Below are 54816 nucleotides of genomic sequence, written 5' to 3'. Positions count from 1 at the left end.
CGCTGACGCAGCTCGACGTCGACGTGAACCTCGGCGTGGTCGCCCTGACCATCGCCGTCGTCATCGCCCTCGTCGACCCCGGGGTCGGTCGTCGCGCGATCACCCGCGTCGACTGGAGCACGATTCTCCTTCTCGGCGGGATCATCACCTACGTCGGTGTGCTCACGCGCCTCGGCGCCATCGACCAGCTCGGCGAGGCCGCGCGTTCGGTCAACGAACCGCTTCTCGCGGCCTTCGTGATCTGCGTGATCGCCGGCCTCGTTTCGGCCTTCGCGTCGACCATCGGCATTCTGGGTGCGCTCATCCCGCTCGCCGTCCCCCTTCTCGTGGTCGGCGGCGGTCTCGAGATGACCGGCTTCATCTACGCCCTGGCGATCTCGGCCTCGCTCGTGGACTGCGCCCCGTTCGGAACCACGGGCGCCACGATCGTGGCGAGCACGGTGGAGGAAGACCGCTCACGCGTCTACCGCAACCTGACGATCTGGGGTCTCGCGATGGTGATCATCGGCCCGGTCGTCACGATCGCCACGATGGTCGTGCCGTTCATGTGGCTCGCCTGACACCCGAGACGGTGTGACGAGAGGGCGGGGGCTTCGGCTCCCGCCCTCTTTCGCGTCTTTCGCGTCGCGCGTCAGTGGGCGGCGACGGATGCCGCGGACGCCGGCACCTTGAGGTTCAGGATCACGACGACCATCGCCGCCGCGGTGAGCGAGGCCAGCACCATGTGCGTGCCGACGGCCCACTCGGGCAGGCCGTTTCGGGCCTGGTAGAGACCCACGGCGATCTGGACGACCTCGATGGCGAGAAGCGCGGTGATCCAACGCCGCACCGGCAGGCGGCGTGCCCACGCGAAGGCGGCGAGCACGAGAGTGAGAACGAAGAGCGCGTAGCCCGGCCAGGCATGCACGTGCTCGAGCACCTCGACGTTGAAGCCGCTGCGGACGGCCGCGGCATCGCCCGAGTGCGGGCCCGCGCCGGTGGTCAGCACGCCGAAGACGATCGTGACCGCGAGGACGAAGGTCGTGACGTGGGCGGTGATCGCGTACCAGGTCGGCACCGCGCGCGTCCGGGGCCCGGGGGCGGTGTTCATGCGCACGAGGAACGCGGCCGACACGCACACGAGGACGACGGATGCGACGTAGTGGAACCCCACGATGAAGGGGTTGAGGCCGGTGAGCACCGTGACGCCGCCCACGAGGGCCTGCGCGACGACGCCGCCGAGCACGATCGCCGCGAGGACGAAGAGATCGCGGCGCTCCCGACGCATCCGCCAGACGAGGACGACCACGATGAGAGCGAGGATGCCCACGAGGCCGGTCAGAGTGCGGTTGCCGAACTCGATGACGCCGTGGATGCCCATCTCCTGGGTGGCGACGAGGGAGTCGGGGGTGCAGGTCGGCCACGTCGGGCAGCCCAGCCCCGATCCGGTCAGGCGCACGGCGCCGCCGGTGGCGATGATGAGCACCTCGGCGATGAACGAGAGCCACGCGAAGATCCGCACCCGGCGGTCGACGCGGTCGGGCAACCAGGCCACGAATCGTGAACGCGGGGCGGGGGTCGTGCTCCGGCGGGTGTCGGCGGTCGGCTGCGCAGACATGGATGTCGCCTCCAGGCGGGCTCCTCGGTCGCCGACGGAGGGGTGCTGCCCACCCCGCTCGGGGCCGGAACCTGTAGAATCAAGGGGTTCGGGATGCGCCGCTCACGCGGACCTCATCCCCGACAGTCTAGGCGCGACAACTGCGCCTGTAGCGGGCCCACTGAGCCACCTACCTCTGCGCACTCCACGTAGAAGGGAATGCTCGGGCGGATGACACCGTTCGGCCCGAAGAGGAGAGGATCGTCATGACTGATGTACTGATCGACCGGCCCGAGCTCGCGGGGCTCGGCGTATACGAGTTCGGCTGGCACGACGCCGACGCCGCCGGTGCCGTCGCGGAGCGCGGCATCAACGAGGGCGTCGTCCGCGGAATCTCGGCGCTGAAGAACGAACCCGAGTGGATGCTGAAGACGCGCCTCAAGGGCTATGAGCTCTTCGGCCGCAAGCCGATGCCCACCTGGGGCGCCGATCTCAGCGAGATCGACTTCGACAACATCAAGTACTTCGTCCGTTCCACGGAGAAGCAGGCCGGCTCCTGGGAGGAGCTGCCCGAAGACATCCGCAACACGTACGAGCGACTCGGCATCCCCGAGGCGGAGCGTCAGCGCCTCGTCTCCGGCGTCGCCGCGCAGTACGAGTCCGAGGTGGTCTACCACCAGATCAACGAGCAGCTCGAGGCTCAGGGTGTCATCTTCATGGACACCGACACCGCCCTTCGCGAGCACCCCGAAATCTTCGAAGAATACTTCGGCACCGTGATCCCGGCCGGCGACAACAAGTTCGCCGCCCTGAACACGTCTGTCTGGTCGGGTGGATCGTTCGTCTACGTACCCCCGGGCGTCCACGTCGAGATTCCGCTCCAGGCCTACTTCCGGATCAACACCGAGAACATGGGCCAGTTCGAGCGCACGCTGATCATCGCCGACGAGGGCTCCTACGTGCACTACATCGAGGGCTGCACGGCTCCGATCTACAAGAGCGACTCGCTGCACTCGGCCGTGGTCGAGATCATCGTGAAGAAGAACGCCCGCGTTCGCTACACGACGATCCAGAACTGGTCGAACAACGTCTACAACCTCGTCACCAAGCGGGCCGTGGCCCACGAGGGCGCGACGATGGAGTGGATCGACGGCAACATCGGTTCCAAGGTCACCATGAAGTACCCCTCGATCTTCCTCGTCGGGGAGCACGCCAAGGGCGAAACGCTCTCTGTCGCGTTCGCCGGCCCCGGCCAGCACCAAGACGCCGGCGCGAAGATGGTCCACATGGCGCCGTACACGCAGTCGTCGATCGTGTCGAAGTCCATCGCCCGAGGGGGCGGCCGTGCCGGCTACCGCGGCGAGGTGCGCGTCGATGCCAACGCCCACCACTCCGCCAACACGGTGCGGTGCGATGCGTTGCTGGTCGATTCGATCTCGCGCTCCGACACCTACCCGGCCATCGACATCCGCGTCGACGACGTGCAGCTCGGTCACGAGGCCACCGTCTCGAAGGTCAGCGAAGAGCAGCTGTTCTACCTGCAGTCGCGCGGCATGCCCGAAGACGAGGCCATGGCCATGATCGTGCGCGGGTTCATCGAACCGATCGCCCGTGAACTGCCGATGGAGTACGCCCTCGAGCTCAACAAGCTCATCGAGATGGGCATGGAAGGCAGCGTCGGATGATCGCCGCCTCGCCCACGAAAGGATCGGTCGCCTAGATGACGACGATCACCCCCGTCCCCCTCCCCGGGAGCACCGCTCACACCGACGGAGGATGGGACGACAAGACCGTGCGTGTCGTTCCGGTGCAGACCCGGTCGGATCGGCCCACTTCGTTCGAGGTGGCCGACTTCGGCGTGCCGACCGGCCGCGAGGTGAACTGGAAGCACACGCCGGTCGATCGACTGCGTGCGTTGTTCACCGATGCGCCGGAATCGACGGATGCTGCGCTCCGCCGAGACCTCGGAACGGCTGCCGCGCACGTGGTGGCCTCTTCGGGACTCGACGCGGCCGTCCGCGGTGAGCACTTCCGTCCCGAAGACGTCGTGGCGGCCACCGCGTGGCAGCGGTCGACCGACGCCCTCCACGTGCGGATCGCCGACGAGCGCGCCGAGCCCGTTCGCATCGACTTCACGGGTCTGGGTGCGGGGTTGGTCGCGACAGACCACATCGTGGTCGAGGCGATGCCGAACTCGCGGGGAACGGTCGTGCTCTACCATTCGGGCTCTGCCGCCTACGCGCAGAACGTCGAGATCCTGGTGCGTGACGGAGCCGAGCTGACGGTCATCACCGTGCAGCGCTGGGACGACGACGCGGTGCACGCGGCATCCCACCAGGCGCGCGTCGACCGCGACGCGAAGCTCACCCACATCGTGGCGAGCCTGGGCGGGGGAGTCGTCCGCGTGAACCCCTCGGTCGAGCTCTCGGGCTCGGGCTCCGAGGCGCATCTGTTCGGCCTGTCGTTCTCCGACGCCGGCCAGCACCTCGAGTCGCAGGTCTACCTGCACCACAAGGGCGACCACACGAAGGGCGACGTGCTCTACAAGGGCGCTCTGCAGGGCGCGAACGCGCGCAGCGTGTGGATCGGCGACGTGCTGATCGGGCCCCAGGCCGTGGCGACGAACTCGTACGAGGCGAACCGCAACCTGCTGCTCACCGACGGTGCTCGCGCCGACTCGATCCCGAACCTCGAGATCCAGACGGGCGACATCCTCGGTGCCGGCCACGCGAGTGCGACCGGACGTTTCGACGACGAGCAGCTGTTCTACCTGCAGGCTCGCGGCATCGACGAAGAAGAGGCACGGCGACTCGTCGTCGTGGGCTTCCTCAGCGAGATCGTTCAGCGGATCGCGATCCCCGATCTGCAGGTCGAACTGACCGAGGCCATCGAACGTGAACTCGAAGAAGGAATCATCGCGTGACCGCCACCCGCATCTGCGCCCTCAGTGAGCTCGAACAAGACGCGGCCATCCGCGTCGAGGTGGAGGGCGTGCCCATGGCCGTCGTCCTCGACGGCAACGGCGAGGTGCACGCGATCGGCGACACCTGCACGCACGGCGAGGTCTCGCTCGCCGAGGGTTTCGTCGACGGCGACACCCTGGAGTGCTGGGCGCACGGGTCGGCGTTCTCGTTGACCACCGGGCACCCCCTCAATCTGCCGGCGTACGAGCCGGTCCCTGTCTACGCCGTGACGGTCGAGGGTGACGACGTGCTCGTCGACCCCGCCGTCACGCGCCCCGCGAACTGAAGAAGGAAACCGATATGACTGTTCTCGAAATCCGAGACCTCCACGTCACCGTGGAGACGGATGCGGGCACCACGCCGATCCTGAACGGCGTCACGCTCACGATCCGCACCGGTGAGACGCACGCCATCATGGGCCCCAACGGTTCGGGCAAATCGACGCTCGCCTATACGATCGCCGGTCACCCGAAATACACCGTCACCGGCGGATCGATCACGTTGGACGGCGAAGACGTCCTCGCGATGACCGTCGACGAGCGTGCGCGCGCCGGACTGTTCCTCGCGATGCAGTACCCGGTGGAGATCCCCGGCGTCACGGTGACGAACTTCCTCCGCACCGCCAAGACGGCCATCGACGGTGAGGCGCCCAGCATCCGTTCGTGGACCAAGGACGTCAAGGCGTCGATGAAAGACCTCCGGATGGACGAGAAGTTCGCCCAGCGCAACGTCAACGAGGGCTTCTCGGGCGGCGAGAAGAAGCGTCACGAGATCCTCCAGCTCGAACTGCTGCGCCCGAAGATCGCCGTCCTCGACGAGACCGACTCAGGCCTCGACGTCGACGCGCTGAAGATCGTGTCGGAGGGTGTCAACCGCGCCAAGGGGAAGAACGACCTCGGTGTGCTGCTGATCACCCACTACACGCGCATCCTCCGCTACATCCGTCCCGACTTCGTGCACGTGATCGTCGCGGGCCGGATCGTCGAAGAGGGCGGGCCCGAACTCGCCGACCGTCTCGAGAACGAGGGTTACGACCGGTTCATCCCGGCCGACAGCCCCGTGGAAGCGTAGAGTCCGGCTATGACCGCAACGATCACGGCCGACAAGTACGACGAGGTCACCGAAGCGCTCAAGGACGTCATGGATCCCGAACTCGGGATCAATGTCGTCGACCTCGGCCTCATCTACGACCTGGCCTGGGACGACGAGAACGACGCCCTGGTCATCCACATGACCCTCACCTCTGCCGGGTGCCCGCTGACCGACGTGCTCGAAGAGCAGACGGCTCAGGCGCTCGACAGCGTGGTCGACCGGTTCCGGATCAACTGGGTCTGGATGCCGCCGTGGGGCCCCGAGCGCATCACCGACGACGGACGCGACATGATGCGCGCCCTCGGTTTCGCCATCTGACGTCTGACCGAAGCCCCGCGGAGGGCGCGGGTAGGCTTGTCTGATGAGCGTTCCGCCCCTCCGAGCCCTTCCTCTCGACGAGCTGCGGCAGCGTTCCAGCTCCAAGTGGCGCACCTACCCGTCAGACGTCCTGCCCCTCTTCGTCGCAGAGACCGATTTTCCGCTGGCGCCGGCGATCACCGCGGCGCTGGAGCGGGCCGTGCGTCTCGGTGACACCGGGTACACCCCTCCCGACCCCGGCATCGCGCGCGAGTTCGTCGGTTTCGCGCAGCGACGATTCGGATGGACGGTCGACCCGCTGCGCGTGCGGACGACCGGTGACGTGATGGTCGGCGTGGTCGAGATCCTTCGGGCGGTCATCTCGCCCGGCGACCGAGTGGTCATCACGCCGCCCGTGTATCCGCCGTTCTTCGACACCGTGGCCGAGGCGGGTGCAGAGATCGAGCGTGTGCCGCTCGTGCCGCCCTCCGCCGATCCCGCCGACCGCTGGCGGCTCGACCTGGCGGGCATCGAGTCGGCCCTCGCCGGGGGAGCGCGTGCCGTCTTGCTGTGCAACCCGCACAACCCGACGGGAACCGTGCACACCCGGGCCGATCTCGCGGAGCTTGCCCGCATCGCCGCGCGGTACGACGCCGCGGTGATCAGCGACGAGATACATTCGCCTCTCATCCACCCCGGTGCGGATTTCACCCCCTTCCTGGATGCGTCGACGGATGCGGCAAAGGTCGGGTTCGCCGTCACCAGTGCCAGCAAGGCGTTCAACCTCGCGGGTCTGAAGTGCGCGTTGATGGTGACGGCCGACGAGCGCACCGCGGCGATCGTGAAGGCGCTCCCCTGGGAGGTCGAGTGGCGGACCGGACTGTTCGGCGCCCTCGCGGGGATCGCTGCGTTCTCTCCCGAGAGCGACGCGTGGCTCGACGGACTCCTCGCGGCGCTCGACGACAATCGACGCCTTCTCGCCGAACTCTTGGCCGATCACCTGCCCGGTGCGCGCTACCGCATCCCCGACGCCGGCTTCTTGGCCTGGGTCGACCTGACCGCGCTCGGGTGGGGTGACAACCCCGCCGCGAAGATCCGACGCGAGGCGAAAGTGGCCTTCCACGTCGGTCCGTACTTCGGCGCCGAGGGTGCGGGCCACGTCCGAATCAACTTCGGGTGTGCGCCCGAGGTTCTGCGCGACGCCGTGGAGCGCGTCGGCGCTCTCGTCACCCGGTGAGCGGCCACACCTCCGCGCCCGGGATCTGGCGCGCGCCGTACGGATGGATGAGCCTCGGCTCGGTCGCCCTCGTCTTCCTCGCCGCACTCGAGAGTCTGGCCGTCACCACCGTGATGCCCGTGATCGCCGCCGATCTCGACGGGCAGGCGCTGTACGCCCTCGCCTTCGCCGGGACGCTCGCGACCTCGGTGATCGGCATGGTCTGCGTTGGATCGTGGGCCGATCGATCGGGGCCCTCGGCACCGCTCACGGCGGCCGTGGTGTTCTTCGTCGCGGGTCTTCTGGTCGCGGGTCTCGCCCCCGATATGGTGACGCTCATCGCGGGGCGTCTGCTGCAGGGGCTCGGCGCCGGCGGAATGACCGTGGCGCTCTACGTGGTGGTCGCGCGCGTGTACCCGCCGGCGCTGCACGGCCGCATCCTCGGCGCCTTCGCCGCCGCGTGGGTGCTGCCGGCCCTCGTCGGCCCCTTCCTCGCGGGGGCGGTCACCGAGCTCCTGCACTGGCGATGGGTCTTCCTCGGGGTCGTCGTCCTGGCGGTCGGCGCGTTCGCCCTGCTGCTGCCGCGGCTCTCCCGCCCCGAGCTCCGATCACCGGGCGGGGTCGATCGCGCTCCTGTCGTCGCCCGGCTCCTGTGGGCGGTCGCGGTCGCCGCCGGAGTGCTGACGCTGAGCGTCGCGAGCGAGTTCGCAGCGGGTGCCCCGGTGCTGGTGGCCGTCGGCGTGGTCGTCATCGTCGTGGCGATCCGCCCCCTGCTCCCGCCCGGAACCCTGCGAAGCGCACCCGGTCTTCCGAGCGTCATCGGGCTCCGCGGCGCCGCGGCCGCGGCGTTCTTCAGCGCCGAGATCTATGTGCCCTACGTGTTCATCGACGTCTACGGCTTCTCGCCGGTGTGGGCGGGCCTCGCGCTCACGGGGGCCGCGGTGCTCTGGGCGACGGGCTCGAACGTGCAGGGACGCATCGGTGACCGGTGGAGCCCGCGAAAGATTCTGGGGTGGGGGCTCGGGCTCACGATCGTGTCGGTCGCACTGGTGGCGGCGGGCGTCGCGGCCCATCTGCACCCCGCGGTGATCATCGGGGCGTGGACCCTCGCGGGAGGCGGGATGGGGCTGCTCTATCCGCGGATCACGATGTTGATGCTCGCGCACTCGACGACGGCCGACCAGGGCAAGAACTCCGCTGCTCTGTCGATCGCCGACGCGACGGGGGCAGCCACCGCGATCGCCGGCGCGGGACTCGTCGTCGCGGCTCTGGGCGGGGGAGTGACGGGCTTCGTCGGCGCGTTCGTTCTGGCCACCGCAGTGGCGCTGGTCGGCGTCATCCCGGCGTCCCGGGTCGAGCCATCGCACGCGGATCGATTGGACGTCCGGGCGAGGTAAGGCTACCCTTACGAGGTGTCTTCCGTTGCCGTCTCGAGCCGTCCGTCCTATCGGCCGTACTGCGCCGAGGTGCGCGCCGTCCGCCGCCTGTCGCCCTCGTTCGTGCGGGTGACCTTCGGCTGCGACGACTTCGCCCACTTCGGCAGGTCGGGGCTCGATCAGCGGATCAAGATCCTCCTGCCGCTCCCCGACGGAACCATCAGCGACGTCGGTCAGCGCGATGAGGACGCGATCGCCACGGGTGCCTGGTACGAGCGGTGGCGAGAGGTTCCCACTTCCGAGCGCAGCCCGTTGCGCACCTACACGGTGCGTCGCGCAGACCCGGACTCGTGCGAGATCGACGTCGACTTCGTCGTGCACCACGATGCCGGTCCGGCCGGGGAATGGGCCTCGCGCGTGCGAGCGGGTCAACAGCTGGTCATCGTCGGTCCCGACGAGCGCAGCGAACAGTCCCATCTCGGGCTCGACTTCCATCCCGGCACCGCGCGGCGGCTGTTGCTCGCGGGCGACGAGACCGCCGTTCCCGCGATCAGCGGCATCCTCGAGGCCCTCGGCGACGACTACGAGGTGGATGCGTTCCTCGAGGTGCCGACCGCGCTCGACGCGCTGCCCCTCGAGGTGCCCGCCTCGCATCGCGTGCACTGGATCAGCCGCGACGACGCCGCGCACGGGCAGCGTCTCATCGAGGCCCTGGCGGGGTGGTGCACAGCATCCGCCGACGTTCTGACGCGCGCGGCGGCGCCGAGGCCGCAGCCCCTCGCAGACGTCGACGTCGACCGCGAACTGATCTGGGACAGCCCCGCCGACGCCGAGGGGGAGTTCTACGCGTGGTTCGCCGGTGAAGCGGCCACGATCAAGACGCTGCGGCGGATGCTGGTGACCACCGGCGGTGTCGACCGCAAGCGCGTGGCGTTCATGGGCTACTGGCGCCTGGGGCAGGCGGAACGGCAGGCATGACGACGACGGTTCGGGCGAGGCGTACGCGTCTCGTCACGATCGGCGCGATCGCCCTGCTCGCGGTGAGCGTGGGGTGCAGTCTGCTCGTCGGAGCTCGCTCGGTCGCACCCGCCGTCGTGTGGGACGCCCTGACCGCGTTCGATCCGACCATCGCCGACCACGTCGTCATCGTCACCCAGCGGATTCCGCGCACCGCGGTGGGCCTGATGGCGGGCGCAGCCCTGGCGGTCGCCGGCACCCTCATGCAGGGGCTCACGCGCAACCCTCTCGCCGACCCCGGGCTGCTCGGGATCAACGCCGGCGCCTCGGTCGCCGTGCTGGTCGCGATCTCGGTGTTCGGCATCGCGCAACCGTCGGGGTTCGTGTGGTTCGCTTTCGCCGGTGCGGGGGTCGCCGCCGTCGTCGTCGCTCTCATCGGCACCCGCGGACCTGACGGCGACAACCCGGCCAAGCTCGCCCTGACGGGCGCGGCGGTCACGGCGGGTCTGATCGCGGTGACGACGTTCATGCTCACCACCTCCGCCGCGACCCTCGACGTCTATCGCTACTGGCAGGTCGGCGGCCTGACCACCCGGGGGCTCGACACCGTGGCGGTGGTGGCCCTTCCCGTTCTCGTCGGTACGGTGATCGCCCTGTCGAGCGCGCGAGGGCTCGATCTGCTCTCGCTCGGAAGCGACACCGCGGCGGGGCTCGGTCAGAACGTCGCGCGCACCCGCACGCTCGGCATCGTCGCGACCGTCCTCCTGTGCGGGGGAGCCACCGCACTGGCCGGCCCGATCGTCTTCGTGGGACTGCTCGTTCCGCACGTGCTGCGCGCACTGGTCGGCGGCGGGCACGGCGTGCTCTTCGCGCTCAGCATTCCCGTCGGGGGGTCGCTGCTGCTCACCGCCGATGTACTCGGTCGCGTGATCGCCCTCCCCGGTGAGGTCCAGGCCGGCATCGTGGTGGCCTTCGTGGGCGCGCCGGCTCTCATCGCGCTCGTGCTGCGCGGTCGGCGGGTGGCACTGTGAGCGTCGACCAGGCCGCCCCCACCGTCGTCACCGTGCGCGCACGGGTACGCCGCCGTCGCCTGATCGCGGTCTCCGGGGTGACCGCCCTGCTCGTCGTGGTCACGGTCGTCGGCCTCTCGGTCGGCGACTACCCGCTGTCTCCTGCGCAGCTCTGGCAGACGCTGTGGGGCGGGGGAGGGCGCGTGGAATCGTACGTCCTCTTCCAGGTGCGCGCGCCGAGGGTCGTCATGGGCGTGCTCGTGGGGGCGTGCTTGGGCACCGCGGGGGCGCTGCTGCAGACGCTGCTGCGCAACCCGCTCGCGAGCCCCGACCTGCTGGGCATCAGCGGCGGCGCGAGCGTCGGTGCGCTGTTCGTGCTGCTCGGGCTCGGGCTGACCGGTCCCGTGCTCGCACTGGCCGCGTTCGTCGGCGGAATGCTCGTCTCCGTCCTTCTCCTGGCGGCGGGGCGCCGGGTCTCCGGCGGCGGGTTCCGCCTCATCCTCGCCGGAATCGGGGTGGCGTTCCTGTGCGTGGCGATCACGAACTTCTTGATGGTGCGCGCCCAGCTCGAGCTCGCGCAGGCGGCTCTGGTCTGGATCACCGGTTCGCTCTCCGCGTCGACGTGGGGGCAGGTGCTCGTCGTGCTCGCGGTGGCCGTCGCCGTCTCGCCGCTGGTCGCCTTGGCCGCGCGGTGGCTGCCCATCACGCAACTCGGCAGCGCGACTTCTTCCGGCCTGGGCGTGAATCCGGCCACGGTGCGGTGGGTGGCCGTCGGCTCCGCCGTGCTCCTCACCGCCGTCACGTGTGCATTCGCCGGTCCGATCGCGTTCGTCGCGCTGTGTGCGCCGCCGATCGCCCGCTCACTCCTCGGCAACGGCGCCCTCGGCATCGGGGCGAGCGCGGTCACGGGGGCCGCCCTCCTCGTCGCGGCCGATCTCGCGGCGCAGTTCGCACTGCCCGGAATCTCCCTCCCCGTCGGGGTCGTGACCGGCGCGATCGGCGCCGTCTTCCTCCTCTGGCTTCTCGCCTCGACGAAAGGACGCCAGCTGTGAGCGCGACCACCCCTCCGAACCCCTCGGCGCCGAAGCTGAGCGCGCGTGCCCTGCACGCCGGCTACCCGGGGCGTCGGGTCATCGAGAACCTCGACCTCGAGATCGCGCCGGGGCGGCTGACGATGATCATCGGCGCCAACGCCTGCGGCAAATCGACCCTCCTCGGGGTGCTGGCCCGCCTGAACAGCCCGCTGGCGGGCGAAGTGCATCTCGACGGCGTCGACGTCTCGCGCATCACCCGCCGCCGGTTCGCTCAGACGGTCGGGCTGCTTCCGCAGCATCCGATCGCCCCCGACGGTCTCACCGTCGCCGAGCTCGTCTCTCGCGGGCGGCATCCCCATCGCGGCGTCTTCTCTCGGTGGAGTTCGGCCGACACCGCGCAGGTCGACGAGGCGATGAGGCTCACGGGGGTGGCCGCGTTGGGCGACCGACCGGTGGGCGACCTCTCGGGCGGGCAGCGCCAGCGGGTCTGGATCGCCATGGCGCTGGCGCAGAATCCCGAGATCCTCCTCCTCGACGAACCGACGACGTTCCTCGACCTGAGCCATCAGCTCGAGGTGCTCGATCTTCTCGTGCACCTCAATCGGGAGCACGGAACGACGATCGTGGTCGTCCTGCACGAGCTGAACCTCGCCGCACGGTATGCCGACGACCTCGTCGTCATGCACGAGGGGCGGATCGTCGCGCAGGGCGCGCCGGGCGACGTGCTCACCGCCGAGGTCTTGTCGGAGGCCTTCGCCCTCGACGCCCTCGTCATGCCCGATCCGCTCACCGGCACCCCCCTCGTCGTTCCCCGACCCGGCGGCGCGCACCTGCCGCCCGACGCCCTCTGACCACCACGACGGAACCCCTTCCGCCCCCGAAAGGACAACACCGAATGACCCGCACTTTCCGCGCGACCGCCGTCGCCGCGACCCTGGTCGCCGCCGCCCTCACCCTCTCCGCCTGCGGTGCGCCCGCCGAGACCGCAGACCCCGGAGCCGGCTCCGAGCCCGCTGCCGCAGCGGGTTTCCCGGTCACCATGACGAACATGTACGGCGAGACCGTGCTCGAGGCCGCACCCGAGCGCGTGGCGACCTGGGGGTGGGGGGCGACCGACGCCGTTCTCGCGCTCGGCATCGTGCCCGTCGCGATCGCTTCGATGGACTACGGCGGGGGCGATGACCGCATCACGCCGTGGGTGAAGGACGCACTCGACGAGCTCGGCGGCGAGGCTCCCGAGATCCTCGATGCGACCGCCGGCGTGCCGATCGAAGACCTGCTCGCGACCGACCCCGATGTGCTCATCGCCCCCTACTCCGGCCTGACCCAAGAGGAGTACGACGCGATCACCGGCGCCGGCGTGCCCGTCATCGCCCCCACCGACGGCATCTGGACGACGCCCTGGCGCGATGTCATCACCGAGACCGGGCAAGCTCTGGGACTCGAAGAGGATGCGGCGCAGATCCTCGCCGACATGGACGCTCAGGTCGCGGACGCCGCCGCGGAGCACCCGGAGTTCGCCGGCACGACGATCGCCTACGCCGCGGACAGCGTCGACACGTTCTACCTCTACCTGCCCGCCGACCCGCGCGTGGAGATCCTCGAGGACCTCGGGTTCGTCACCGCAGATTCGGTCACGGCGCTCGATGACGGCGCCGGCGGGTTCTACACGACCGTCAGCGCAGAGAACCTCGACCAGATCGACGCCGAGGTGGTCTTCACCCAGGCCGACGACGAGGCGGCGCTCGAGACCTTCCTGACCTCCGACCGCACCCGGCTGATCCCGGCCGTCGCCGCCGGAGCGGTGGGAGCCATCGTCGGCGAAGAGAATGTCGCGGCCATCTCGCCGACGGCGCTCACCTTCCCGTTCATCCTGCCGACCATGGTCGAGCAGCTCGCCGAGGCCACGGCCGTCGCGAAGGGCTGAGCGCAACGACGAAGGCCCCCTCCCGCTTCTTCGCGGGTGGGGGCCTTCGACGTTCCGAGCTCAGCGCCGTCGGTCGGCGGCGCGCACGCCGAGCCAGGCGGCCGGAAGCAGCAGCGCCACGGCGCCGGCCTTGATGAGGCCCGGCACGATGAAGGGCACGACGCCCTGTGCGAGCACGGTCGCGAGGGTCACCTGCTGCCCCAGCACCGTGGCCAGGATGAGCGCCATGTAGGGCACGCCGATCAGGAACGGCACGATGCTGGCCCCGACGAAGCCGACGAAGGCGCGGGCGGGGCGCCGGTCCCAGGCGCGCTCAGCGAACCATCCCGCGACGAAGGCCGCCGGAATGAAGCCGAGGACGAACCCGAACGACGGCGAGAGGACGTACGCGGGGCCCGCGATGGGCCCGGCGAAGATCGGGGCGCCGGCGAGGCCGGCCACCGCGTACGTCGCCAGGGCTGCGGCGCCGCGACGCGAGCCGAGGGCGGCGCCCACGATGATGACACCCGCGGTCTGGCCGGTGATGGGCACGGGGCCGATGAAGAACGAGACCTTCGCGAGCAGCGCGACGAGCGCGACTCCGGTGAGCACGAGCGTCGCATCGAGCGCGAACGAGCGGATGCGGGTGGCCGGGCGGCCGACGATGTCGGCGAGCACGCGGCCGACGACGGGGGAGGCGACAGACATGGGAGGACTCCTTCGACAACGGCCCGCGGAAGGATCGGCGGGCATCGCGACTTATACTAGAGGGCTGGCCATCGCCGCCCTTCGACCCCTTCCACCGAAAAGATCGGACGTTCGCTGTGCTCGCCGTGCATGACCTCGAGATCCGCGTAGGAGCCCGCGTTCTCATGTCCGGCGTCTCGTTCCGCGTGAGCGACGGCGACAAGATCGGTCTCGTCGGTCGCAACGGCGCCGGCAAGACGACATTGACGAAGGTGCTCGCCGGTGACCTGATGCCCTCGGACGGCGGTGTCGACCGTTCCGGTGAACTCGGCTATCTCCCGCAGGACCCTCGCGCCGGTGACCCCGAAATGCTGGCGCGCACGCGCATCCTCGACGCCCGCGGGCTCGGATCGCTCGCGGTGGGCATGCAGGAGGCGTCGATGCTCATGGCCGATGACGACGCCGACGTCGCCGCGAAGGCGATGAAGCGGTTCGGCAACCTCATGGAGCGGTTCGAGTCGCTCGGCGGGTACACGGCCGAGGCGGAGGCAGCATCCATCGCCAACAACCTCTCGCTTCCGGACCGCATCCTCGATCAGCCGCTCAAGACCCTCTCGGGCGGTCAGCGTCGCCGCATCGAGCTCGCCCGCATCCTGTTCTCCGACGCGCAGACGATGATCCTCGACGAGCCGACCAACCACCTCGACGCCGACAGCGTCGTCTGGCTCCGCGAGTTCCTCAAGGGCTACAAAGGCGGGCTGATCGTGATCAGCCACGATGTCGAGCTGGTCGGCGAGACGGTGAACCGCGTGTTCTACCTCGACGGCAACCGCCAGGTCATCGACGTCTACAACATGAACTGGAAGAACTACCTGCGCCAGCGGGTGGCCGACGAAGAGCGCCGCAAGAAAGAGCGGACCAACGTCGAGAAGAAGGCCACCGTGCTGCAGCAGCAGGCCGCGCGGTTCGGCGCGAAGGCCTCGAAGGCCGCCGCCGCCCACCAGATGGTCGCCCGCGCCGAGAAGATGCTCGCCGGGCTCGACGAGGTGCGCCAGGAGGAGCGGGTCGCGAAGCTCCGCTTCCCGAAGCCCGCGCCCTGCGGCAAGACCCCGCTCATGGCATCGGGCCTGTCGAAGTCGTACGGCTCGCTCGAGATCTTCACCGACGTCGACCTGGCGATCGACCGCGGATCGAAGGTCGTCATCCTGGGCCTCAACGGTGCCGGCAAGACGACGCTGCTTCGCATCCTCGCGGGTGTCGACAAGGCCGACACCGGTGTCATCGAGCCGGGATTCGGTCTCAAGATCGGTTACTACGCGCAGGAGCACGAGAACCTCGACGTGAAGCGCTCGGTGCTCGAGAACATGATGTCGGCGGCGCCGAACATCAACGCCACCGAGGCGCGAAAAGTGCTCGGTTCGTTCCTCTTCGTCGGCGACGACGTGCTGAAACCGGCCGGGGTGCTCTCGGGCGGCGAGAAGACGCGCCTCTCGCTGGCCACCCTGGTCGTCTCGAGCGCGAACATGCTGCTGCTCGACGAGCCGACGAACAACCTCGACCCCGCGTCGCGGGAAGAGATCCTCGGGGCTCTCGCGCACTACGAGGGTGCCGTCGTCCTCGTCTCGCACGACGAGGGTGCTGTCGACGCGTTGAACCCCGAGCGGGTGCTGATCCTGCCCGACGGTGTCGAAGACCTCTGGGGTCGCGACTACGCGGACCTCATCAGCCTCGCCTGATCAGTCTCGGCTGATCCGCGGAAGACCTCGCGGGCGGGCTCGTCAGCGGGCGTCGACCAGGGCGTCTTCGATGTCGGCGTCTCGGTCGCGGCGACGCTCGCGCCGCGGTTTCGGCGTTTCGCCGGCGGCTTCTGCTGCGTCGTCCCGGCGGATGCGCCGCTCGCTGACGATGATGTAGCCGATGAACGCGAACCCCATGATGGCGAACAAGATCCACTGGATCGCGTACGACAGGTGCGGGCCGGGGTCTTCGGTCGGGGAGGGCAGGGGACTCGGCGCGACGGCGGGCGCGGGATCCTCTGACACGAGCTGGCCGTAGGCACTCGTCTCGACGTCGCCGTCTGACCCCACCGCGTCGGCGATGAGCGGGAGGTGGATGGTGGGCACCTGGCCGGCGTCCGCGGAGCGGCCGGAGGCGGGAAGCATCTCACCGGGTTTCAGGCGCACGACGATCGTCACCTCGCCGGCGGGCGGTGCGGGCACGGCATCGGGCTCGGGGTCGGGATCGCCCGGCGGCACCCAGCCGCGGTCGACGATGAACACACCGCCGTCGTCGAGGCGGAACGGCACGAGAACCTCGAAGGCCGCAGTGCCACCGTGGGGACGGTTGCGCACGAGGAGCTGTTCCTCGGCGAGGTAGGTGCCGGTGAGGCGGACCGGGGTCCATTCATCGGATGCGTCGAACTCGCCGCCGACCGGAAGCACCTCGCGCAGCGGCACCGGCGTGGCGTCGTAGTTCTCATCGACGAGCGCGAGATCGCGGGCGCGTTCTTCGTTGCGGCTGAACTGCCAGTGCGAGAGGAAACCGCAGGCGATGGCGAAGACCACCGCGACCGCGACGTAGCCGGCCCACCGGAGCGCCGCCGGGCGTGTGCGCGCGCTCACGGTTGCCCGCCTACACCGTCGGCGACGTCGATCTTCGAGACCTCGACGGGAAAGTCACGAGCCGCCAGGAAGTCGCGGAGGTAGTCGACGTGCGCATCGCAGGCCGACCACAGCTTCCGACGGTCATCGGTGTGGATGCGCGGATTGCGCCACGCGACGATCCATCCGGCGGCATCGCGGCATCCCGCCCGCGAGCACTCCGCCGTCACGGCCGCGGTTCCGATCCTGGAGCGAGTCGAGGGGTCTCGGTGATGCGGATGACGGTGGGCGCGGGGGCGGCCTGCGGCGCGGCCGCGGCGGGGGCCGGTGCCTCCAGCATCCGCTCCGGGCTCACGACGGTCGTGCGGTAGACGTCCGAGCCCACATTCGCGATCACGACGGCGATATAGGGCAGCACGACCGCGCCCGCGGCGAAGACGAACGTGTACCAACCGAAGGGCTGGATCAACACCATCGCGACGATGCAGACGATGCGGATGCCCATCATGACCATGTACTTGGTCAGACGGGAGCCTGCGTCGTCCTTCGGGGCGATCGGCAGCGATGTGGCGGAGGGAGTGGTCGTCTTCACGATGCCCCCAGGTTACGCCCGCCCATCGACTACGGGCCCGTGCCGGACGCAAAGTAGTTCAGGAGTAGTCGTAGTTTGTCGAGCTGCTCGACGCGACCCCGACGACGACGATGACCCACAGGATGACGAACACGATGCCGATGACGGCGAGTCCGATCCCGACCCAGCCGAGGATCGTTCCCGTAAGCGCCATGCCGCGGCCGCCCTCACCGCTCGTCTTGATCTGTTTGAGCGACATGTGTCCCGTGATGACGGCGACGATCGAGGCGATGAACGGCAGCACGACGAAAGCGGCGATGCCCGAGATGAGGGCGATGATCGCCAGCGCATTCGTCTTCGGCGGGTAACCGTAGCCGCCGGCGTAGCCGTACTGCTGCGGCTGCTGCGGATATGCGGGCGATCCGTAGGGGGCCTGGTCGCCGCCGGGGTTGTACGCCGAGGGCGTGTAGGCCGGCGTCGCATACGGAGGCTGCTCGGCGCCGGGGTATCCGGGGGTCGGAGGGCTCGCGGGGGTACCGGCGGGGGAGCCGTTCGGGTTCTCGTCGCTCATGTCGAGCCTCTCTGTCGCTGACCTCAGCGTTTCAGCGCGCGCATGCCGTGTCAAACCCGGCGCGGAGGTCGCCGGCCCGGGCCAGGGGTGAGCGGTACGGGTCGCCTAGGCTGGGGCAGTTCCATCCGCCGGCCAGGGAGTGTGCCATGTCTACCGAACGCGTCGTTCTCGTCACCGGAGGAAACCGTGGCATCGGCCGCGCCATCGCCGAGAGGTTCGTCGCCGACGGCTACCGGGTCGCGGTCACGGCCCGCTCGGGCGAGGGCCCCGAGGGCACGCTCACCGTTCGTGCCGACGTGACCGATTCCGCCGCCGTCGACGCCGCTTTCGCCGAGGTCGAAGCCGCGCTCGGACCGGTCGAGATCGTCGTGGCCAACGCCGGGGTCACCAAAGACACGCTCCTCATGCGCATGACCGACGACGACTTCGACTCCGTCGTCTCGACGAACCTCGGCGGCGCTTTCCGCGTCGTCAAGCGGGCGTCGAAGGGCATGCTGCGCGCCCGGTGGGGCCGCATCATCTTGATCTCGAGCGTCGTGGGCCTGTACGGCTCGGCCGGGCAGGTGAACTACGCCGCGTCGAAGAGCGGACTCGTGGGCTTCGCACGATCGCTCACGCGTGAACTCGGCGCGCGGGGCATCACGACGAACGTCGTCGCGCCCGGGTTCATCGAGACCGACATGACCGCGGCGCTCCCCGAACAGACGCAGGCCGACTACAAGCGCAGCATCCCGGCCGGGCGATTCGCGACCGCCGACGAGGTCGCCGGTGTCGTCACTTGGGTGGCGTCGGATGCTGCCGCCTACATCTCCGGTGCGGTGATCCCGGTCGACGGCGGTCTCGGGATGGGTCACTGACACCGAGGGGTTTCACCGACTCAGTTCGCGAGAGCGACGACCAGCTTCTCGGCGAGCTCGCGAGGCTTCGAGAACTGCGGCCAGTGGCCGGAGTCGATGCCGACGATCTCGAGATCGTGCAGTGCCGCCAACTCCGACGCCCACGGAGGGGCGGCGGCGATGACGTCGCGCATGTCGTTCTCGGGAAAGGTCGCGGTGATCACGGTGACCGGCAGGGCGAAGCGGCGCTCGTCGGTCAGCGAGAGTTGGTCTGTCGGTACGGTCCGCGGGATGGACCGGGTGCGGGCCGCCCACCTCGCTTTCGTCGCCGCATCCATGTCGGCGACCTCGTTGGGCGGGAAGTAGTCCCACCCGGGGAACGGCACGACCTCGTCGACGACGGGAAAACCGGTGATGCTTCCGCCCGGCGGTAGCGGAACGCTGTCGACGAACACGACGCGGGCGACACGATCGACGCGGGCGTCGGCAGCGCCCCAGACCGCATGACCACCGCCGCTGTGGCCCACGAGTGCGACCGGGCCGGTGCGTACGTCGATCGCCGCGACCGTGGCGACGACCCAGTCGGCGAGGCCGATGTCGGATGAGTCGGGCGCAGCGACGCCCACCCCCGGCATCGTGAGCGCGTGCACGGTGTGTCCGGCCGCCTCGAGGGAAGCTGTCACGCCCTCCCACGAAGAGGCGTCGAGCCAGAACCCGGGAACGAGGAGAACATCCATGGTGGTGACGTTACCGACCGGCCGCGACATCACGCGACGAGCGTGTCGGATCAGGGCAGCAGCGAGAGGACCTCGCGGAGGTCGACCGGGCCCACCACGAGATCAGCGCGCTCACGAACCTTCGGCTTCGCGTTGAAGGCGAGCCCGAGACCCGCCGCCGCGATCATCGGGAGGTCGTTCGCCCCGTCGCCGATCGCGATCGTCAGAGAGGGTGGCACCGCAGCATCCGCCGCCCATTCCTGCATCGCCGACACCTTGGCTGCCCCGTCGATGATGGGGCCCGAGACGCGACCGGTGAGGACGCTGTCGACGACCTCGAGGCGGTTCGCGCGCCACAGGTCGACGCCCAGGGAAGGGGCGACCGTGTCGAGGATCTCGTGGAACCCGCCCGAAACGACGCCGACCCGCCCGCCGCGCTCATGGACGCCGCCGATCAGTTCGCGCACCCCGGGAGTCGGCTCGATCCTGGCGATCACGCGGGCGAACGACTCGACGGCGACGCCCTCCAGGGCAGCGACCCGCGAACGCAAGCTCGTGGCGAAGTCGATCTCTCCGCGCATGGCGGCCTCGGTGGCGGCGGCGACTTCGGCCCCGCGACCGGCTTCGTCGGCGAGGAGTTCGATGACCTCGTTGCGGATCAGCGTGGAATCGGCGTCGAGGACGACGAGGAACCGGGCGGCAGGCACGCGCTCGACCCTAGCGTGACGGGCGATGACGTGCCGAGCGTCGGCCGCCGGCGGCTCGGTCCACAATGGAGGAGACATCCGAAGAAGGGACCATCATGGCCGACGTCGAGAGCTTCACGCTGGACCACACTGCCGTCAAGGCACCGTACGTGCGCCTGATCGGTACGGAGCAGGGCCCGCGAGGTGACGTGATCTCCAACTTCGATGTGCGGTTCGTGCAGCCCAACGAGGGCGAGATCCCGACGGCAGGAATCCACACCATCGAGCACCTGCTCGCGAGCCTGCTGCGCGATCGGCTCGAGGGCGTCATCGACATCTCGCCGTTCGGGTGCCGCACCGGGTTCCACCTGATCACGTGGGGCGAGCCGCCCCTCGCCGATGTCGTCTCCGCGATCGGCGACGGTCTGCGCTTCATCGCCGAAACGGCCGAGTGGTCCGACGTTCCCGGCGTCGACGCCTTCAGCTGCGGCAACTACCGCGACCACAGCCTGCACTCCGCACGGGAGTGGTCGGCTGAGATCCTCCGTCGCGGCATCAGCCTCGACGCCTTCGAGCGCGTCGGCGTCTGACCCGCCCGCGCCGCGCCGTCAGGCTTCGACGCGGACGTTCTTCCCGACGATGGTGATGCCGCTGTCGGTGACCGTGAACCCGCGAGCGATGTCGTGCTCGCGGTCGACGCCGATCGTGGCGCCATCGGCGAGCGAGACGTTCTTGTCGAGAATGGCCCGGTGGATGCGGGCTCCTGCCCCGACGCGCACGTAGTCGAACAGCACCGAGTCGGTGATCGTCGAACCTCCGCCCGCGAGGGTCCACGGGCCGACGACGCTGCGTTCGAGGTGGGTTCCCGACAGCACGGAGCCGAGCGAGACGATCGAGTCGATGGCGTTGCCGATGCGTCCGACCGAGTCGCGGACGAACTTCGCGGGCGGAGAGTTCACCGTCTGCGAGAAGATCGGCCAGTCGGTGTTGTAGAGATTGAACACCGGCAGCGTCGAGATCAGGTCCATGTGGGCGTCGTAGAACGAATCGATCGTCCCCACGTCGCGCCAGTAGTCGCGGTCGCGGTCGGTCGACCCCGGCACGTCGTTGCGCTTGAAGTCGTAGACGTCGGCTTCGCCGCGGTTCACGAAGTACGGCACGATGTCGCCGCCCATGTCGTGGTTCGAGGTCGGCAGCTCGCCGTCGAACTCCACCGCTTCGATGAGTGCATCCACGTCGAAGATGTAGTTGCCCATCGACGCCAGCACCTCGTGGGGGGCGTCGGCCAGACCGGTCGGGTTCTGGGGCTTCTCGAGGAACTGGTTGATGCGCGTCGGGTTCGCCGGGTCGACGTCGATCACGCCGAACTGATCGGCGAGCCCGATGGGTTGGCGGATACCGGCCACCGTGGCGCGCGCGTCGGAGGCGATGTGGGCGTCGAGCATCTGACCGAAGTCCATGCGGTAGACGTGGTCGGCACCGATCACCGCGACGATGTCGGGCTTCTCGTCGAGGATGAGGTTCATGCTCTGAAGGATCGCGTCGGCCGATCCCGAGAACCACCGCTTGCCGAGCCGTTGCTGAGCCGGCACCGAGGCGACGTACGCACCGAGCATCGGCGACATGCGCCAGGTCTGCGAGATGTGGCGGTCGAGGCTGTGCGACTTGTACTGCGTCAGCACGACGAGCTGGCGCAGTCCCGAGTTCACGAGATTCGATATCGCGAAGTCGATCAGGCGGTATTGACCGCCGAACGGTACGGCGGGCTTGGCGCGATCGGCGGTGAGGGGCATGAGCCGCTTGCCCTCACCACCCGCGAGGATGATTCCGAAGACCTTCGGCGCTGCAGGCATGGCACCACCCTAGGCCCGCCGACGAGGGCGGGCCACACGCTTTCGGGCCCCTTGACAGCTGTACTAGCGTTCGAGCATGCGCGTGGACATCGTCACCAAGGAATACCCGCCCGAGATCTACGGCGGGGCGGGGGTGCACGTGACCGAGCTGGTGCGGGCGCTGCGGCGGTCGATCGAGGTCGAGGTGCGCGCGTTCGGTGCGCCCCGGGACGAGCCGCACACCACGTCTTACGCTCCGCCGGTCGAGTTGGCCACGGCGAACGCCGCCGTCCAGACGCTGGGCACCGACCTCGAGATCGTCGGAGACGTCGCCGGTGCCGACATCGTGCACAGCCACACCTGGTACGCCAACTTCGCCGGTCACCTGGCGTCGCTGCTCCACGGCATTCCGCACGTGGTGAGCGCGCACAGCCTCGAGCCGCTCCGCCCGTGGAAAGCCGAGCAGCTCGGCGGCGGCTACGCCGTCTCGAGCTTCATCGAGAAGACCGCCTACGAGGGAGCGGCAGCCATCATCGCCGTCAGCGACGGCATGCGCCGCGACATCCTCCGCAGCTACCCGGCCCTCGATCCGGCGAAGGTGCGCGTCATCTACAACGGCATCGACGTCGAGGCGTGGCATCCGGTCGATGACCCCGCCTTCCTCGCCGAGAACGGGATCGACCCCTCGCGCCCCTCGGTGGTCTTCGTCGGCCGCATCACGCGGCAGAAGGGTCTGCCGTACCTGCTGCGCGCTGCGGAGCAGTTGCCGCCCGAGGTGCAGTTGATCCTCTGCGCCGGCGCACCCGACACCCCTGAGATCCTCGCCGAGGTCGAGGCGCTCGTGCGTGGACTGCAGGCGACCCGCGAGGGAGTGGTGTGGATCGACCGCCACCTCTCGCGCCACGACCTTTGCGCCGTTCTGACAGCCGCGACGACGTTCGTGTGCCCCTCGGTCTACGAGCCGCTCGGCATCGTGAACCTCGAGGCCATGGCGTGCGGCGCCGCGGTCGTCGGAACGGCGACCGGCGGCATTCCCGAGGTGGTGGCCGACGGCATCACGGGGCGTCTCGTTCCGATCGAGCAGGCGCAGGACGGAACCGGCACACCGGTCGATCCCGACGCGTTCGTCGACGATCTCGCGCGGGTCCTCATCGAGGTCGTCAGCGACCGCGATCGTGCCGCGGAGTACGGCCGCGCGGGGCGTGCCCGGGCGGCGGACGAGTTCAGCTGGGAGAAGATCGCCGACACGACCGAGGAACTCTACCGGTCGCTTTCCGGCCGATAGGCTGGGGGTATGCCGCAAGTCTTGGAGTTCTCCGACGTCGTCGTTCGCCGGAACACCCGAGAGATCGTTTCGCACCTTGACTGGTCGGTCGAGGATGATCAGCGGTGGGTGGTCCTGGGGCCCAACGGAGCGGGCAAGACGACGCTCCTCCAGCTCGCCGATACGCTGCTGCACCCCTCGTCGGGCACGGTCACGATCCTCGGTGAGCAGCTCGGCCGCACCGATGTCTTCGAGTTGCGTCCGCGTATCGGGTTCGCCTCGTCGGCCATGGCGCGGCGCATCCCCCCCGAAGAGACCGTGTTGAACGTTGTTCTGACGGCGGCGTTCTCGGTGCTCGGGCGCTGGCGCGAGAACTACGAAGACATAGACGAGCGTCGCGCCCTGCGCGTGCTGGCCGAGTGGAAGCTTGACCACCTGGCCGACCGCACGTTCGGCACGCTCTCCGACGGCGAGCAGAAGCGCGTGCAGATCGCTCGGGCGGTCATGACCGACCCCGAGCTGCTGCTCCTCGACGAGCCCACCGCGAGCCTCGACCTCGGCGCGCGCGAAGAGCTGCTCACGCTGCTGTCGGGCTACGCTCAGGCGCCGACCACGCCCGCGATGGTGATGGTGACGCACCACGTCGAAGAGATCCCGATCGGGTTCACCCACGTTCTCCTCCTGCGCGACGGAGCCATCACCGCCGCCGGCCCGATTCCCGAAGCGCTCACCTCGGCGAACCTCGAGGCGACCTTCGGGGTGCCGATCGTCCTCACCGAGGACTCCGGTCGCTACGCCGCACGCGCCGCGTCCTGAGCGCGTTTCCCCGCCGGCCCGAGGGCTGGTAGACTAGGTCGCTGGTGCATCTGCGCCGCAGACTTTGACGGCCCTGGCCAAATCCAGGGCACCTCATCTCAAAGGATCCCCATGAAGACTGACATCCACCCGGACTACCGTGCCGTCGTGTTCCGCGACCTCGGCTCCGGCGAGACCTTCCTCACCCGTTCGACGGTGACCAGCGACAAGACGATCGAGCTCGACGGTGTCGAGTACCCGGTCATCGACGTCGAGATCTCGTCTGCGTCGCACCCGTTCTACACGGGCAAGCAGCGCATCATGGACTCGGCCGGTCGCGTCGAGAAGTTCAACCAGCGCTTCAAGGGTTTCGGCAAGAGCTGAGCCGCACACTCTCGAGAAGGCCCCGCTTCGGCGGGGCCTTCGTCGTTCCCCGTGCGGTCGGCGGGCGGGCCTTCAGGGGAGTGGACGTCGCCACTCGGGCACCGAGACGCTGACGACGTCCTGGGCCGTGCCGTTCCACTCGACGCTCAGCCCGGGGGCCTCTCGCATGGCGGACGCGATGAGGTTCCCCGCGGTGATCTCCGCATCGTCGACGGTCTGGAGCCAGAAGGTGCGCGCCGCCGCATCGCCACGCGACGCGCGGTCGTTCAGCTCGGGGGTGAGGACGCCCGCGAGTGCGCTGTCGAGGTAGGAGAAGCTGAGGTCGATCCGTCCGGCTCGGGCGACTTTCAGGAGGTCGTCGAGGCCGGCGACCGCGAAGGATCGGTCGCCCTCGGCATGCTCGCCCTCGACGCGCTGCAGGCCGGTGTCCCGACAGCAGTCGATGCCGACACGCACCGCGACGCCGTCTGCGCGGAGGCGATCGAGCGCCTCGCCGAACGCGACCTCGCTGCCCGGCCCGGCCGCCGTCTCAGCTCGCCGCGCGATTGCGACCTCGACGAGAACGCGGTCGGCCGAATCGGCGTCGAGGCCCACGCCGGCGGCGTAGGCGTGCACGACCGGCCGCGCCTGCTCCTCGGAGACGTATCCGGCGAAGAGAAGATCCCGCGCATACGTGCGCGTGAAGAACGCCGCGGCTTCGGCATTCTCTGGGGCGCGCAGGCGCTGCGGGAGGAGACAAGAGCGCCAGTGTTCGGTGGCCAGTGCGTCTGTGCTCATTCGGCGATGCTGCTCTCTGACGGGGACAGGCGATCGTCTCAGCGTATGGGCCAGGCGCCCTCCAGCGCGTCGTCGGGGTCGATGCGACCGATGCTCACGAAGTAGTCGGCGAGGCTTGCGGCCTGCGCGCGCGCCCACCCGATCTGACGGGTGTGCAGTTCATCGAGGGTGGGTGGCAGCGAGGCGGCGAACCTCTCGGCGATGGCCTGGGCGACGCGTCCCGCGGCGACGGCGTCGGCAGACGCCTCGTGCGCAGCATCCAATCGCACCGCGTAATGCCGGGTGACATCGGAGAGCGTCCTCTTGCCACGCCGCCAACGGTCGTAGGCCTTGTCGACGACGAGCGGGTCGATGACGGGCGACGGGTGCTCGATCGGCGCGATCGAGTGCCGCAACGACTCGTGCTTCAGCAGGGAGAAGTCGAACGGGGCGTTGTACGCCACCACGGGGATACCGGCGGCGAACAGTCCGCGCAGCGCCTCGACGACTTCGCCGATCACCGCCCTGGCGGGCCGCCCCACCGCACGGGCATGCTCCGTCGTGATTCCGTGGATCGCTGCCGCGCCCCCGGGGATGTCGACCGCGGGATCGGCCAGCCAATCGCGGGCCGTCAAGACGCCGCCGTCCTGATCGAGCAACCCGACGTGCGCCGTGACGATCCGGTCTCCGGCGACGTCGAGGCCGGTTGTCTCGAGATCGAACACCCCTATGACCCGTGCCCACTCCGGAAGATCCGAGGGCGGTGTCAGAAAGCGGGGGAGCGGGTCGGGGTGCATGCGTCAGACGGTAGGTGCGGCGTCCGACATCGGGCTCGACGTGCGGCGCTCGTAGACTCGACGGGTGCCCAATCCCTACGCCGCGCTCCTCGATCGCGTACCCCCGCGTCGGCGAGAGGCCGAGACCCTTGGCGTCGGAACGGCGTACTGGGAGTACGGCGACCCGGCCTCTCCGACGACGATCGTCGCGGTGCACGGCTTTCGCGGCGAGCACCACGGCCTCGAGCCCGTCGTCGCCCACCTCGACGGCATCCGCGTCCTCTCGCCCGATCTTCCGGGATTCGGCGAGACGCCGGCCGTTCCCGGGCGTCGGCATGATCTCGAGCTCTACGTCGAGTGGCTGACCGCGTTCGTCGCCGGCACCGCGCCGGGGGCGGTCGTCCTGGGGCACTCCTTCGGATCGATCGTGGCGGCCGCGGCCGTCGCAGGCGGTCTGCACACCCCCTCGCTGGTGCTGGTCAACCCGATCGGCGCTCCCGCCCTCGAGGGGCCCCGCGGCATCCTGACCCGTCTCGCCGTGTTCTACTACTGGGCGGGCGCACGGCTTCCCGCCCCGATCGGCGATGCGTTGCTGCGCAATCGCGCCGTGGTGCGGGGGATGAGCATCGCGATGGTCAAGACGCACGACCCCGAGCTCCGGAGGTTCGTGCACGAACAGCACGACGCGTACTTCTCCCGCTTCGCCGACCGCGACGTGTTGCGCGACGCCTTCGTCACCTCGGTCTCGAACGACGTCAGGGCGTTCGCGCCGCGCATCACCGTTCCGACGCTCCTCGTGGCGGCCCAGAAAGACGACATCACCCCGATCGAGGCGGAGCGCACGCTCGCAAAGCTGTTCCCCCGCGCCGAGCTCGTCGAGATCGAGGATGTCGGCCACCTCATCCACTACGAGACGCCCGCGGTCGCCGCGGCGGCGATCAGTCGCTTTCTTCGGCCTTCCGACGCCGGTACGCGTTGACGTTCATGCGGTTGCCGCAGTTGCCCGTATCGCAGTAACGCTTCGACTTGTTGCGCGAGTAGTCGATGAAGACCGACTCGCAGTCATCGGCCGAGCACACCTGCACGCGGTCGTACTCGTCGGCACGGATGACATCGACGAAGGCCATGGCGGTCTCGACGAGGATGCGGGTGGCGAGCGGCACCTCGTCATCGGTGGCGTGGATGTGCCACTGCTCGAACCCGTCGTGGGCGACGAGCTGGGGGAGGGCGTGCCCGTCGCGCAGCATGGCGTTCACGAGCGGCACGGAGCCGTCTCGCTCCACGGTCCAGAACGCGCGAAGACGAGGGCGGATGCTGCGGAGCGACGCGAGCTCATCGGCATCGCGCTGAAGGCGCCCGGTGTAGGGGCGTTCGTCGAGGAAGCGGTGGAGGTCGGCCAGTTCGACGAGCCCGTCGACACCCTCCGACGACGTCTCGGGTGAGGTGTTCACCAGATCGACCGCTGCTTCGAGCGCGAGCTGGGTGTCATGAATGAACACCATGTTGACTCCTGACATCGGGGGAGGCTAGTGTCACCATCGTACCTACTCGACACTCCTGACAGTCGGATTCGCCATGACCGCTTCGCTCACGTCCCCCCGTCCGACGGTCCGCACCCCTGGCGCGGGCGGTCTCGTCTTCGGCCTCATCTCTGCCGTCGCCTTCGCCTCGAGCGGGGCCGTCATGAAGCCGCTCATGGAGGCGGGGTGGTCGCTGGGGGCCGCGCTGCTCGTGAGAATCTCGGGCGCGGCGCTCGTGCTGGCGTATCCGTTCGTCCGCGCGGTGATGCGCGAGCCCGGGTTCCTCCGGCGTCACTGGCCCCTGATCGTGGGCTTCGGGCTCACCGGCATCGCGGGGTGCCAGCTCTTCTACTTCGCAGCCATCCAGCGGATCCCGGTGGGCGTCGCGCTGCTGATCGAGTATCTGGCGCCCGTTCTGCTCGTCGGGCTCGCCTGGGCGCGGACGCGCCGCGCCCCGTCTGCCGTGGTGGCGCTCGGTTCTGTCGCGGCGGTCGCGGGTCTGATCCTCATGGTCGACGTGACGGGTGCGAGCTTCGACCTGCTCGGCACGCTCTTCGCGCTCTGCGCGGCGATCTGCCTGGGCGCCTATTTCCTCATCGCCGAGCGGACGGGCGATTCGGTTCCACCGCTGGCCCTGGCCGGGGGAGGGCTCATCACCGGTGCACTCCTCATGGCGCTCCTTTGCGCGGTGGGCGTGCTCCCCTTCGCCGCCCCGCCGGTCGATGTCGTGCTCGCCGGTGCCACCGTCCCGTGGTTCGTCCCCGTCGTGTGGGTCGTGCTGATTGCGACCGTCTGCGGCTACGCCTTCGGCGTCATCGCCACCTCGAAGATCGGGGCGCGTCTGGCCTCGTTCGTCGGCCTCACCGAAGCGCTGTTCGCGGTTGCCATCGCGTGGATCCTCATCGGCGAGGCGCCGTCGCTGATCCAGGCACTGGGCGGTGCACTGATCCTGGCGGGGGTGGTTCTCGTGCGACTCGACCGTCGGGGCGCGGGCGTTCCCCGGGGTGAAGCGGCTATCGTGCCGGTCGTGCCAGCGCCATGAGCGGCATCACGCGATAGCCGATGACCTCGCCCATCGCCAGCGACGTCTCGGTGCGCTCGACGCCGTCGATCGCGAGGATGCGGGCGTCGGTGTCGAAGAGGTGCTGCGCATCGCGACACGCCACGCGCACCAGCAGGTCGACCTGACCGCTCAGCCCGTGCGCCTGCACGACTTCGGGAACGAGGGCGAGCGCCTCTTTGATGCGCGGCAGTTCGGCCTGGCGCACCATCACGTTGATGAACGCCTGGATCGGGAACCCGAGAGCCTCGGGGGAGAAGACACGTTGGAACGACAGGAAGACACCAGTGCGCTCGAGCCGGCTCATGCGCGTCTGCACGGTGTTGCGCGAGAGCCCGAGGCGGTCGGCCAGTGCGACGACGGTCGCGCGCGGGTCGTCCGTGAGTGCACGGAGAAGATCGAGGTCGACGGAGTCGAGAGCGGTCATGAGCCGAAACGCTAGCAGGCGAGCGGGGCGTCGCCCCGCAGCGGGTGACGCCTCAGGGGGTCGCCGCGACGTATGACAGAAGCTGCAGGCGATCGCGCTCCATCAGGAACGTATGTGCCGAACCGTTCGCGAGTCGTTCGCCCGGGATGGGGAGTTCGCCGCCCGTCGCGTGGCGGATGACCTCGCGGATCAACCCGCCGTGGGCGACGACGACGAGCGCCGGGGCGAAGGGCGCGGTCGACCGCCGCGCGTCCCGGACGACGCGTCGCAACGCGCTCAGGGCGCGGTCGCGCAGTTCGTCCCACGTCTCGGCACCCGGAACCTCGGCGTTGTGCCAGTCGCCCCACTGCGCGCGGAAATCGACCACGCGCATGCCCTCGGCCTCGCCGTAGGCGCGCTCGCGAAGGCCCGGGTAGCGGCGGGGCTCGGCGGCACCGAGCGCACGGGCGATGATGTCGGCGGTCTCGGCCGCCCGCTGCAGATCGCTCGACGCGACGACGGTCGCCGCATCCGCATCGATCGTCTCGCGGAGCGCGAGCCCGGTGTCACGGGCCTGAAGTCGACCGGTGTCGTTGAGGGGGATGTCGGTCGAGCCCTGGATGCGCCCGTCGCGGTTCCAGTCGGTTTCGCCGTGGCGCACGAGGGTCAGGATCGTCACTGCACGAGCCTACCGAGCGGGCGGCGCAGGAATCGCCAGCAGCTCGGCGAGCGCTGTCAGCACTTCGCTCGCGCCGCCGTCGATCTTCACCGTGGCACGCGCGTCGACCTTCGTCTCGCCACGGTTCACGATGACCACCGGAAGCCGGCGACGACGCGCTCGCTCGACCAGTCGGATGCCGGAATTGACGACGAGCGATGAGCCGGCGACGACCAATGCGTCGCTCTGTGCCAGCAGCTGTTCGGCTTCGCGGAACTTGCCCGCCGGAATGTACTCGCCGAAGAACACCACGTCGGGCTTCAGGACGCCGGCGCAGACGCTGCAGACGGGAACCCGAAAGCCCTCGACGCTCTCGGGACGCACATCTCCGTCGGGGCCGAGGAGCACGTCGTCGTCGACCGAGAGCCACGGGTTCTCGACCTCGACCCGCTTCGCCAGGTCGCGCCGGTCGAAGACCTGGCCGCACTGCAGGCAGAACACGCGCCGCATGGTTCCGTGCAGTTCGACCACTCGTCGGCTGCCGGCGCGCAGGTGCAGACCGTCGACGTTCTGGGTGATCACGCCCGAGGCGACGCCGTCGTCTTCGAGTTTCGCCAGGGCGCGGTGACCGGCGTTCGGCGCCGCCGCGGCGAAGGTGCGCCACCCCAGGTGGCTCCCGAGCCAGTAGCGCCGACGCGCGTCTTCGCTCGAGAGGAAGTGCTGCACGGTCATCGGCGTGCGCGTCGGAGCGCCCTTGCCGCGGTAGTCGGGAATGCCCGAGTCCGTCGACACTCCGGCCCCGGTGAGGACGGCGACCGTGCGCCCGGACAGCGCGTGCACGGCGGCGTCGATCGCCGCGCGCGTCGGCTCGTCCAGCTCGGTCATCGCCGTCATCCGCACACCTCCTCCACCCCCTCGAGTTTAGGCGGCGTCGGCTGCGGCACGGTCGGTGGCAGAGTGGGAGCAATCATGCCCCTCATTCCCCTGGACGATCCCCTCGATCCGCGCCTGTCGGACTACCGGCACTTGACCGACGTGGCGCTCCGCCGCATCTCCGAGCCCAAGGGCGGGCTGTACATCGCCGAGTCGGCGAAGGTGCTCGCTCGGGCGCTCCGCGCCGGGCACGTGCCCCGGTCGGTTCTCGTGCAGGAGAAGTGGGTCGCCGAGACCGCCACCCTGGTCGACGCCGACAACGTCGACATCTTCGTGGTGTCGGCCGACGTCGCCGAGGGAGTCACGGGCTACGCGGTTCATCGCGGGGTCTTGGCGGCCATGCACCGACCGCCCGAGCGCCCGGTCGCCGAGGTTGTGCGGGACGCCCGTCTCGTCGTGGTGCTCGAAGACATCGTCGATCACACGAACGTCGGCGCCGTGTTCCGCAGCGTCGCCGCCCTCGGCGCCGACGCGGTGCTGGTGTCGGCCCGTTGCGCCGATCCGCTCTACCGCCGTAGCGTCCGGGTCAGCATGGGCACGGTGTTCCAGGTGCCCTGGACCCGGCTTCCCGAGGGCCCCGCCGCCGCACGGGCGCTGCACGACGCCGGGTTCCACATCGCGGCCCTCGCCCTCGCCGACGATGCGGTCTCGCTCGACGACTTCGCCGCCGACCCGCCCGAGCGGGTCGCCCTGATGCTGGGCGCCGAGGGCGACGGCTTGAGCCGCCGCGCCCTGGCCGGCGCCGACACCGTCGTCACCATCCCCATGGGCGGGGGAGTGGACTCGCTCAACGTTGCGGCGGCCTCGGCGGTCGCGATCTGGGCCCTCCGCCGGCCCGCCTGACGCGCACCTTCGGAGGAGAATTCAGCTTCGGAGGGGCGGATGCTGCGGGGTGGCCCTCCGAAACGGCGATCTCCTCCGAAACGGGGACATCCTCCGAAACGGGGACATCCTCCGAAACGGCGATCTCCTCCGAACGGGCGGACCGATCGAGGCGCCTCGCGCTAGAGGTCGCCGGACGGGTCGGGTTCGAGCGACCGGCGGTCGGCAGCATCCGCGTCCGGAGACAGGAAGACGACCGGCGTCGCACCGGGACGCTTTGCCGAGATGAGGTCACCCGACGACTGGTGACGCAGGCGCCGCAGCACCCACGGCATCAGGTGTGCACGCGCCCAGACGAGGTCTTTCTCTCGCGCCTGCCGCCACGTGGTGACGCGCAACGGATCGGGCTGCATCGGCCGGAGGTCGTTCGGCACGTTCAACGCTCGCAGCACCATGCGGGCCACCTCGTGGTGTCCCAACGGGTTCATGTGCAGTCGGTCGCCGTCGAAGAACCGCATGTCCTGAATCTCTTTCAGGCCCCACTGATCGGCGACGACGCAGTCGTACCGGTCGGCGATCGCGCGAAGATTCTCGTTGAAGATCGCGACCTTGCCGCGGAGGTTCCGGAACACCGGGGTGAAGTTCGTGTCGATGCCGGTGAAGACGACGATGGTCGCGCCGCTGACCGAGAGTCGGACGATGGCGTCTTCGAACTGCTGGGCAACCGCGTCGGGGTCTGTGCCCGGACGGATGACGTCGTTGCCGCCGGCCGAGATCGTGATCAGGTCGGGCTTGAGGGCCAGCGCGGGTTCGATCTGGTCGGCGACGATCTGCGCGATGAGCTTGCCGCGGACGGCGAGGTTCGCGTACGCGAAATCGTCGACCTGCGACGCCAGCACCTCGGCGACGCGGTCGGCCCAGCCTCGGTGCTCGTCGGCCGTTCCCGGCACCGGGTCGCCGATCCCCTCGGTGAAGGAGTCTCCGAGGGCGACGTAACGGCGCCACGGATGGGGTCCGGGGTTGTCGACGTGCAGCGTGTCGCTCACGGTCTCGGGCTCGGTCATCAGCGCTACCTCCGCCTCCAGGTTAGCGGGGGAGTCGGGGCCGCCCCCGGAGGCCGATGTCGGTGCGACGACCTATCGTTGATGTTTGCGCCGGACGCATGGAAAGGAGGAACGTGGAAGACGACACCCTCACGAACCTCCCCGAAACGGGTGAGGACGACGCGCATTTCGGCAGCTTCGCCGCCGAGCATCTGTCGCCGACCTATCCGCAGCGGGCTCCCTGGGGCACCGCGCAGCGCCTTCGCGCGTGGCAGGCCGAAGCGCTCGACATCTATTTCGGCGCCGACGGCCCCGACGGGGTCGGCAAGGGCCCGCGCGACTTCCTCGCCGCGGCGACGCCGGGGGCCGGCAAGACCACCTTCGCCCTGCGGCTCGCGAGCGAACTGCTGCGTCGCAACGTGATCGACCGCATCGTCGTCGTCGCCCCGACAGAGCACCTGAAGACCCAGTGGGCGGATGCGGCGGCGCGCGCCTCGATCCGACTCGACCCGTTCTTCAGCAACCGGCACTCCGTCCCATCGCGGCAATACCACGGTGTCGCGGTCACCTACGCGCAGGTGGCGACGAAAGCATCCGTCCACCACGACCTGATCATGAACGCCCGCACCCTCGTGATCCTCGACGAGGTGCACCACGGCGGCGATGCGCTGAGCTGGGGCGACGCCCTGCGCGAGGCCTACGGGCGGGCGACCCGGCGGCTGCTGCTGTCAGGAACCCCGTTCCGGAGCGACACCGCGCCCATTCCGTTCGTGGAGTATCACCCCGATGCGAACGGCATCCGTCTCTCGCGGAGCGACTACAGCTACGGCTACAAGCGGGCCCTCGAAGACGGAGTGGTGCGACCCGTTCTCTTCCTCGTCTATGCCGGCTCCATGCGTTGGCGCACGAAGGCCGGCGAAGAGATGGAAGCCCAACTCGGGCAGGACAACACCAAAGACATCACCTCGCAGGCCTGGCGCACGGCGCTCGACCCGAACGGTGAATGGATCCCGGCGGTGCTGCGCTCGGCAGACCGACGCCTCACCGAGGTACGCGAGCAGGTACCCGACGCGGGAGGCCTGGTCATCGCGACCGATCAGACCGCGGCGCGGGCGTACGCCGCGATCCTCGAGGGGCTGACGGGGGAGGCGCCGACGGTCGTGCTGTCCGACGAGGCAGAGGCGTCGTCGCGCATCGAGCGGTTCTCGGGCGACGACAGTCGCTGGATGGTGGCCGTGCGCATGGTCTCGGAGGGGGTCGACGTACCGCGGCTGGCGGTCGGCGTCTACGCCACGTCGGCATCGACCCCGCTGTTCTTCGCGCAGGCCATCGGGCGATTCGTGCGTGCACGTCGCCGCGGCGAGACGGCCAGCGTCTTCCTCCCGCACGTTCCGAACCTCCTCGCGCTCGCGGGCGAGATGGAACGCCAGCGCGACCATGCGCTCGACCGCGAGAGCGACGGCGACGACTGGAACGCCGAAGAAGACATGATGAACGCCGCCGAGCGCGAGGAGAAAGCATCCGACGCGCTCGAGCAGGAGTTCGAGTTCCAGGCCATGGGGTCGCTCGCCCACTTCGATCGGGTGCTCTTCGACGGCAAGGAGTTCGGCCAGCTGGCCGTGCCCGGCACCCTCGAGGAAGAGGAGTTCTTGGGGCTTCCCGGCCTCCTCGACCCGGAGCAGGTGCACGAGCAGCTCATGGCCCGGCAGGCGAAGCAGGGCAAGCACCGCACCGCGCGCGAGGCGAACGAGCGCGAGAACACCCCTGCCGAGGGGGCGGAGCACGCACCGCCGGCGGCGCTGCACCGCACCCTCAAAGAGCAGCGGCAGTTGCTGAACAGCCTCGTCGGCCTGTACGCGCGCCAGCGCAACGAAGCCCATGGCCTCGTGCACGCCGAACTCCGCCGCATCTGCGGCGGGCCCGCGGTATCGCACGCCACGGTCGCGCAGTTGCAGGCCCGCATCGAGGTGCTGCGCAAGCGCGTGCACTCCTGAGGCGCCGGTCGGTTCGGAGCGCCGAAATGCTGGCAATCCCGGGCTTTCCGGGGGTGCGCGCTGGGGGCGAGGTTAGCGTGGGGTGACTTCCCGAGCACCCGAAGGACCGAACGATCGTGACGACAGCGCCCACTTCCCGAGACCGACGGCGGTGGGCGAGATACCTCGCCGAAGAGCGCGCCGAAGCCCGCGTCTACCGTCAGCTGGCCGCACGCCGGTCGGGTGAGGAACGCGCGATTCTGCTATCCCTCGCCGACGCGGAGGGGCGTCACGAAGACCACTGGCTCGAACTGCTCGGCGGTGAGCCGTCGCGGTTGCCGGGGCCGGGTCTCGGACCACGGATGCTGGGTTGGATGGCGCGCCGTTTCGGGTCGATCTTCGTGCTCGCCCTCGCCCAGAACGCCGAGGCGCGCTCGCCCTACGACGACGAGCCCTACGCGACGGCCGCGATGGCCGCCGACGAGAAGGTGCACCACGAGGTGGTGCGCGGGCTCGCCGCGCGCGGTCGACGTCGGTTGTCGGGCACCTTCCGTGCGGCCGTTTTCGGCGCGAACGACGGTCTCGTGTCGAACCTCGCCCTCGTGATGGGGATCGGCGCCACCGGCGCCGCCCCCGCGTTCGTGCTGTTCAGCGGGCTCGCGGGGCTCCTGGCCGGCGCGCTGTCGATGGGCGCCGGAGAGTTCGTCTCGGTGCGGTCGCAGCGCGAGCTGCTCGACGCGACCGAGCCGAGCGACTTCGCCGACGCGGCGATCCCGCACCTCGACATCGACGCGAACGAGCTCGCCCTCGTATACCGGGCCCGCGGTATGGCGCCCGACGAGGCCCTCGCCAGCGCCCGCCGAGCGGTCGAGGATTCGCGATTGCCCGGTCTGCCGAACCCGCGCGCCCACGAAGCATCCGGTGACCACGAGATCGTGGGCGGCGCGTGGGGAGCAGCCCTCTCGAGCTTCTTGTTCTTCGCGTCGGGCGCCATCATCCCCGTGCTGCCGTGGTTGCTCGGTCTCTCGGGTATCGCCGCCGTCGTGCTCGCGCTGGCGATGGTGGGCGTCGCCCTCTTCGCCACCGGGGCGATGGTGGGGCTTCTGTCGGGCGGGCCGCCGCTGCGGCGCGCGCTGCGGCAGTTGCTGATCGGCTACGGCGCCGCCGCCGTCACGTACGTGCTCGGCCTCGTCTTCGGCGTCTCGGTGGGCTGAGTCGGGCGGCAGGGGCCCACCCGGCATGGGTTCTGCCTCACACCCTCGCGCCTGCAACGAAGAAGGCCCCCCGTTCGGGAGGCCTTCTTCATTCTGTGCGCGAGGGGGGACTTGAACCCCCACGCCCTAATACGGGCACTAGCACCTCAAGCTAGCGCGTCTACCTATTCCGCCACCCGCGCATTGGGTGTTTTCGGTTTTGCAACCGAGGAACGACATTACCACGCACGACAACACCCCGCGAACCGCGGCCCGCGGTCGAGTCGCTCGGCGTACGTGCGGCACCGGCGGCGCGAGGTAGCGTAGCCGTCATGCCCACGCCTGACGACGGCCTCCCCGAGGTCGCCCGTATCGCCGCGGACCTCATCCGTTTCGACACGTCGAACTACGGCGGCGGGCGGGCGAACGGCGAACGCGAAGCCGCGGAATACGTCGGCGCCTACCTTGAAACGCTCGGCCTGACCCCCGACTACTACGAGCCCATCGCGCGCCGCACCAACGTCGTCGCCCGGGTACCCGGCCGAAATCGCGACAAACCCGCGTTGATCCTGCACGGCCACCTCGATGTCGTCCCGGCCATCGCCGAAGACTGGAGCGTCGACCCGTTCGCCGGAGAGATCCGCGACGGGATGCTGTGGGGCCGTGGCGCCGTCGACATGAAGAACATGAACGCCATGATCCTCACGGCGGTCGCCGACCTGTTGCGCGCGGGCGAACAGCCCGAGCGCGACCTCGTGCTGGCGTTCTTCGCCGACGAGGAGAACGGGGGAGTCGAAGGCTCCGCCCTCGTCGTCCGGGATCGCCCCGAGTGGTTCGCCGGAGCGACCGAAGCCATCAGCGAGGTCGGCGGCTACTCGATCGCCTTCGGCGATCGTCGCGCTTACCTGCTGCAGGTCGGCGAGAAGGCGCTCATCTGGATGAAGCTCGTCGCCCGGGGGCGCGCCGGGCACGGCAGCAGGCTGCACCCCGACAACGCCGTCACGAAGCTCGCCGAAGCCGTCGCGCGGCTCGGGCGGACGACGTGGCCCGTGCGATTGACCGACACCACGACCGAGTTCCTCGACGCGCTGGCCCGACTCACCGGCGATGACGCAGGCGGCGACCCCGACGCCCTGGCGGAGCGCTCGGGCGCAGCATCCGCCTTCCTCCGTTCCACTCTCCGGACGACCACGAACCCGACGGGGCTCACGGCGGGGTACAAGCACAACGTGATCCCCGATCGTGCCGAAGCCCTCATCGACGTACGGGTCCTGCCCGGTACCGAGGAGGAATCTCTGGAGGAGATTCGCCGGATCGTCGGCGACGAGGTCGACATCGAGATCGTCCACCAAGACATCGGCCTCGAAGTGCCCTTCGCGGGTGACCTCGTCGACGCGATGGTGGCGTCACTCGGCCGGCACGATCCGGGCGTCCCCGTCGTTCCGTATCTGCTCGGGGCGGGCACCGACAACAAGGCGCTGGCCGCCCTCGGCATCGCCGGCTACGGGTTCGCGCCGCTGCGACTGCCCGTCGACCTCGACTTCACGGGCATGTTCCACGGCGTCGACGAGCGGGTGCCCGTCGACGCGCTCGTGTTCGGCCAGCGGGTGCTCGCCGACCTCATCCGGACCTACTAGGAGCGCACATGCAGTTCATCGAGGCCATCATCCTGGGCCTTGTGCAGGGTCTCACCGAGTTCCTGCCGATCTCCTCCAGTGCCCACCTGCGCATCGTCGGCGAGTTCCTGCCGTCGGCGACCGACCCCGGCGCGACCTTCACCGCCATCACGCAGCTCGGCACCGAGCTCGCCGTGCTGCTGTACTTCTGGAAGAAGATCGTCCGGATCATCACACGGTGGGCGCAGTCGCTGACGGGCAAAGTGCCGCGCAACGACCCCGACGCGCGCATGGGCTGGCTCGTGATCATCGGGACCATTCCGATCGGTGTGCTCGGGTTCGCGTTCCAGAGCGTCATCCGCGACACGTTCCGAAACCTCTGGCTCGTCGCGATCGTGCTCATCGTGTTCGGCCTCTTGCTGGGCGCTGCCGATCGCTGGGGTTCACGAACTCGTGACATGAACCAGATCACCTACCCCCACGGCATCGGCATCGGCTTCGCGCAGGCCCTCGCCCTCATTCCGGGGGTATCGCGCTCCGGCGCCACCACGACCCTCGCCCTCACCCTCGGGTACACGCGGACGGCAGCGGCGGAGTACGCCTTCTTGCTGGCCATCCCCGCCGTCTTCGGCAGCGGGCTGTACGAGCTGCAGCAGAGCTTCGAGGAGCCCGGCGGACCCTACGGCGGCGCTGAGACGCTCGTCGCGACGGTGGTGGCGTTCGGCGTCGGACTCGCCGTAATCGCCTTCCTCATGCAGTACCTCAAGCGCGGCAGCTTCCTGCCGTTCGTGATCTACCGCCTGCTGCTGGGTGTCGCGCTGATCGTGCTGCTCTCGACGGGTGTGCTGCAGGCCTACTGAGGTTTCGAGCGGGCCCGACGGTCAGCGCCGCGGCGAGTCGTCGCGCCCGGGCTTGGTGGGCCCGTCTCCGCCACGGCGGAGGTAGCGCTCGAACTCCTGCGCGATCGCATCGCCCGAGGCTTCCGGCGAATCCCACGTGTCCCGGGTCTGCTCGAGCTGACGGATGTACTCGGTCATCTCCTCGTCGTCGGCCGCGGCCGCGTCGATGGATGCTTCCCACGCGGCCGACTCCGTGGCGAGCGTCGCGCGCGGCACCTCGGCGCCGGTGAGGTCTTCGAGGCGGTCGAGGAGCGCGAGCGTGGCCTTGGGCGACGGCGTGTGACCGGCGACGTAGTGGGGGATGCTGGCCCAGAGGCTCGCAGACGGGATGCCCGCTGCATCCGCCGCGTTACCGAGCACAGAGAGAATGCCGACCGGACCTTCGTACGTGCTGCGTTCGAGGGTCAGCTGCTCGCGGACACTCTCGTTCTCGCTGCCCGCGAAGATGGAGATCGGGCGCGTATGGGGCACGTCCGACATCATCGAGCCGAGCGAGACGAAGCCGGTGATGTCTTCGCGGAGCGCGACATCGACGAACTCGCTCGCGAAGGCCTGCCAGGCGCGGGCGGGCTCGACACCGGTCAGCACCCAGAGTTGCGTCACACCGCGCGGGGTGCGCGTGGGGCGATACAGCGTCGCCTCGGGCCAGCGCAGGCTCCGACCGCCGTCGCCGTCGGCGACCATGTGCGGGCGGGTGTACTGGTAGTCGAAGTACAGCTCCGGATCCGCGGAGAAGACAGGCTCGTACTCGCCTTGCTCACGAATGAGCGAGACGGCGGCTGATGCCGCTTCGCCCGCGTCGTTCCAACCGTCGAAAGCGCAGACGATGACTCGGCGACCCAGTGCCTCCACGCAACCTCCTCTGACCCGGCGGGATGCAACAAGAATAGGCGCATCCGCCCGGGTCGCGGCCCGCGGGCCCGAGCGGCGGCGAGCGCCGCGGTTAGCATGGACGGATGACCAGAACCATGCCCGCGGCCGTCCTGTGGGACATGGACGGCACCCTCGTCGACACCGAACCGTATTGGATGGCGGCCGAAACGCCGCTCGTGGAGAGCTACGGCGGAACCTGGTCTCACGAGCAGGCGCTCGCCCTCGTGGGTCTCGGCCTCGAAGACTCGGCGCGCATCTTTCAAGCCGCCGGCGTCGAACTCGGTGTGACCCAGATCATCGACCACCTCACCAACGCCGTCATGGCCAGTCTCGCCGAGACGGGAATCCCCTTCCGCCCGGGCGCGCGTGAACTCCTCGCCGATCTGAGGGCTCACGGCGTGAAGACAGCCCTGGTCACGATGTCGATGCGGCGCATGGCCGATCACGTCGTCGGCCTCATGGACTTCGAAGCCTTCGACGTCGTCATCGCCGGCGATGACGCGCGCCGCCCCAAGCCGTTCCCCGACGCGTACCTGCAGGCGTGCGAGGCGCTCGGCGTCGATGTCGCCGGCACCGTCGCGATCGAGGACTCCCCGAACGGGCTCCGCGCGGCCATCGCCAGCGGCGCGGTCAGCCTCGGCGTGCCACTCATGCTGCCGCTCGAAGAGGTCGGTGCCCACGAGCTCTGGCCGACCCTCGAGGGGCGTTCGGCGGCTGACATCGCGGCCCTCCACGCCACCCACACGCGTGCGGTGGGTGCACGGTGAGCGAGATCCCGCGCCTCAGCGGCCCTTTCCGCGTCGGAGACCGTGTTCAGCTCACCGGGCCCAAAGGGCGCCTGTCGACGATCACTCTGCGCGAGGGCGGCGAGCTGCATACGCACCACGGCGTGCTGCGCCACGAGGCGCTCGTCGGGCAGCCCGACGGCAGTGTCGTCATGAACAGCTCGGGGCACGGGTACCTGGCGCTGCGTCCGCTCCTGCGCGACTTCGTCATGTCGATGCCTCGAGGGGCGGCGATCGTCTATCCGAAGGACGCCGCACAGATCCTCTCCCAGGCCGACATCTTCCCCGGGGCCGTCGTCGTCGAGGCGGGCGTCGGCTCGGGTGCGCTGTCGCTCTGGCTGCTCCGCGCCATCGGAGGGACGGGCCGGCTCGTCTCGTTCGAGCGACGCGAGGAGTTCGCCGACGTCGCTCGCGCCAACATCGACACGTACCTCGGTGAGACCCCGGCGACGTGGGAGGTCGTCGTCGGTGATCTCGTCGAGGCGTTGCCCGAGACGGTCGCCCCCGCGTCGGTCGACCGCGTCGTGCTCGACATGCTCGCGCCGTGGGAGTGCATCGACGTCGTCGCCGACGCCCTGACTCCCGGCGGCGTGGTGCTCTGCTACGTCGCGACGGCCACCCAGCTCAGCCGCGTGGCCGAGTTCATCCGCGCGACGGGCCTGTTCACCGAGCCTGACGCGAGCGAGACGATGGTGCGCGGCTGGCACGTCGAGGGTCTGGCGGTGCGTCCCGACCACCGCATGATCGCGCACACCGGGTTCCTCCTGACCGCCCGGCGGCTGGCCCCGGGTGCGGTCGCTCCCGAGCAGAAGCGCCGCGCATCGAAGTCGAGTTACGGCGACGAAGACGTCGAACTCTGGACTCCGGGCGCCGTCGGCGACCGCCAGATCACCGACAAGAACCTGCGCAAGCGGGTGCGAGAGGCACAGAAGGCGGCCGACGGCGTGCGCCAGGCGGGGCAGGATGCTGCGGAGCCGAACCCGTAGACTGTCCCGGTGCGTAGAATCCCCGTCATCGTCGCTGTGACCGCCCTCGCTGCGGCGGGTCTCGTCGGCTGTTCCTCGGCCGCACCACAGGCCTCCTGCGATCGCCCGACGGCCTCGCCGTCGACGTTCGATCTCATCGACGTGTCGGGGCCTTTCGACTCCGCCCCCGACGTCGAGGTGCGCACGCCCTTCCACGTCGATGCGACCGCGTCGTCCGACGTCGAGGTGGGCGACGGCCCGCGCATCACGAGCGACGACCAGATCGTCATGCTCGACCTCACGCTCATCAGCGGCGAGACGGGCGAACCACTCGTCGCGACCTCCTACACCGGCGACACGGCAGAGGGGCTCACCCTCACCCAGGGCGAGCAGACCTTCCCCGGGCTCGGTGACGCGCTCGAGTGCGCGACCGAAGGGTCACGCGTCGCCGTGGCGCTCGCGCCCGACAGCATCGCCGAAGCGGCGGTGCAGGGGCTGGGTCTCGAAGAGGGCGAGTCGGCGATCGCGATCGTCGATGTGCGCAAGGTCTACCTGTCGAAGGCCGACGGCGTCGACCAGTTCAGCGACGCACGCGGGCTGCCCACGGTGGTGCGGGCGCCCAACGGCCGCCCGGGCATCATCGTGCCCGACTCGGCCGCGCCGACCGAGCCGGTCACCCAGGTCTTGAAGAAGGGCGACGGCGACGAGGTCACCGACTCCGAGAGCCTGCTCATCCACTTCACGTCGGTCGAATGGGACGACCCTGCGGGCACGGTTCAGTCGACGTGGGACACCGAGCCGCTGCGACAGACGTTCGATGCTCTGCCCCCGGTGATCGCAGACGCTCTCGCCGGGCAGCCGGTCGGCTCGCAGATCCTCGTGGTCCAGCCCGCGGCAGAAGATGCCGACGCGCAGCCCTCTCCCGCCCTCGTCTACGTCATCGACATCCTCGGGGTCGGCTGAACCTCGATCGGGGTGGTCGACGGGGCGCCGAACGGCCGTTCGAAACCGTCGCGCCCGTAGGATGATCACGTGCCCTCGCCCGCCTCGAAGAACGCCCCGGAAGAGCGCCTCGTCAACCTCGTCGTCGCTCTCATGGCGACCGAGCAGGGGCTGACGAAAGACACGATCCTCTCGTCGGTCGCCGGGTACCGCGAACAGTCCGAGGCGGGGGCCTCGAAAGACGCCCTCGAGAAGATGTTCGAACGGGACAAGGAGAATCTCCGAGGTCTCGGCGTTCCCATCGAGACGATCGGCGACTACGCCGACCCCGACGATCTTCGCGAAGCCCGTTACCGGGTTCCGACGGCCGAGTACGAGCTGCCCGACGACATCGAGTTCACCCCGGCAGAGGTCGCGCTGCTGAACCTGGCCGGCGGAGTCTGGGGCTCCGAGTCGCTCTCTGCCGACGCCCGGAGCGGCCTGCGCAAGATCCGCGCCCTGGGCATCGAGGTCGACGAGCCGATCATCGGTTACGCACCCCGCATCAGCCTGCGAGACGCCTCGTTCCTTCCCCTCCAGCGGTCGATCGAGCTGAGCCGGGTCGCGGAATTCTCCTACCTCCGCCCCGGGGAGGAGCGGCCGCGTCTGCGCCGCATCCGCCCCCTGGCGCTCGTGGAGTACGAGGCTCGCTGGCACGTGTACGGCATCGACCTCGGTTCCGACGCAGAGCGCACCTTCCTCTTGTCGCGCATCATCGGAGAGGTCGTCGTCACGAAGGATTCGTTCGATGCGGCGCTGCGCGTCGACGCGGGGGAGCGGGCCCTCGCCGGGCTGCGGAAGGTCGCCGCGCGCCAGACGGCGCTGCTGGCCGTGCACCCCGGCACCGAGGCTGCGCTCCGATTGAACCGGCGCGGCACCCCCGAGGGGCAAGCGACCCGGGTGCCCTTCGTGGACGTGCACGTCTTCGCCGACGAGATCGCCTCCTACGGGCCCGAAGTACGCGTGGTCGAGCCCGACGAGCTCCGCGCCCAGGTGATCCGCCGACTCGAGGCGACACTGGCGCTTCACGGGAGCGCATCGTGAGGGCGCGTCCGATGGTGGCGACCGACCGCGCCGCCCTGATGCTGCAACTCGTGCCCTACCTGGTCGGTAAGGGCGAGGTCTCGATCGCCGAGGCGGCAGACGAGTTCGACGTGACCGTCGATCAGATGCGGTCGATGGTCGAGAAGCTGACCGTCATCGGGCTGCCGGGCGACGGCGGGTTCTGGCAACTGCCGCACGACCTGTTCGACATCGACTGGGACCTCCTCGACGAGCGCGACCTCATCGTCATCACCCACACCGTCGCCCTGGAACGATCTCCCAAGCTGAGCGCCCGCGAGGCGGCCGCCCTGCTGGCCGGCCTGCAGCTCGCGCGCACCCTGCCGGGCGTCGGAGACAGCGCGTTGATCACGGGCCTGCTGGCGAAACTCGCTCGCGGAGCGGCGACGACCCCCGCCGACGTGATCGTCGCGTCGGGCCCGGTCGACGGGGTACGCGACGTCGTCGACGATGCGCTCCGCAGAGGCGTGGCGGTGTCGTTCACTTACCGGGCGCCGGATGCGGCTGCCACCACGCGAACCGTCGATCCCGTCAAGGTGCACATCGCCAGCGGGCAGTGGTATCTGCAGGGGTGGTGCCACCTGCGCGAAGCCGTGCGCACCTTCCACCTCGAGCGAGTGAGCGACGTCACGCTCACCGATCTTCCCGTGACGCACGCCGCGGAGCCCGTACCGGCGCTCTTCGAGCCCCGCGAGAACGACCCGGTCGCGCGGGTGCGGTACGACCGGACGATCGCCCCGCTCCTCGGCGACTACCTCGACCGGGCCGACATCGACGCACCCGACGCCGACCGACCCGTTGCGACGATTCGCGTGGCCGACGAGCACAGTCTCAAACGGCTCGCCGCGCGCCGGGGTGGTCAGGTCGAGGTCCTCGAGCCGCTCGCTGCTCGCGGCGCCGCTGCATCGTGGGCGCAGGCGGGATTGGCGCAGTACCACGACGCACAGGGCGCATAGCGCCTGCACGGCCATGTCATCGGCCCCACCCTGGTCGGGCGCGTTACACTGAGGTGACCGACGGCGGAAGGACTCCTCATGTTTCAAGGTTTGACAGGATGGCACCTCCTGATCGTCCTCGCGGTCATCCTCCTCTTGTTCGGGGCTGCGAAGCTTCCGGCGCTGGCGAAGAGCATGGGTCAGTCGGCCCGCGTGTTCCGCAGCGAGATCAAAGAGATGAAGAAAGACGACATCGTCGACCCGGCTCCCGGGACGACCACCGTCGCACCAGATGTCCGCGACGCGTCGACCATCTCGGTAGACCCCGTGCGCGGAACCACCGAACCCAAGCCCTGAGCCCGTCGTGGTGACGACCGAGCCCCCGCGAGTGGGAGGGCCTGAGCCGCGGCGTGACCGGCGCATGTCGCTGGGTCAGCACCTCGTCGAGTTGCGTAAACGGCTGATGATCGCCGCGGCCGCGCTCGTCGTCGGTATGGTCGTCGCGTTCATCATCACCGACCCGGTGATCAACCTCCTGACTGAACCCATCCGCATCGTCGCGGAACAACGAGGCAAAGATCTGGTCGCGCTGAACTTCGCCGGCGTCACCTCGGGCTTCGACCTGCGCATGCGCATCGCGTTCGCGCTGGGCCTTCTCCTCTCCGCTCCGGTCTGGCTCTGGCAGATCTGGGCCTTCATCGTCCCGGGTCTGACGAGGTCCGAGGTGAGGTACACGATCGGGTTCGTCGCCGCCGCTGTGCCGTTGTTCTTCGGCGGGTGCGCGGTCGGGGTGCTGGTCATGCCCCACATCATCGAGTTGATGGCAGAGTTCGTCCCCGAGCAAGGGGCGCAGCTGTTCGAGGCCGCCACCTACTACGACTTCGTCTTCAAACTCCTGATCGTCATCGGGGTGGCGTTCGTCCTACCGGTCTTCCTGGTGGCGCTCAACTTCGCGGGGGTGATGAGCGGCATGGCGATCCTGAAGGGATGGCGCGTCGCCATCCTGATCGCCGTCGTGTTCTCGGCTCTCGCGACCCCCGCCGCCGATGTCGTGAGCATGCTCATGCTCGCGGGCATCCTCGTCGTGCTCTACTTCGCGGCCGCGGGGCTCTCGCTGCTCCTCGACCGTCGCCGCAACAAGCGTCAGGCAGCGTTCCTCCCTCCCGAGGCCACCGCGTGAGTTCAGCCAGCCCGGCCGAGCGTTTCGCTCGGGCCTCCGAACGCGCCAGCCATCCGCGGACGGCCGACTTCGCCGCATCCCAGCGTTTCGAACTCGACGAGTTCCAGATCGCCGGGTGTCAGGCGCTCGAAGAGGGTCGCAGCGTCCTCGTCGCCGCACCCACCGGCGCGGGGAAGACCATCGTGGGCGAGTTCGCGATTCACCTCGCCATGCTCGAGCCCGGCGAGAAGGCGTACTACACGACCCCGATCAAAGCCCTCTCGAATCAGAAGTTCCGAGAACTCGTCGATGTCTACGGACCGGACGAAGTCGGCCTTCTCACCGGCGACACCAACATCAACGGTTCGGCCCGCATCGTGGTGATGACGACCGAGGTCTTGCGCAACATGCTGTACGCGGAGTCTGGCGCTCTGCGGGGCCTTCGCTACGTGATCATGGACGAGGTGCACTACCTCGCCGATCGCTTCCGGGGGGCGGTGTGGGAGGAAGTCATCATCCACCTCCCGCCGAGTGTCCGCCTCGTGTCCCTCTCGGCCACGGTCTCGAACGCCGAGGAGTTCGGTGATTGGCTCGACACCGTCCGCGGCGACACCGCGGTGATCGTGTCGGAGATCCGGCCGGTGCCGCTCGAGCAGCACGTACTGGTGCGCGGTGACCTCCTCCCGCTCTTCGACGATCGCGCCGGCGTCGCGACGGCGCAGGTGAACCAGGAACTGATGCGCCTGCGTTCGACGGGTGGCACGACCTACGAGAACAACCAGCGCAACCAGGCGGGGCGCAGCGCACGCGACGCCGGATACGAGGCGCCGCGTGGCCGCCCCCACAAGCGGGGGTCGCGCCCGGTCGCGGCGGCCCACGCCCAGCGCATCGAGCGACTCGACCGCCCCGAGGTCGTGGCGCTCCTGGAACGGGCGAATCTCTTACCGGCGATCTTCTTCATCTTCAGTCGCGTGGGTTGCGATGCCGCCGTCCAACAGGTGCGCCGGTCGGGCGTGCGCCTGACCACCCCCGAGGAGCGAGACGAGATCCGCCGTGTCGTCGAAGAGCGCACCCGCAGTCTGCTCGAAGAAGATCTCGCCGTGCTCGGATTCTGGGAGTGGCGTGAGAACCTCGAGCGGGGTGTCGCCGCGCACCACGCGGGTCTTCTCCCCGCCTTCAAGGAGGTGGTCGAAGAGCTCTTCCAGCGCAAGCTCGTGAAAGCGGTCTTCGCCACCGAGACCCTCGCGCTCGGCATCAACATGCCCGCCCGCACGGTCGTGCTCGAGAAGCTCGAGAAGTTCAACGGTGAGGCACGGGTCGCCATCACGTCGGGGGAGTACACCCAGATCACCGGCCGAGCCGGCCGCCGCGGCATCGACGTCGAGGGTCACGCGGTCATCCAGTGGACAGCTGCGCTCGATCCGCAGTCCGTCGCGGCGCTGGCGTCGCGCCGCACCTATCCGTTGAATTCGAGTTTCCGGCCGACCTACAACATGGCCGTGAACCTCATCGACCAGTTCGGCCGCGCCCGCTCCCGCGAGGTCTTGGAGTCGTCGTTCGCGCAGTTCCAAGCCGACCGCGCCGTCGTGGGTCTTGCCCGTCAGGTGCGGGAGGCCGAAGGCTCGCTGGCTGGCTACGAGAAGGCCATGACCTGCGACCGCGGCGATTTCATGGAGTACTCCGGAATCCGGCGCGAGCTGTCCGACGTCGAGAAGCTCAACCGTCGCGACGCCACCGCGTCGCGGGCCACGCGCGACCAGCGCCAGCAACAGCTCGCCAACCTCCGTCGGCGCATGCAGCGGCACCCGGCGCACTCCTGCCCCGATCGTGAGAACCACGCGCGTTGGTCTGAGCGGTACTGGAAGCTCAAGCGGAGCACCGACAAGATCCGGCGTCAGATCGAACAGCGCACGGGAACCGTCGCGCGCATCTTCGATCGGGTGGTCGACGTGCTGCAGGCCCTCGACTACGTGTCGGAGACAGACGGTACGACCTCTTTGACCCCTGCCGGACGCACGATGCGACGCATCTACGGTGAACGCGATCTGCTCGTCGCGGAGAGCTTGCGGCGCGACCTCTGGAAAGACCTCGACGCGCCTTCCCTCGCGGCGCTCGCGTGCAGCCTCGTGTACGAACCGCGACGCGATGACGCTGGTCCGGGCGAGCACGGATTGCCGCGGGGCGCATTCCGCCACGTGCTGTCCGACACCGAGACGCTGTGGCAGCAGCTCGATGATCTCGAGCGCGACCACCATCTGCCGGGCACCGAGCCGATCTCGGCGGGTCTGGCCTCGGCGATGCACTCCTGGGCTCGAGGACTACCGCTGGATCGCGTCCTCGCCGACGCCGACATGGCCGCGGGCGACTTCGTCCGCTGGACCAAGCAGACCATCGATCTGCTCGACCAGATCTCGCTCGTCGCCGAGCCCAAGCTCGCGGGAACCGCACGGAAGGCGCTCGATGCCGTCCGCCGCGGCATCGTCGCGTACGCGGCCGTATGACGCGCACGAACCTCACCCGCCCGATCCTTCCGTTGTGGGCGGCATCGCTCACCGCTGTCGTGGGCGGCTTCACCCTCGACCTCTCCTTTCCCGACGTCGGCTGGTGGCCACTCGCCTTCGTCGGGGTCGCCTTCTCGCTGGTCTCTCTGATCGGGCGACGCGTGGGCGGGGCACTCCTCGTCGGACTCCTCTTCGCCGCGGCATTCTGGTTCGTGCACATCGACTGGACCTCCCGCTATCTGGGGGTCGTGCCGTGGTTCGCGCTCGCGGGGCTCGAGACGGTCATCATGGGGGTCCTCGCGATCCCCCTGGCGTTGGCCTACCGGTGGGTGCCGCGCCTCTTACCGGGCCCGTGGGGTCGTCTGGTCGTTCTGCCGGTGATGATCGGGGGCCTCTGGACCACGCGTGAGCTGATCCTCGGGTCGTGGCCGTACACCGGGTTCCCCTGGGGCCGGATCGGCATGAGCCAGTCCGAGAGCCCGCTTGCGCACATCGCGTCGTGGACCGGTGTCACGGGCCTGACGTTCCTCATGGTCGTCTTCACCGCGGCGGTCGTGCAGGGTGTCCGTGAGGGCCGCCCTCGCCGAGTGGTCACCGCGTTTCCCGCCCTGGTCGTCGCTGCGGTGCTGCTGCTGGTTCCGGCGTTCCCCACGCAGGCCGCCGGCTCCCTGACCGTCGGCAGCGTGCAGGGGAACGGCCCGAGCGGCTACTTCGACCAGCGCCAGCGCGGAGCGATCCTCGATGCTCAGCTCGCAGCATCCGCCCCTCTGCTCGACGAGGACATGGATGTGCTGCTGTGGCCCGAGGGCGGAATCGACTCCGACCCGCTGTCGAACGACGCCACCGCGGCCACGCTCGACGCGCTGTCGCAGCGCATCGATGCCCCGCTGATCGTGAACGCCGCGACCGAACGCGGCGATGAGATCTTCAACACGTCGATCTTGTGGGGAGCGGGAGAACCCCAGCTGCACGACAAGACACACCCGGTTCCGTTCGGCGAATACGTTCCCGATCGCCCGTTCTTCGAGATGCTCGCTCCCGACCTCATCGGACTCATCGGGCGCGAGTACACCCCTGGCCGCAATGCGCCGTTCTTCGACCTGAACGGGATCGGCGTCGGACTCGCCATCTGTTTCGACGTCATCTACGACGACGTGCTCTGGGAAGGGGCCCAGGAGGGCGCCGAGGTGTACATGTTCCAGACCAACAACGCCGACTTCCGCAACACCGACGAGAACCTGCAGCAGCTGGCGTTCGCGCGCATGCGGGCGATCGAGACGGGCCGTGCGGTGGTCAACATCTCGACGGTCGGCACGAGCCAGGTGATCGCGCCGGACGGTGCGGGGATCGACTCGTTGCCCGCCGCCACCGCCGGCGCGATGCTCACCGATGTTCCGCTGCGCACGGGCCTGACCCCGGCCGTCGTGATCGGGTCCGGTGTTCAGGCGGTGCTCGGGTGGGGGAGCGTCGCGGCGTTCGGTCTGCTGGGCGCGTGGGTCTTCGTCCGTCGCACCAAAAACTGACGCCGACCCCCGAGGGGATCGGCGTCAGTGACGAATCGGATTACTCACGCGCTGATGCGCTCGACGTTCCCGCCGCCGCGACGAGCGCGGACGAACGCGAGACGCTCTTCCAGCAGCTCTTCGAGTTCGGGGAGCGAGCGACGCTCGAGCAGCATGTCCCAGTGGGAACGCGCCGCCTTGTCGTCGCTGTGGTCGACCGTCGCCGTGGTGTCGCCGATGCGTCGGAGCGCTTCGCTCCCGCATGTGCGGCATTCCCAGCTGTCGGGAACCTCCGCGTCGACGGCGAATGTCAGTGTGCTGTCACGCCCACACACCGTACAGGTGTAGGTGTGCTTCGTGCGGTCATGAAAAACGACGCCCTCTTCGCTCTGTAAGCTCTGGGCGCCGAGTCGGATGCCGCGCAGGCTGCGGTCTGCCATTTTGTGGTCCTCTCGTCGCTGATCAGGTATAACGTCCTGGGCTGGGCGATCCATCCGAACGGAAGGTGAACGGCGTGCATTCACAGACGATGCTCAGAGTGACGCGGGGCCCAGAGTGTGCAACGCGAGGTCGGCGTGGTCGGTGACCACACCATCGCAACCGATCTCGATGAGTCGGACCATATCGGACGGATCATTGATCGTCCAGACGTGCACTTCGACGCCGTGGCGGTGAGCGGCCTCGATGAGGCGAGGGCTGAGTACGCGGACGGGTCCTTGCCGCTCCGGAATCTGCAGGGCGTCGACGTCGCGCAGTGCGCGCGCCATCAGGGTTTCCGAGCGCAATGCCACCCCCAGAAGCATCTTCACGAGGGTTTCCCGTCCGGCCGACGTCGCCGGTCGCACGGCAGCGCCCGCGTCGGACGCCGCCTGCAGGGCTGCCCTCCGACGGGCATCCGAGAAGCTGGTCACCAGCACGCGGGCTGCGACCGGCGCGATCGCTCGACCCACCGGGGTCGCGGCGGCATCAGCCTTCACATCGAGATTGAAGCGCGTGTCCGGAAAGGCATCGAGCGCCTGTCTCAGGGTGATGAGCCCGCCGCGGTCGGCCATGAGCTCTTCGAGCTCGCGGACGGTGACGTCGGCGATCTTGCGCGGGTCACCCGTCGTGCGCACGAGATCGTCGTCGTGGAACAGCACGACCTCGCCGTCCCTCGTCAGATGGCAGTCCGATTCGACGTAGACCGCGCCGGCGGCGTGGGCTTCGGCCACGGCCGCGAAGGAGTTGTCGACCACGCCCTGGGCCGCAGCATCCGGTGTCACGAGACCGCGGTGCGCCAGCACTCGGGGAACCGAGGTGCCGGTGAAGTACGGGTGGGCCACGAGGGGAACGTAGCACGGCTACCCGGCCTCCTGACGGGCGGTTGGTAGGGTCGATGAGCGCCCGAAATACCCGCCATGGCGCGGCGGTGCGCGACCCCCGAATCTCAGGAGCCCCCGTGTCACACACTCTTCCGTCCGGATCGCTCAGCGGTAAGACCGCGCTCGTGACGGGTTCTTCCCGCGGCATCGGCGCCGACACCGTGCGTTACCTCGCCGAGGCCGGTGCGAACGTCGTCATCAACTTCCGCAACAAGGCTCCCCGCGCTGAGAGACTCGCCACGCAGTTGCGCGAACTCGGCGGTCAGGTGCTCGTGGTCGGTGCCGATCTGACCGATCCGACGTCGGTGCAGGCGATGTTCTCCGAGGTCGAGCGCGCTTTCGGAAGCCTCGATGTGCTGGTGCTCAACGCCTCGGGGGGCATGGAGGCCGGTATGGCCGAGGACTACGCGCTGCAGTTGAATCGTGATGCTCAGGTCGCGGTGCTCGAGACCGCCCTGCCACTCCTCGGTTCGGGCTCGCGCGTCGTGTTCGTCACGAGCCACCAGGCGCACTTCATCCGAACGACACCGACGATGGCCGAGTACGAGCCGGTTGCCCGCTCGAAGCGGGCGGGAGAAGACGCTTTGCGCGAGCGCATCCCGGTGCTGGCCGAGCGCGGTATCGAGTTCGTGGTCGTCTCGGGCGACATGATCGAGGGCACGATCACCGCGACCCTCCTGGAGCGCGCGAACCCGGGTGCCATCTCTGCGCGCCGCGAGTCAGCCGGTCGGCTGTACAACGTCTCGGAGTTCGCCGCCGAGATCGCCCTGGCCGCGATCGAACCGATACCGGCCGATCACACGCGCCTGGTGGGTGACATCTCTTCGTTCGCGGGGGAGTGACGTGCGCGGCCACGACATCGAGTCCCTCGTCGCGGTCGGGCGTCCCTCGATCGCGCCCGACGGATCGTTCGCCGTCTTCGCGACGGCACGCCCCGACGTGACGGCCAACCGCTCGGTGGGGCAGGTGTGGCGGGTCGACCTCCCCGACGGACCACCGCGTCGGCTGACGCGCGGCGCAGCCGATTCCGCTCCGGAGCTCTCGCCCGACGGAACCCGGGTCGCTTTTCTCCGCGGCGACACCGCGGGCCGGGCGCAGATCTTCATGATCCCGGCCGCCGGTGGAGAGCCCGTGCAGGCCACGGACGCCGAGGCCGGGGTGCTCACGTATTCGTGGTCTCCGGATGCCGCGAGCCTCGCCTACACCTCACGCGTCGCAGAGACGGGGCGCTACGGCACGGTGAAGGGGCTGGATGCTGTCGACGAAGCGCCGCGGCGCATCACCGGCATCCGCTGGCACGCCAACGGGCTGGGTTACGTCGCCGACCGACCGGCTCAGCTGTTCCGCATCGCCGCACCCGATCCGGGCGACGAGCCGCTCTACGAACCGGCCGCACGCGTGCCCGAAGAAGGGCAGAGCGAGTCGCAGACGACGGTGGTCGCCGCATCCGCCCGCCAGCTGACCGACGGCGAATCGAGCTGGACGGGTGTGACCTGGACGCCCGACGGGGCGGAGATCCTCACGGTGCCCGATGAGATCGAGGCTGACCGACGTGATCTCCGTAACCGCCTCGTGGCGGTGGCGGCCGACGGCTCCGGAAGCAGAGAGATCGTCGGCCTCGAGGCCGGTCTGACGATCGACGACGTCGCCGTCTCGGCTGATGGCGCGATCTGGCTGCTCGCCGCCGAAGTCGGGGCGAGCGGGGTCGATTTCGTCGCGCCGGGCACCGCGCTCTGGCTCTGCGGCGCCGCTCGCCGACCGGAGCGCCTGACCGACGCCGAGACCATCGACCTCGGTGAGCCGGGGAGCCGCATCACTCTCGTCGGCGACGATGCACTCGTGCAAGACCGCACCCGCGGCCGTGTGCGGTTGCTGCGGGTCACGCGAGCGGGAGCGGTCGAGGAGGCACTCGGCGGCGACGTCGACGTGCTCGGTCACGCCGCCGCAGCCGGGCGGATCGTCGTCGCGATCGGCACCGCCGATTCGTTCGGCGAGCTCGCACTCGTGACCGACGGTGCGGCTCGACCGCTGACGGGCTTCGCAGCGCCCCTGCGGGAGGCCGGTCTCGCGGTGCCCCGTGAGGTCGAGATCACGGCCCGCGATGGCTACCCGGTTCACGGGTGGGTCGCGACGCCGGCGGGCGAGGGTCCGTTCCCCGTGATCCTGCAGGTCCACGGCGGTCCCTACGCCTCGTACGGCATTCGCGTCTTCGATGAGACGCAGGTGCTCGTCGACGCCGGGTACGCGGTGGTCTACTGCAATCCGCGGGGGAGTGCCGGGTACGGCCGTGCCCACGGGCGGGCGATCCGGCAGGCGATGGGAACCGTTGACTACACCGATATCCAGGACTTCCTCGACGGCGTCCTCGCGGACGACGACAGCCTCGACGGTGATCGCGTGGGGATCATGGGCGGTTCCTACGGCGGCTACATGACGGCGTGGACGATCGCGCACGATCACCGGTTCGCGGCGGCGATCGTGGAGCGGGGGATGCTCGACCCGGCCACTTTCGCGGGAACCAGCGACATCGGCACGTTCTTCGGCGACGAGTACGTGGGCACCGACCCGGCGGCGATCGCGCGGCAGAGCCCGATGGCGGTCGTGGGGCAGGTGACGACCCCGACGCTCGTCATCCATTCCGAGCTCGATTACCGCTGCCCCCTGGAGCAGGCCACCCGCTATTTCAGCGCTTTGAAGCGCCAGGGCACCGAAGCCGAGATGCTGATCTTCCCCGGCGAAGACCATGAACTGACCAGAGCCGGGCGTCCGAGACACCGGATCGAGCGATTCGACGCGATCCTCGAGTGGTGGCATCGGCACCTGCCGGCATGAGAACGACGAATGCCCCGCGACAGGATCGCGGGGCATTCGTCGTTCATACGGTCAGCGCACGCTCTTCCCGAACGCGAACGCCCGGAGGACCTGGAAGATCCCCAGGATGACGAGGGATACCCCGAGGAACAGCCAGAGGATCACGACGTAGAGGGGGGAGAAGAGCAGCGTGATGCCCGCGACGATGCTGAGGATCGCGAAGAAGATCGTCCAGCCCTTCGAACCCGAATCGCCCATGGTCGACAGCGAGACGACACCCTCGATGAGCCAGAGGATGCCGATGAGGACGCCGGTGAAGACGGCGAATCCGACCGTGGCCGCCGCGAGGTTCACGACTGCATAGACCCCGGCGACGACGAAAAGCGCGCCGAGCACGATGTGACCGACCCGGGACCACCCGTGACGGGTCTTCGAGAAGACGCCGAGACCGGCGTAAACGAGACCGGCGACGATCACGTAGATCGCGATGATCGCAGTCACCGCCTCCGCGGCGTGTCCCGGCCAGATGAGGATCACGATGCCGGCGATGATCGACAGCGCTCCGCTGACGCCGAGAGCGATGCGGATCGTCTTCACCGCGGTGGTGTCGAACGAGAGACTCATAGACATGCGCTGCCTTTCTGAGAGAACCCTGGGAACGGCCTCACTCTAGCGTTCCGGCACCGGGAGAGGGGAGTGGTGTCGGAACGCTTCACCCGAGGAGGAGCGTGACCAGCAGCAGCACCGGCATGCAGCCCATCGTCGTCGCGAATATGGTGTCGCGGGAGATGATCTCGCCCACGTCGTAGCGCTGGGCATAGTTGAAGACGTTCTGCGCGGTCGGAAGCGCCGCGAGGACGACCACGATCAAGACCTGGTCGGACGGGAGCGAGAACGCGAGTGCGATCAGCCACGCCACGAGGGGCATGACGAGGAGCTTCAGCGCCGAGGCGATCAGCACGTCCGCGCGGCGGCCCGTGGTGGCGAGAACGCGTTGACCGTGCAGCGAGATGCCGAAGGAGATGAGCATCATCGGCACACACGCATTCGCGACGAGGGTGAGCGGGTCGAGCACGATCGGTGGGAGGTCGATATCGAGGACGGCGACCAGGACGCCGAGTGCCGAACCGATGAGCATGGGGTTTCTGGCGGTCTGACGCAGGATGCGGCCCGCTGAGCGCGCACCGGAGGTCGCCGCATCCAGCAGCGCCAGTGCAACCGGCATCACGATGAGCAGCTGGAAGAGGATCACCGGTGCGGAGAATGCGGCGTTGCCGAGCAGGTAAAACGAAATCGGAATGCCGATGTTGTTCGAGTTGACGAGACCTCCGGACAGAGCCCCGATGACCGTCTCGCCGAGGCCGCGGCGCAGGACGAATCGCCCGAGCACCGTGTAGACCGTGAAGATGATCGCCGCGGTGATCATCGACACGGGCAGGAGCGCGGAGAACAGTGTGGCGACATCGGCCTGAGCGAGGACGACGAACAGCAGGAACGGCGAGAGCACGAAGAAGGTCAGGCGGCTGAAAACGTACCGTGCGTGCGGACCGAGGAGGTCGATCCGGCCGATGACGTAACCGACGACGACGGCGACGCCGACGACGAGGAAACCGGTCAGGACCTCGAGCACGTGCTCACTCGTCGTCCTTCTTCGAATTGCCGTTGCCGTTGTTGCCCTTGTCGTTGCCGCTGTTTCCCTTGTCGTCGCCGCCGCCGGGTTCTTCGTCTTCGTCGTCCTCCGAAGAACCGTCGGTGACACCCGTGCCGGGGGGTGTCGAGGGGGCAACCGGTGCCGCCGTGTCGACGGGTGCCGGTGTATCGACCGGTGTCGGGGTCGACAGGGTCTCGAGGTCGGCG

59 protein-coding genes and 1 tRNA gene (2 of these 60 only partly in view) are annotated in these 54816 nt (G+C 69.1%); 37 read left to right on the top strand and 23 right to left on the bottom strand.

Going from position 1 to position 54816, the window contains the following annotated elements; translation table 11 throughout:
- Window positions 1-560, top strand: the 3' portion of a protein-coding gene (locus ACFXQA_RS11045) for an SLC13 family permease (RefSeq protein ID WP_394519877.1). It extends 796 nt beyond the left edge of the window; 560 of the gene's 1356 nt are visible here — the last part of the coding sequence; its start codon lies off the left edge, out of view; it ends in the stop codon at window positions 558-560.
- 71 nt (window positions 561-631) lie between these two features.
- On the opposite strand, the gene ACFXQA_RS11040 is transcribed toward ACFXQA_RS11045, so the two are convergent.
- The gene (locus ACFXQA_RS11040) at window positions 632-1597 is read right to left on the bottom strand and encodes a COX15/CtaA family protein (RefSeq protein WP_394519876.1); all 966 of its coding nucleotides are present in this window, start codon (window positions 1595-1597) and stop codon (window positions 632-634) included.
- Between the two features lie 245 nt (window positions 1598-1842).
- On the opposite strand from ACFXQA_RS11040, the gene sufB reads away from it, so the two are divergent.
- From sufB to ACFXQA_RS10980, 12 genes are read left to right on the top strand one after another with little or no spacing between them, the layout of a single operon-like run.
- Window positions 1843-3261, top strand: coding sequence for a Fe-S cluster assembly protein SufB (gene sufB, locus ACFXQA_RS11035; protein ID WP_394519875.1), 1419 nt, complete (start codon window positions 1843-1845; stop codon window positions 3259-3261).
- A 35-nt stretch (window positions 3262-3296) separates the two neighbouring features.
- Complete coding sequence (gene sufD / locus ACFXQA_RS11030; RefSeq protein WP_394519874.1) at window positions 3297-4499, top strand: Fe-S cluster assembly protein SufD; 1203 nt, start codon at window positions 3297-3299, stop codon at window positions 4497-4499.
- Complete coding sequence (locus ACFXQA_RS11025) at window positions 4496-4825, top strand: non-heme iron oxygenase ferredoxin subunit (RefSeq protein WP_394519873.1); 330 nt, start codon at window positions 4496-4498, stop codon at window positions 4823-4825. The genes sufD and ACFXQA_RS11025 overlap by 4 nt, the downstream gene beginning before the upstream one ends.
- A gap of 14 nt (window positions 4826-4839) precedes the next feature.
- Complete coding sequence (sufC, locus tag ACFXQA_RS11020) at window positions 4840-5610, top strand: Fe-S cluster assembly ATPase SufC (protein WP_394519872.1); 771 nt, start codon at window positions 4840-4842, stop codon at window positions 5608-5610.
- Between the two features lie 9 nt (window positions 5611-5619).
- Window positions 5620-5949, top strand: a complete 330-nt coding sequence (locus ACFXQA_RS11015; RefSeq protein WP_394519871.1) for a metal-sulfur cluster assembly factor — start codon at window positions 5620-5622, stop codon at window positions 5947-5949.
- 43 nt (window positions 5950-5992) lie between these two features.
- Window positions 5993-7165 carry a MalY/PatB family protein gene (locus tag ACFXQA_RS11010; RefSeq protein WP_394519870.1) on the top strand — a complete coding sequence of 391 codons (1173 nt, stop codon included), beginning with the start codon at window positions 5993-5995 and terminating at the stop codon, window positions 7163-7165.
- On the top strand, window positions 7162-8541 hold the full coding sequence (locus ACFXQA_RS11005; protein WP_394519869.1) for an MFS transporter: 1380 nt from the start codon (window positions 7162-7164) through the stop codon (window positions 8539-8541). The genes ACFXQA_RS11010 and ACFXQA_RS11005 overlap by 4 nt, the downstream gene beginning before the upstream one ends.
- Before the next feature lie 15 nt (window positions 8542-8556).
- Window positions 8557-9498: a siderophore-interacting protein gene (locus tag ACFXQA_RS11000; RefSeq protein WP_394519868.1), complete on the top strand. Its 942-nt coding sequence runs from the start codon at window positions 8557-8559 to the stop codon at window positions 9496-9498.
- Window positions 9495-10508 carry a FecCD family ABC transporter permease gene (locus ACFXQA_RS10995; protein ID WP_394519867.1) on the top strand — a complete coding sequence of 338 codons (1014 nt, stop codon included), beginning with the start codon at window positions 9495-9497 and terminating at the stop codon, window positions 10506-10508. Before ACFXQA_RS11000 ends, ACFXQA_RS10995 begins: the two co-directional genes overlap by 4 nt.
- On the top strand, window positions 10505-11539 hold the full coding sequence (locus tag ACFXQA_RS10990) for a FecCD family ABC transporter permease (RefSeq protein WP_394519866.1): 1035 nt from the start codon (window positions 10505-10507) through the stop codon (window positions 11537-11539). Before ACFXQA_RS10995 ends, ACFXQA_RS10990 begins: the two co-directional genes overlap by 4 nt.
- Complete coding sequence (locus tag ACFXQA_RS10985; RefSeq protein WP_394519865.1) at window positions 11536-12372, top strand: ABC transporter ATP-binding protein; 837 nt, start codon at window positions 11536-11538, stop codon at window positions 12370-12372. The genes ACFXQA_RS10990 and ACFXQA_RS10985 overlap by 4 nt, the downstream gene beginning before the upstream one ends.
- Before the next feature lie 44 nt (window positions 12373-12416).
- Window positions 12417-13448 (top strand): ABC transporter substrate-binding protein, encoded by a 1032-nt coding sequence (locus tag ACFXQA_RS10980; RefSeq protein WP_394519864.1) that lies wholly within the window; start codon window positions 12417-12419, stop codon window positions 13446-13448.
- A gap of 60 nt (window positions 13449-13508) precedes the next feature.
- Here the strand turns inward: ACFXQA_RS10980 and ACFXQA_RS10975 are convergent, their stop codons facing one another.
- A complete protein-coding gene (locus tag ACFXQA_RS10975) occupies window positions 13509-14135 on the bottom strand; it encodes a biotin transporter BioY (protein WP_394519863.1) in 627 nt (208 codons plus the stop codon).
- 116 nt (window positions 14136-14251) lie between these two features.
- On the opposite strand from ACFXQA_RS10975, the gene ACFXQA_RS10970 reads away from it, so the two are divergent.
- Window positions 14252-15850 carry an ABC-F family ATP-binding cassette domain-containing protein gene (locus ACFXQA_RS10970; RefSeq protein ID WP_394519862.1) on the top strand — a complete coding sequence of 533 codons (1599 nt, stop codon included), beginning with the start codon at window positions 14252-14254 and terminating at the stop codon, window positions 15848-15850.
- 42 nt (window positions 15851-15892) lie between these two features.
- On the opposite strand, the gene ACFXQA_RS10965 is transcribed toward ACFXQA_RS10970, so the two are convergent.
- Genes ACFXQA_RS10965 through ACFXQA_RS10950 form a run of 4 tightly spaced genes read right to left on the bottom strand, consistent with a single transcriptional unit; the run spans window position 15893 to window position 17856 of the window.
- Window positions 15893-16735: an SURF1 family cytochrome oxidase biogenesis protein gene (locus ACFXQA_RS10965; RefSeq protein WP_394519860.1), complete on the bottom strand. Its 843-nt coding sequence runs from the start codon at window positions 16733-16735 to the stop codon at window positions 15893-15895.
- The gene (locus ACFXQA_RS10960; protein WP_394519859.1) at window positions 16732-16944 is read right to left on the bottom strand and encodes a hypothetical protein; all 213 of its coding nucleotides are present in this window, start codon (window positions 16942-16944) and stop codon (window positions 16732-16734) included. The genes ACFXQA_RS10965 and ACFXQA_RS10960 overlap by 4 nt, the downstream gene beginning before the upstream one ends.
- Window positions 16941-17306 (bottom strand): DUF3099 domain-containing protein, encoded by a 366-nt coding sequence (locus tag ACFXQA_RS10955; protein WP_394519858.1) that lies wholly within the window; start codon window positions 17304-17306, stop codon window positions 16941-16943. Before ACFXQA_RS10955 ends, ACFXQA_RS10960 begins: the two co-directional genes overlap by 4 nt.
- A gap of 58 nt (window positions 17307-17364) precedes the next feature.
- Window positions 17365-17856, bottom strand: coding sequence for a DUF4190 domain-containing protein (locus ACFXQA_RS10950; RefSeq protein WP_394519857.1), 492 nt, complete (start codon window positions 17854-17856; stop codon window positions 17365-17367).
- Window positions 17857-18002: 146 nt separating this feature from the next.
- On the opposite strand from ACFXQA_RS10950, the gene fabG reads away from it, so the two are divergent.
- Window positions 18003-18713, top strand: coding sequence for a 3-oxoacyl-ACP reductase FabG (gene fabG / locus ACFXQA_RS10945; RefSeq protein WP_394519856.1), 711 nt, complete (start codon window positions 18003-18005; stop codon window positions 18711-18713).
- 20 nt (window positions 18714-18733) lie between these two features.
- On the opposite strand, the gene ACFXQA_RS10940 is transcribed toward fabG, so the two are convergent.
- The gene (locus ACFXQA_RS10940; protein ID WP_394519855.1) at window positions 18734-19429 is read right to left on the bottom strand and encodes an alpha/beta fold hydrolase; all 696 of its coding nucleotides are present in this window, start codon (window positions 19427-19429) and stop codon (window positions 18734-18736) included.
- A gap of 50 nt (window positions 19430-19479) precedes the next feature.
- On the bottom strand, window positions 19480-20115 hold the full coding sequence (gene serB, locus ACFXQA_RS10935; RefSeq protein ID WP_394519854.1) for a phosphoserine phosphatase SerB: 636 nt from the start codon (window positions 20113-20115) through the stop codon (window positions 19480-19482).
- 95 nt (window positions 20116-20210) lie between these two features.
- Between serB and ACFXQA_RS10930 the strand changes: the two genes are divergently transcribed.
- Window positions 20211-20684: an S-ribosylhomocysteine lyase gene (locus ACFXQA_RS10930; protein ID WP_394519853.1), complete on the top strand. Its 474-nt coding sequence runs from the start codon at window positions 20211-20213 to the stop codon at window positions 20682-20684.
- A gap of 18 nt (window positions 20685-20702) precedes the next feature.
- Here ACFXQA_RS10930 and ACFXQA_RS10925 read toward each other — a convergent pair whose 3' ends face one another.
- Window positions 20703-21947: a glucose-1-phosphate adenylyltransferase gene (locus ACFXQA_RS10925; protein WP_394519852.1), complete on the bottom strand. Its 1245-nt coding sequence runs from the start codon at window positions 21945-21947 to the stop codon at window positions 20703-20705.
- Window positions 21948-22023: 76 nt separating this feature from the next.
- Between ACFXQA_RS10925 and glgA the strand changes: the two genes are divergently transcribed.
- The 3 genes from glgA to ACFXQA_RS10910 all read left to right on the top strand — a co-directional run bounded on the left by glgA (window position 22024) and on the right by ACFXQA_RS10910 (window position 24369).
- Entirely contained in the window at window positions 22024-23211 is a 1188-nt protein-coding gene (glgA, locus tag ACFXQA_RS10920) for a glycogen synthase (RefSeq protein WP_394519851.1), read from the top strand.
- A 9-nt stretch (window positions 23212-23220) separates the two neighbouring features.
- Window positions 23221-24006 (top strand): ABC transporter ATP-binding protein, encoded by a 786-nt coding sequence (locus tag ACFXQA_RS10915; protein ID WP_394519850.1) that lies wholly within the window; start codon window positions 23221-23223, stop codon window positions 24004-24006.
- A 111-nt stretch (window positions 24007-24117) separates the two neighbouring features.
- Complete coding sequence (locus ACFXQA_RS10910; RefSeq protein WP_394519849.1) at window positions 24118-24369, top strand: type B 50S ribosomal protein L31; 252 nt, start codon at window positions 24118-24120, stop codon at window positions 24367-24369.
- A gap of 72 nt (window positions 24370-24441) precedes the next feature.
- Here the strand turns inward: ACFXQA_RS10910 and ACFXQA_RS10905 are convergent, their stop codons facing one another.
- Window positions 24442-25146: a DUF6891 domain-containing protein gene (locus ACFXQA_RS10905; RefSeq protein WP_394519848.1), complete on the bottom strand. Its 705-nt coding sequence runs from the start codon at window positions 25144-25146 to the stop codon at window positions 24442-24444.
- A 38-nt stretch (window positions 25147-25184) separates the two neighbouring features.
- Complete coding sequence (locus ACFXQA_RS10900) at window positions 25185-25922, bottom strand: exonuclease domain-containing protein (RefSeq protein ID WP_394519847.1); 738 nt, start codon at window positions 25920-25922, stop codon at window positions 25185-25187.
- 64 nt (window positions 25923-25986) lie between these two features.
- Here ACFXQA_RS10900 and ACFXQA_RS10895 point away from each other — a divergent pair, with 64 nt between their 5' ends.
- On the top strand, window positions 25987-26880 hold the full coding sequence (locus ACFXQA_RS10895; RefSeq protein ID WP_394519846.1) for an alpha/beta fold hydrolase: 894 nt from the start codon (window positions 25987-25989) through the stop codon (window positions 26878-26880).
- On the opposite strand, the gene ACFXQA_RS10890 is transcribed toward ACFXQA_RS10895, so the two are convergent.
- A complete protein-coding gene (locus tag ACFXQA_RS10890) occupies window positions 26840-27403 on the bottom strand; it encodes a CGNR zinc finger domain-containing protein (protein WP_394520228.1) in 564 nt (187 codons plus the stop codon). The two genes, ACFXQA_RS10895 and ACFXQA_RS10890, sit on opposite strands and share 41 nt — an antisense overlap.
- A gap of 73 nt (window positions 27404-27476) precedes the next feature.
- Here ACFXQA_RS10890 and ACFXQA_RS10885 point away from each other — a divergent pair, with 73 nt between their 5' ends.
- Window positions 27477-28463 carry an EamA family transporter gene (locus tag ACFXQA_RS10885; RefSeq protein WP_394519845.1) on the top strand — a complete coding sequence of 329 codons (987 nt, stop codon included), beginning with the start codon at window positions 27477-27479 and terminating at the stop codon, window positions 28461-28463.
- Here the strand turns inward: ACFXQA_RS10885 and ACFXQA_RS10880 are convergent.
- From ACFXQA_RS10880 to ACFXQA_RS10870, 3 genes are read right to left on the bottom strand one after another with little or no spacing between them, the layout of a single operon-like run.
- A complete protein-coding gene (locus ACFXQA_RS10880; protein WP_394519844.1) occupies window positions 28435-28908 on the bottom strand; it encodes an Lrp/AsnC family transcriptional regulator in 474 nt (157 codons plus the stop codon). The two genes, ACFXQA_RS10885 and ACFXQA_RS10880, sit on opposite strands and share 29 nt — an antisense overlap.
- A 52-nt stretch (window positions 28909-28960) precedes the next feature.
- The gene (locus ACFXQA_RS10875; protein WP_394519843.1) at window positions 28961-29566 is read right to left on the bottom strand and encodes a histidine phosphatase family protein; all 606 of its coding nucleotides are present in this window, start codon (window positions 29564-29566) and stop codon (window positions 28961-28963) included.
- A 9-nt stretch (window positions 29567-29575) separates the two neighbouring features.
- A complete protein-coding gene (locus ACFXQA_RS10870; protein WP_394519842.1) occupies window positions 29576-30439 on the bottom strand; it encodes a Sir2 family NAD-dependent protein deacetylase in 864 nt (287 codons plus the stop codon).
- 75 nt (window positions 30440-30514) lie between these two features.
- Between ACFXQA_RS10870 and ACFXQA_RS10865 the strand changes: the two genes are divergently transcribed.
- Entirely contained in the window at window positions 30515-31321 is an 807-nt protein-coding gene (locus tag ACFXQA_RS10865; protein WP_394519841.1) for a TrmH family RNA methyltransferase, read from the top strand.
- Window positions 31322-31482: 161 nt separating this feature from the next.
- On the opposite strand, the gene ACFXQA_RS10860 is transcribed toward ACFXQA_RS10865, so the two are convergent.
- Window positions 31483-32364: an SGNH/GDSL hydrolase family protein gene (locus tag ACFXQA_RS10860; protein WP_394519840.1), complete on the bottom strand. Its 882-nt coding sequence runs from the start codon at window positions 32362-32364 to the stop codon at window positions 31483-31485.
- Between the two features lie 113 nt (window positions 32365-32477).
- Between ACFXQA_RS10860 and ACFXQA_RS10855 the strand changes: the two genes are divergently transcribed.
- Both ACFXQA_RS10855 and ACFXQA_RS10850 read left to right on the top strand, forming a co-directional pair.
- On the top strand, window positions 32478-34337 hold the full coding sequence (locus tag ACFXQA_RS10855; protein ID WP_394519839.1) for a DEAD/DEAH box helicase: 1860 nt from the start codon (window positions 32478-32480) through the stop codon (window positions 34335-34337).
- Window positions 34338-34453: 116 nt separating this feature from the next.
- Window positions 34454-35530: a VIT1/CCC1 transporter family protein gene (locus tag ACFXQA_RS10850; RefSeq protein WP_394519838.1), complete on the top strand. Its 1077-nt coding sequence runs from the start codon at window positions 34454-34456 to the stop codon at window positions 35528-35530.
- A 96-nt stretch (window positions 35531-35626) separates the two neighbouring features.
- Here ACFXQA_RS10850 and ACFXQA_RS10845 read toward each other — a convergent pair.
- Window positions 35627-35712 (bottom strand) — tRNA-Leu (locus tag ACFXQA_RS10845).
- Window positions 35713-35841: 129 nt separating this feature from the next.
- Here ACFXQA_RS10845 and ACFXQA_RS10840 point away from each other — a divergent pair.
- The gene (locus ACFXQA_RS10840; RefSeq protein WP_394519837.1) at window positions 35842-37146 is read left to right on the top strand and encodes a M20/M25/M40 family metallo-hydrolase; all 1305 of its coding nucleotides are present in this window, start codon (window positions 35842-35844) and stop codon (window positions 37144-37146) included.
- A gap of 8 nt (window positions 37147-37154) precedes the next feature.
- Complete coding sequence (locus ACFXQA_RS10835; RefSeq protein WP_394519836.1) at window positions 37155-37985, top strand: undecaprenyl-diphosphate phosphatase; 831 nt, start codon at window positions 37155-37157, stop codon at window positions 37983-37985.
- A 21-nt stretch (window positions 37986-38006) separates the two neighbouring features.
- On the opposite strand, the gene ACFXQA_RS10830 is transcribed toward ACFXQA_RS10835, so the two are convergent.
- Complete coding sequence (locus ACFXQA_RS10830; RefSeq protein ID WP_394519835.1) at window positions 38007-38876, bottom strand: PAC2 family protein; 870 nt, start codon at window positions 38874-38876, stop codon at window positions 38007-38009.
- 104 nt (window positions 38877-38980) lie between these two features.
- On the opposite strand from ACFXQA_RS10830, the gene ACFXQA_RS10825 reads away from it, so the two are divergent.
- The 9 genes from ACFXQA_RS10825 to lnt all read left to right on the top strand — a co-directional run bounded on the left by ACFXQA_RS10825 (window position 38981) and on the right by lnt (window position 48808).
- Window positions 38981-39664: an HAD family hydrolase gene (locus ACFXQA_RS10825; RefSeq protein WP_394519834.1), complete on the top strand. Its 684-nt coding sequence runs from the start codon at window positions 38981-38983 to the stop codon at window positions 39662-39664.
- Window positions 39661-40668, top strand: a complete 1008-nt coding sequence (locus ACFXQA_RS10820; protein ID WP_394519833.1) for a tRNA (adenine-N1)-methyltransferase — start codon at window positions 39661-39663, stop codon at window positions 40666-40668. Before ACFXQA_RS10825 ends, ACFXQA_RS10820 begins: the two co-directional genes overlap by 4 nt.
- A gap of 9 nt (window positions 40669-40677) precedes the next feature.
- Entirely contained in the window at window positions 40678-41610 is a 933-nt protein-coding gene (locus ACFXQA_RS10815; RefSeq protein ID WP_394519832.1) for an FKBP-type peptidyl-prolyl cis-trans isomerase, read from the top strand.
- A 69-nt stretch (window positions 41611-41679) separates the two neighbouring features.
- A complete protein-coding gene (locus ACFXQA_RS10810; protein ID WP_394519831.1) occupies window positions 41680-42672 on the top strand; it encodes a helix-turn-helix transcriptional regulator in 993 nt (330 codons plus the stop codon).
- On the top strand, window positions 42669-43646 hold the full coding sequence (locus tag ACFXQA_RS10805; RefSeq protein WP_394519830.1) for a helix-turn-helix transcriptional regulator: 978 nt from the start codon (window positions 42669-42671) through the stop codon (window positions 43644-43646). Before ACFXQA_RS10810 ends, ACFXQA_RS10805 begins: the two co-directional genes overlap by 4 nt.
- Before the next feature lie 78 nt (window positions 43647-43724).
- Entirely contained in the window at window positions 43725-43982 is a 258-nt protein-coding gene (gene tatA, locus ACFXQA_RS10800) for a twin-arginine translocase TatA/TatE family subunit (RefSeq protein WP_394519829.1), read from the top strand.
- Window positions 43983-44046: 64 nt separating this feature from the next.
- Entirely contained in the window at window positions 44047-44805 is a 759-nt protein-coding gene (tatC, locus tag ACFXQA_RS10795) for a twin-arginine translocase subunit TatC (RefSeq protein ID WP_394520227.1), read from the top strand.
- Window positions 44802-47285 carry a DEAD/DEAH box helicase gene (locus ACFXQA_RS10790; protein WP_394519828.1) on the top strand — a complete coding sequence of 828 codons (2484 nt, stop codon included), beginning with the start codon at window positions 44802-44804 and terminating at the stop codon, window positions 47283-47285. The genes tatC and ACFXQA_RS10790 overlap by 4 nt, the downstream gene beginning before the upstream one ends.
- Complete coding sequence (lnt, locus tag ACFXQA_RS10785) at window positions 47282-48808, top strand: apolipoprotein N-acyltransferase (protein WP_394519826.1); 1527 nt, start codon at window positions 47282-47284, stop codon at window positions 48806-48808. Before ACFXQA_RS10790 ends, lnt begins: the two co-directional genes overlap by 4 nt.
- Before the next feature lie 44 nt (window positions 48809-48852).
- Here the strand turns inward: lnt and ACFXQA_RS10780 are convergent, their stop codons facing one another.
- Together ACFXQA_RS10780 and ACFXQA_RS10775 are read right to left on the bottom strand one after the other, a co-directional pair.
- The gene (locus ACFXQA_RS10780) at window positions 48853-49227 is read right to left on the bottom strand and encodes an RNA polymerase-binding protein RbpA (protein WP_394519825.1); all 375 of its coding nucleotides are present in this window, start codon (window positions 49225-49227) and stop codon (window positions 48853-48855) included.
- 93 nt (window positions 49228-49320) lie between these two features.
- Window positions 49321-50109: a glycerophosphodiester phosphodiesterase family protein gene (locus tag ACFXQA_RS10775; protein ID WP_394519824.1), complete on the bottom strand. Its 789-nt coding sequence runs from the start codon at window positions 50107-50109 to the stop codon at window positions 49321-49323.
- 116 nt (window positions 50110-50225) lie between these two features.
- Between ACFXQA_RS10775 and ACFXQA_RS10770 the strand changes: the two genes are divergently transcribed.
- Window positions 50226-50990 (top strand): SDR family oxidoreductase, encoded by a 765-nt coding sequence (locus ACFXQA_RS10770; RefSeq protein WP_394519823.1) that lies wholly within the window; start codon window positions 50226-50228, stop codon window positions 50988-50990.
- A gap of 1 nt (window position 50991) precedes the next feature.
- Window positions 50992-52980: a prolyl oligopeptidase family serine peptidase gene (locus ACFXQA_RS10765; RefSeq protein WP_394519822.1), complete on the top strand. Its 1989-nt coding sequence runs from the start codon at window positions 50992-50994 to the stop codon at window positions 52978-52980.
- A 51-nt stretch (window positions 52981-53031) separates the two neighbouring features.
- On the opposite strand, the gene ACFXQA_RS10760 is transcribed toward ACFXQA_RS10765, so the two are convergent.
- The 3 genes from ACFXQA_RS10760 to ACFXQA_RS10750 form a co-directional block, all read right to left on the bottom strand.
- Window positions 53032-53589 (bottom strand): HdeD family acid-resistance protein, encoded by a 558-nt coding sequence (locus ACFXQA_RS10760; protein ID WP_394519821.1) that lies wholly within the window; start codon window positions 53587-53589, stop codon window positions 53032-53034.
- An 82-nt stretch (window positions 53590-53671) separates the two neighbouring features.
- Window positions 53672-54589, bottom strand: a complete 918-nt coding sequence (locus ACFXQA_RS10755; RefSeq protein WP_394519820.1) for an AEC family transporter — start codon at window positions 54587-54589, stop codon at window positions 53672-53674.
- 4 nt (window positions 54590-54593) lie between these two features.
- Window positions 54594-54816, bottom strand: the 3' portion of a protein-coding gene (locus ACFXQA_RS10750) for a hypothetical protein (protein WP_394519819.1). Its footprint extends 263 nt past the window's final position; 223 of the gene's 486 nt are visible here — the last part of the coding sequence; the start codon falls outside the window, past its right edge — the gene reads right to left on this strand; its stop codon occupies window positions 54594-54596.

It is taken from the genome of Microbacterium shimangi (genome assembly GCF_043556445.1).
Lineage (GTDB): Bacteria > Actinomycetota > Actinomycetes > Actinomycetales > Microbacteriaceae > Microbacterium.
Note: the sequence above shows the minus strand (reverse complement) of the source record. Positions and strands in the feature narration are given on the sequence as shown.

What these genes read in the sequence shown, in the direction of transcription:
- ACFXQA_RS11010 (WP_394519870.1), top strand. Translation starts at nt 5,993, where the DNA reads ATGAGCGTTCCGCCCCTCCGAGCCCTTCCTCTCGACGAGCTGCGGCAG.
- ACFXQA_RS10885 (WP_394519845.1), top strand. Translation starts at nt 27,477, where the DNA reads ATGACCGCTTCGCTCACGTCCCCCCGTCCGACGGTCCGCACCCCTGGC.
- ACFXQA_RS10880 (WP_394519844.1), bottom strand. Translation starts at nt 28,908, where the DNA reads ATGACCGCTCTCGACTCCGTCGACCTCGATCTTCTCCGTGCACTCACG.
- ACFXQA_RS10980 (WP_394519864.1), top strand. Translation starts at nt 12,417, where the DNA reads ATGACCCGCACTTTCCGCGCGACCGCCGTCGCCGCGACCCTGGTCGCC.
- ACFXQA_RS10950 (WP_394519857.1), bottom strand. Translation starts at nt 17,856, where the DNA reads ATGAGCGACGAGAACCCGAACGGCTCCCCCGCCGGTACCCCCGCGAGC.
- ACFXQA_RS10865 (WP_394519841.1), top strand. Translation starts at nt 30,515, where the DNA reads ATGCCCCTCATTCCCCTGGACGATCCCCTCGATCCGCGCCTGTCGGAC.
- ACFXQA_RS11040 (WP_394519876.1), bottom strand. Translation starts at nt 1,597, where the DNA reads ATGTCTGCGCAGCCGACCGCCGACACCCGCCGGAGCACGACCCCCGCC.
- ACFXQA_RS10995 (WP_394519867.1), top strand. Translation starts at nt 9,495, where the DNA reads ATGACGACGACGGTTCGGGCGAGGCGTACGCGTCTCGTCACGATCGGC.
- ACFXQA_RS10860 (WP_394519840.1), bottom strand. Translation starts at nt 32,364, where the DNA reads ATGACCGAGCCCGAGACCGTGAGCGACACGCTGCACGTCGACAACCCC.
- fabG (WP_394519856.1), top strand. Translation starts at nt 18,003, where the DNA reads ATGTCTACCGAACGCGTCGTTCTCGTCACCGGAGGAAACCGTGGCATC.
- ACFXQA_RS10925 (WP_394519852.1), bottom strand. Translation starts at nt 21,947, where the DNA reads ATGCCTGCAGCGCCGAAGGTCTTCGGAATCATCCTCGCGGGTGGTGAG.
- tatC (WP_394520227.1), top strand. Translation starts at nt 44,047, where the DNA reads ATGTCGCTGGGTCAGCACCTCGTCGAGTTGCGTAAACGGCTGATGATC.
- ACFXQA_RS10900 (WP_394519847.1), bottom strand. Translation starts at nt 25,922, where the DNA reads ATGCACCCCGACCCGCTCCCCCGCTTTCTGACACCGCCCTCGGATCTT.
- ACFXQA_RS11015 (WP_394519871.1), top strand. Translation starts at nt 5,620, where the DNA reads ATGACCGCAACGATCACGGCCGACAAGTACGACGAGGTCACCGAAGCG.
- ACFXQA_RS10910 (WP_394519849.1), top strand. Translation starts at nt 24,118, where the DNA reads ATGAAGACTGACATCCACCCGGACTACCGTGCCGTCGTGTTCCGCGAC.
- ACFXQA_RS10780 (WP_394519825.1), bottom strand. Translation starts at nt 49,227, where the DNA reads ATGGCAGACCGCAGCCTGCGCGGCATCCGACTCGGCGCCCAGAGCTTA.
- sufC (WP_394519872.1), top strand. Translation starts at nt 4,840, where the DNA reads ATGACTGTTCTCGAAATCCGAGACCTCCACGTCACCGTGGAGACGGAT.
- ACFXQA_RS10825 (WP_394519834.1), top strand. Translation starts at nt 38,981, where the DNA reads ATGACCAGAACCATGCCCGCGGCCGTCCTGTGGGACATGGACGGCACC.
- sufB (WP_394519875.1), top strand. Translation starts at nt 1,843, where the DNA reads ATGACTGATGTACTGATCGACCGGCCCGAGCTCGCGGGGCTCGGCGTA.
- ACFXQA_RS10870 (WP_394519842.1), bottom strand. Translation starts at nt 30,439, where the DNA reads ATGACGGCGATGACCGAGCTGGACGAGCCGACGCGCGCGGCGATCGAC.
- ACFXQA_RS10840 (WP_394519837.1), top strand. Translation starts at nt 35,842, where the DNA reads ATGCCCACGCCTGACGACGGCCTCCCCGAGGTCGCCCGTATCGCCGCG.
- glgA (WP_394519851.1), top strand. Translation starts at nt 22,024, where the DNA reads ATGCGCGTGGACATCGTCACCAAGGAATACCCGCCCGAGATCTACGGC.
- ACFXQA_RS10760 (WP_394519821.1), bottom strand. Translation starts at nt 53,589, where the DNA reads ATGTCTATGAGTCTCTCGTTCGACACCACCGCGGTGAAGACGATCCGC.
- ACFXQA_RS10915 (WP_394519850.1), top strand. Translation starts at nt 23,221, where the DNA reads ATGCCGCAAGTCTTGGAGTTCTCCGACGTCGTCGTTCGCCGGAACACC.
- ACFXQA_RS10930 (WP_394519853.1), top strand. Translation starts at nt 20,211, where the DNA reads ATGGCCGACGTCGAGAGCTTCACGCTGGACCACACTGCCGTCAAGGCA.
- tatA (WP_394519829.1), top strand. Translation starts at nt 43,725, where the DNA reads ATGTTTCAAGGTTTGACAGGATGGCACCTCCTGATCGTCCTCGCGGTC.
- ACFXQA_RS10940 (WP_394519855.1), bottom strand. Translation starts at nt 19,429, where the DNA reads ATGGATGTTCTCCTCGTTCCCGGGTTCTGGCTCGACGCCTCTTCGTGG.
- sufD (WP_394519874.1), top strand. Translation starts at nt 3,297, where the DNA reads ATGACGACGATCACCCCCGTCCCCCTCCCCGGGAGCACCGCTCACACC.
- ACFXQA_RS10975 (WP_394519863.1), bottom strand. Translation starts at nt 14,135, where the DNA reads ATGTCTGTCGCCTCCCCCGTCGTCGGCCGCGTGCTCGCCGACATCGTC.
- ACFXQA_RS10905 (WP_394519848.1), bottom strand. Translation starts at nt 25,146, where the DNA reads ATGAGCACAGACGCACTGGCCACCGAACACTGGCGCTCTTGTCTCCTC.
- ACFXQA_RS10890 (WP_394520228.1), bottom strand. Translation starts at nt 27,403, where the DNA reads ATGGTGTTCATTCATGACACCCAGCTCGCGCTCGAAGCAGCGGTCGAT.
- lnt (WP_394519826.1), top strand. Translation starts at nt 47,282, where the DNA reads ATGACGCGCACGAACCTCACCCGCCCGATCCTTCCGTTGTGGGCGGCA.
- ACFXQA_RS10835 (WP_394519836.1), top strand. Translation starts at nt 37,155, where the DNA reads ATGCAGTTCATCGAGGCCATCATCCTGGGCCTTGTGCAGGGTCTCACC.